Source organism: Coprococcus eutactus (assembly GCF_025149915.1).
Lineage (GTDB): Bacteria > Bacillota > Clostridia > Lachnospirales > Lachnospiraceae > Coprococcus > Coprococcus eutactus.
In genome coordinates, this window is sequence record NZ_CP102278.1 from 634,386 (window position 1) to 692,056 (window position 57,671).

A 57,671-nucleotide genomic window follows, 5' to 3' on the forward strand; every position below is an offset into this window, starting at 1 on the left:
CGGTTCTGTCACTCATAGTTGCAAGATATGTACTCATGAGAAATGGTCAGCCGTTATCAATAAAATGGAATGTTGTGGTTCCGCTTATCTCCCTTGCAGCCTGCATTATAACGGCCATGCTGGTATACTCAGCCGCGTATGAGCGTGGCGTAAAATTTCAAGGTGTGCTTGTGGAGATGGTTGAAAATGTGGAATATTTCTTTTCTGGGGACTCTGGAAAAGGTTACTCAACATATTATAAGGTTGACGGCTCTGAGGTGAAACCGACTGATGAGGTTGTGGACGAGATAACGAGAAATGAGAAGCCAGATGGCAATCTATACGTGAAAGCCAGAAGTTATGTCGTATACGACAATGGTACATGGAGAAACAGGGATATAGGATACAGCCCGGACAGCGAGATACTGATCAAGTACGACAGTGATACATTCAGTGGATACGGAAAGGCGATAAAGGAACTTACTAAGAATGCAGGAACAGATGATAGTGCCGTTGTGGATAAGGTGGTCGAGTATATAAGACAGCATATGTCTTATACGATATCGCCAAAGCCTTTTGCATCGGACGTGGATCCGGTTCTGTATGCGCTATACACTGGCCATGAGGGGTATTGTGTGCATTACGCCTCTGCGGCTGCGATAGGTCTTAGAACCATGGAAATACCGACAAAATACAATACAGGTTATGTGGTGCCTTCATCGGCGTGGACGAGGCAGGCGGATGGAACATATCATGCATATATACTTGAAAAGTACAGCCATGCGTGGATCGAGGCATATGAGAGGGATGCTGAGAACTGGGTGATAGTTGATGCCACCCCGCTTGGCAACAGGGCAGATACCCTTGGTATCCCGGATGAACCGGACAACTCAGGATCACAGAATGGTCAGGACAAGGATGATGATCAAAGCGGCGGAGACACTGAGCTCACCACGGAGAATATAACAACAGAGATAACAACAGAGATCACGACAAAAGCTTCGGAGGAGAGCACGGATGATGATGGAGAAGATGCCGCTGATGTGACTACGGAAAAACATGCATCCTCAGTGAGTGAGGATACAACTGAGAACAATTCTGGAAACAGTGGCACAGGTGATAATGGTGGAAATGGACAGAACCAGGCCGGAGGTGGTGGCTCCGGTGATGCAAATGGCCTGTCGGAGCTGTTTGACAGCAGAACGTTTAAGATAGCAGCGTCAGTCATATCGGTGGCGATGCTCCTTATGGCTTCGGTCATGCTGAGAAGACGTGTGCTCGTTACGCGGCGTAGGCGCAAGCTTGTTGGAAGAGACCGTATAGCTGCCGTGCATGAGATGTCGGCTGCCATGTGGGATATGCTCACATTTGCCAGACTAACGGATGGTGTAGGCTCAGATGACAGCGAATATGCGGATATTGTGACTGAACGGGTGAAGATTGTAGGCGGAGATGAGTTCAGGACATTTGTGGCTTGCGTTCAGGCTGCTGTGTACGGACAGATCGTACCGGATGACGAGCAGTTAAAGATGGCAAGAAAGCTTTATAATAAGATAAGGGCATACACGTACTGGAGTCTGAACTTTAAGGAGAGGCTTGTGTGGAAGTATGTGAAGTGCTACGACTGTGGGGGACGCAGACGAAAGAGATAACACAAATTTGTAACGAAAGAAGTAGTATTAGAGATGGAATTTAGAAAAGGATTAAAGGATGGAATACCGATAGCATTGGGGTATTTCGCGGTAAGTTTTAGTTTTGGCCTGCTGGCGGTGAAAGGAGGACTCACAAGTTTTCAGGCGGTCATCATAAGCCTGACAAATGTAACCAGTGCGGGACAGTTTGCCGGACTCAAGATCATTCTTGCAGGGGGAACGCTGGTTGAGATGATACTCACACAGTTCATAATCAATCTGAGATATTCCCTTATGAGTCTGTCACTCTCGCAGAAGCTTGGAGAGGCAGTGGGCATCAAGGAGAGGCTTGTGATCGCATTTGCAAATACTGACGAGATATTTGCGGTTGCCATGGGACATGTGAAGGAATTGACATTTGGCTATATGATAGGACTTCAGCTGCTGCCGATAGTCGGCTGGACAGGCGGAACCCTGTTCGGTGCGATTGCCTCAGGACTTCTTCCAAAGTCAATCAGCAGCGCACTCAGTCTGGCGCTCTACGGAATGTTCGTCGCCATAGTCATGCCGGTTGCCAGGAAGTCCAGACCGGTTGCCATAGTGGCACTTGTGGCTGCTGCCATATCATGCGTGTTGTATTACGTTCCGATATTCAAGTTTATATCGACTGGAATTGCCATAATCATAAGCACGGTGGCAGCCTCTGTGATAGGGGCTATATTCTTCCCTGTGGGAACTGCTGAGAAAAAGGAGGTGCAGTGATGAATATATACATATATATAATAACCATGGCGGTCGTCACCTACCTCATAAGAATGGTGCCGCTGGTGGCGTTCCGCAAGAAGATAGAGAACAGATTCGTCAATTCATTCCTCTATTATGTGCCGTATTCATGTCTCACGGCACTTACACTTCCGTCTATACTATACAGTACGGAGAGTATCATAAGCGCTGTGTGTGGATTTGCGGTTGCACTCATACTTGGAATAAAGCAAAAGGGACTTATAGTTGTCGCTGCTGCGGCATGTGTGACCGTGTTCGTGGTGGAGTGGATATTGAAGCTTATGTAGAAGGAGGTAGGCAGGGATACCTGCAGATAATATATGAGATTTCCGAAATTTATAAAAAGGGGCGATACGATAGGTTTCGTTGCGCCATCATTTGGCTGTGATACAGAACCGTATAAGACTGCATTTGGCAGAGCGCAGGAGAACTTCAGGAATATGGGCTTTGGTATACAGATCGGGCCAAACTGTTATGTCGGAGAAGGCATAGGAATCAGCAATAAGCCAGAACTATGCGGGCAGGAGATAAATGACTATTACACATCGGAGAAGAACGATGCACTCATATCCTGCGGCGGCGGTGAGCTCATGTGTGAGATACTTAACTATATTGATTTTGACAGGCTGAGGGCAGCAGACCCTAAGTGGTTCATGGGATATTCGGACAATACAAACCTCACGTTCCTGCTCACCACTTTGTGCGATACGGCATCCATATATGGTCCGTGTGCGGCGGCATTTGGACAGGAGCCGTGGCACCGATCAGTTGCGGATGCTATGGCGGTCCTTCAGGGACAGAAACTGTCATTTGCAGGATACGACGGATGGGAGAAGGAGTCCCTCAGGGATGAAGAGCATCCATTCCTGCCGTACAACATCACGGAGCCGAGGGTGATAAAGGGCTATCCAGAGAAGTTCCAGGTGAGCGGGCGAATGATAGGTGGCTGCATGGATTGTCTGGTGAACCTTATAGGAACAAAGTTTGACCATGTTGGCGAATTCCTTGAGAGATATAAGGATGATGGATTTATCTGGTTTCTCGAGTCCTGCGATCTGAACGTTATGTCCATAAGACGTGCTATGTGGCAGATGGACAACGGAGGATGGTTCAGATACTGTAAGGGCTTTATGATCGGCAGACCGCTGCAGTTCGGACAGGAGATGATGGGCCTTGACCAATATCAGGCTGTGCTGGGAATCATAGGAAAATACAATGTGCCTGTTGTGATGGATGTGGATCTCGGACACCTGTCACCGATGATGCCTGTGGTATGCGGCAGCATGGGAACTCTTGTGGTGGACGGCCAGGATATGAGTCTTTCCATGGAGATGAGGTAGAGAGAAGTCTGTTGGCTGTTTGATTGGCTGAAAATGGTTGAAAAAATAAAGGCAAAAAAATAAAAAATACTATTGTGAAAAAAAATATATCGTGCTACACTAGGTGGCAGATATGACAAAGGCATAGACGGAAAGAGTAGTGTGATGGATGCATCCAGAGAGAGCTGCATATGTGGACCAGATATTAATCCTGAACATATGGTGGGAGCAGCTTATGATATATCACATGAAGACCACTCCCGAGCCGTGCGCGATATAAGCGTCACCGCGTAGCTGCGTTAAAGGCATAATTGAGTTAAAAGTTAAGGTGGAAACGTGCATACGCACCCTTAGATAGATTATATCTAGGGGTGCTTTTTTAGTTGTTACAGAAAGCTCATGTATAACCAGACGCCGGGCAGATATATTGATGTCTGCTGCGTCTGCAACGTATTTTCACTTTATAAGAAGTAAGAAGGAGAACTGACATGGTTAATTTCAAAGAAGACGAACAGCTTAAGACACTGAATCATTCCTGTGCACATCTTATGGCACAGGCTATCAAGCATTTGTACCCACAGGCAAAGTTCTGGGTAGGACCGGTAGTTGCAGAAGGATTCTACTATGATGTAGATCTCGGCGATGACGTTATCAGAGGCGAGGAAGATCTCGCAGCCATCGAGAAAGAGATGAAGAAGATTGCCAAGAGCGGCAAGAAGATCATCCGCAAGGAGATATCCAAGGAAGAAGCTCTTGAGATGTTCAAGGATGACGAGTACAAGCTCGATCTTATAAATGGACTTGAGGATGGAACGATCACATGCTATGAGCAGGGTGATTTCACAGACCTCTGCCGTGGACCTCACGTAGACAATGTAAAGCTTTGCCGTAACTTCAAGCTCATCAGACATTCAGGAGCTTACTGGAAGGGCGACAGCAAGAACAAGGTTCTCCAGAGAATATATGGCGTGTGCTTCCCTACAAAGGAGGAGCTTGAGGAGCATCTTCAGTTACTTGAGGAGGCAAAGGAGAGAGACCACAGAAAGATCGGCAAGGACATGCAGCTCTTCATGGTCGATGACCTTGTAGGACGTGGACTTCCAATGTTCCTTCCAAAGGGATATACAGTATGGCAGGAGCTTGAGAACTACATCAAGCGCAAGGAGAGAAAGCTTGGCTATCTCCACGTTATGACACCTTGTGTAGGTACAGTAAACCTCTACAAGACATCAGGTCACTGGGATCACTACAAGGACAACATGTTCCCGGCAATGGAGATGGAGGGAGAGTCATTTGTACTTCGTCCAATGAACTGCCCGCACCACATGATGATATATGCAAACAAGATGCACTCATATAAGGATCTTCCTATCAGGATCGCTGAGATCGCACACGACTTCAGATTTGAGGCAAGTGGTACACTCAAGGGTATTGAGAGAGGAAGACACTTCTGTCAGAACGATTCACATATATTTGTGACACCAGACCAGATCGAGGAAGAGTTTGCAGGAGTTGTTAAGCTCATATTTGACACATACAAGGATTTCGGAATCACAGATTACAGATGCGTACTGTCACTCCGTGACCCAGAGGACAAGGTAAAGTATCACGATGACGATGAGATGTGGAACAAAGCAGAGAATGCACTCAGAAGAGTTCTTGATGATATAGGAATCGATTACACAGAGGAGATCGGTGAGGCTGCATTCTACGGACCAAAGCTTGATGTAAATGTTAAGCCGGCCGTAGGAAATGAGTATACACTCTCGACATGTCAGCTTGACTTCTGTCTGCCAGCCAAGTTCGATCTGAAGTATATCGACAAGGACGGCGAGAAGAAGACCCCTGTAGTTCTCCACAGAGCTATCCTTGGATCTCTCGACAGATTCATGGCTTACATCCTTGAGGAGACAAAGGGCAATCTTCCAACATGGCTTGCACCTGTACAGGTAAGAGTTATGCCTGTAAAGACAGACAACGAGGATCTTATGGCTTATGCTCACAAGGTCGTTGATGCCCTTGATGCCATCGACGTTCGTGTAGAGCTTGATGACAGAGCAGAGAAGCTTGGTTATCGTATGCGTGAGGGTCAGGTTCAGAAGGTTCCATACCTTCTCGTAATCGGATTCAATGAGGCTGAGAACGGAACAGTATCATACAGACTTCACGGTGAGGCTGACACAACAGTTCTTCCACTTGACGAGTTCGTACAGAAGATCGACACAGAGATCAAGACAATGGCTCACAAGTAAGAGTGAAAATTTTACACCACAGGTTCACTTACCCTGTCCGCAAGGACAGGGTATTATTTTTTTGTAAATAAATGCGAGTGTGAGGGGGCACAGGATATGAGACAGGGATATAAGTTTATACGCGAGAGTGGCTGCAAGCATGACGATGATTATCTCGGTCATCTTTTTAACGATATTTTCTGCTGGACGAATGGCACATATAAGCTCTGCTATACACGCCCGGATATGGAGGCCGTGAACGGAGATAATATACTCGACATTGAGAATGGTGAGAATAAAATACTGTCATTTGACTATCATATGCAGCTCCTTGTAAGCAAGAGAAATAACCTGGAAAATACAGAAAAGGATAAGGCTGGAGATATCGAAGAAAACGATAGAGAGGTGTGGGAGACTCTGATAAATGCGGCGGCATACGACTTCCCAAATGTCCGGCAGCTCAAGACGGATATACGGACTATACTTGATTCAGACATGGAAGATGCCCAGATCGTGAGGAATAATAGCGGAGATCCGTACGAAAAAGTGCTGTGTCTTGGGACGGAGGGGACACATGTGGAGGATGGATATGTTCTCAGAAGGATAAAGAGATCCCCGGAGTGTGACAAGCCGGATCGGTATGAGCTGGAGATAGGAACAAATTGTGGGGTAGTTCCTGACAGTGCACATTTTTACCGTCTGATCGATCTGGACAGGGAGGATATCCGATGTCTGTATACATGCGTTACGAGATTCATAGAAAACGCTGAGGACTTGTATAATCACCGGCTGAAACTTCGCCGGGATAGAGAAAAGCATAACAAGAGAATTGATGGCGAAGTCCTGATGTGCATGGAGAACAGCTTTGAGCTTGTCACCGAAGGCGAAGAGCTGACCGGTATCGAATATTGGGATTTTAGAGGCGAAAAGCTGACAAAGGAATATAATGCGAGGGTATGGTCTATAGATGGCGATGCTGGCAGTATTGACCTGGGAAGTGGTGAAATGCTGTATATGGATCAGATATATTCCATAGATAAAAAAAGCCCCACCGAGGAAATGTTGTGCATGGGTGTGGAGGAGATAGCCGAGGATTTCTGTGACAGCATACTTGTGAAGACAGTGACGATGCTGGATGATTTCGGAACCATGGAGGTATATGATCTCTATGAAAAATATGGTGAATACATAGATAACAGGTATTATATGTACCGTGAGGAACACGGATTTGAGATGCCGGAAGATGTGTTCCTTGGGGAAGGCGTGAAGCCGTATGTTGAGGAGGTCATACGGCTGTTGAAGTCAAAAGTATAAAAAATATAACAAAAGCATGTATATATGATTTAAATGCAATAGTTATCTGCCGCCTCAGGTCTTTCTGCCACAAGGTCAGCGATGGTGGTGGTGTCTACCACGTCCCGGATCGCTTTGTCCAGTCTGCGCCAGAGACCTATGGTGGAGCATCTTGCCTCGCGGTCGCACTGGAATTCATCTGCATCAAGGCACGCAACAGGAGATATGCCGCCCTCAGTGAGCCTTAAAACCATTCCAACAGTTATGTCCTCCGGTGCTTTCCTTAGAAGATAGCCTCCCTGCGGTCCTCTGGTGCTCTTCACCAGCCCGCCGGAGTTCAGCATAGAAGTGATCTGCTCAAGGTATTTCTCGGATATTTCCTCCTGTGCGGCAACATCCTTGATGCTCACTGGCTTGCCGTCTGTCCTCGATGCTATATTTATAAGAAAACGCAGAGCGTAACGTCCTTTTGTGGATACTTTCATAATATAAACCTCCCAAATGCCTGTATTTACTGATGATTTTACATCATTTACATGTCTATTATAACATCTGAAAAAAAACAATCAAGATAATTCATAAAAAACCTATTGACAAAGTGGGAATTAGGCTGTAATATACAGCTATGCTTAATTCATAGTTTACGAGTAGGAATTATGTGAAAAGCAAAAATAATCACAGAAATGATACGATCAAGTCAAAGTTCAAAGACGAAAATCGAGAAAGAGGTGTTGATATGCTGGGAAGGACATTTAAACCACAGTACCTTAATGAAGATAGACGAATGTGTTGCATAGAAGTCATGTGTTGCTGCTGTTAAATCAAACACAGAACAAATAATCATGACACAGATATAAATAACAGATCATACATAATAGACAGAGAATAATAAAGAAGAGTATAATGCCACATGAGCTCATATACATGACAAGATGAATGGGCAGGTGCGCATGACAGATAAAATATTTGAATTTAAGGAGAATAAGATCATGGCAAAGAAGACAAGAGCAGAGAGAAATTTAAAGTTTGAGACATTACAGTTACACGTAGGACAGGAGACAGCAGACCCAGTTACGGATGCAAGAGCGGTACCAATCTACCAGACATCGTCATTCGTATTTCACAACTCACAGCATGCAGCTGACAGATTTGCACTCAAGGATGCCGGCAACATCTACGGAAGACTTACAAACCCAACAGAGGATGTATTCGAGAGAAGAATCGCAGCCCTCGAGGGTGGCGTTGCAGCATTGGCAGTTGGCTCAGGCGCAGCAGCAGTTACATATACAATTCAGAACCTTGCACTTGCAGGAGACCACATTGTAGCAGCAAAGAATATTTACGGCGGAACATACAATCTCCTTGCACATACACTCAAGGATTACAATGTAGATACAACATTCGTTGATCCACTTGATCCACAGGCATTTGAGGATGCTATCCAGGAGAACACAAAGGCCCTCTACATCGAGGTCCTTGGAAATCCTAACTCAGAGGTTTCAGATATCGAGACAATTGCAAAGATCGCTCACGCACACAAGATTCCACTTGTGATCGACAGCACATTTGCAACACCATACCTTGTAAGACCTATCGAGTACGGTGCGGACATCGTAGTTCACTCAGCGACAAAGTTCATTGGTGGACACGGAACAACTATCGGTGGCGTCATCATCGACAGCGGTAACTTCGACTGGAAGGCATCAGGCAAGTTCCCACAGCTCACTGAGCCAAATGAGAGCTACCACGGTGTAAGCTTTGTAGACGCAGCAGGTCCTGCAGCATTTGTCACAAGGATCAGAGCTATCCTTCTCCGTGACACAGGTGCTACGATCTCACCAATACACTCATGGATATTCCTTCAGGGACTTGAGACACTGTCACTCCGTGTTGAGAGACATGTATCAAATGCACTCAAGGTAGTTGAGTACCTGAACAACCATCCACTTGTTGAGAAGGTAAACCATCCTTCAGTATCCACAGATCCTGAGCAGCAGAGACTGTATAAGAAGTACTTCCCTAACGGCGGTGGTTCGATCTTCACATTTGAGATCAAGGGCGATGCAGAGACAGCCAAGAAGTTCATCGATAACCTGGAGATATTCTCACTTCTTGCAAATGTCGCTGATGTTAAGTCACTGGCTATCCACCCGGCATCAACAACTCACTCAGAGTTGAACGAGGCTGAGCTTATCGATCAGGGAATCAAGCAGAACACGATCAGACTTTCAATCGGTACTGAGAACATAGACGATATCATCGAGGATCTTGACGAGGCATTCAAGGCAATTCAGGAGTAATCGATATAAATAATGAATATACGACGGCGCTGGCTTTGGATGACATTTTGAATGACATGTTGAAGCCCAGCGTCGTTTAAAACAGACGGACAATGAGTAGAATATAAGAGAAGACTACAAATAGTGAACATAATAAATATCAGGAAAGGTAATGGTACGATAATATGAGTAATATATATAAGAGCGCAGCAGAGCTTATAGGTAAGACTCCACTTCTGGAGCTTTCAAACATAGAGAAGAAGAATGATCTCAAGGCAAATATCCTTGCGAAGCTGGAGTACTTTAACCCAGCAGGAAGTGTTAAGGACAGGATCGCATTCCAGATGATCGAGGATGCGGAGAAGGACGGCACACTTAAGCCGGGCGCAACCATCATCGAGCCTACATCAGGCAACACAGGTATCGGTCTTGCATCCATAGCAACAGCCAAGGGTTACAAGGCGATCATCGTTATGCCTGAGACCATGAGCGTTGAGAGACGTAACATCATCAAGGCATACGGTGCTGAGATAGTTCTCACAGACGGAACAAAGGGAATGAAGGGAGCCATCGCAAAGGCTGATGAGCTTTCAAAGGAGATCCCTGGCAGCTTTGTAGCTGGCCAGTTCGTAAATCCATCCAATCCAAAGGCACACAGACTCACAACTGGTCCTGAAATCTGGGAGGATACAGACGGAAAGGTAGATGTATTTGTAGCCGGTATCGGAACAGGTGGAACTATCACAGGCGTTGGCGAGTATCTGAAGGAGAAGAATCCAGATGTAAAGGTCATCGCTGTTGAGCCTGCCACATCACCAGTCCTCTCAAAGGGCGTTTCAGGAGCACACAAGATACAGGGAATCGGTGCAGGATTTGTTCCTGACACACTTAACACAAAGGTATATGACGAGATCATCGCCGTTGAGAATGATGACGCATTTGCAGCAGCAAAGGAAATCGCATCAGCAGAGGGAATCCTCGTAGGAATCTCATCAGGTGCAGCTTACTTTGCAGCAAAGCAGATCGCAGAGCGCCCTGAGTATGCAGGCAAGAACATCGTAGTACTTCTTCCAGACAGTGGAGACAGATATTACTCAACTCCGTTATTCGGCTAAATGGATATAAAGTAATTGCTGTGATATAGAATTTATACTAATGTAGCCCCGCCGCATTGGGATGATGCGGTGGGGTTTTGTGTGCAAAAATGTTGTATGATAATATACAAACAATGTAGTTCAAGTTATTGGAAACAAGTTCAAAATATGATATAATTGAACTTAAAAATATGGGATGAACTTGTAAGGAGATTTTTATGAGAAAGTTTAATTATAAGAATTTAGCTGAAAAATGCTGGGATAATGATATACTGCTTTTATGCTCAAGAATTCATGAGAGTAAGGGAAGGCAGGAGCTTTTTGTACGCCAGAAACCTGCACAACTTGAACGTTTGGTTGAAATATCCAAAATCCAAAGTACTGAGGCTTCCAATAGGATTGAAGGAATTGTCACAACAAGTACACGAATTAAGAAGTTGTTTGAGGAAAAGACAACTCCAAAGAACAGGGATGAAAAAGAGATTCTTGGTTATAGAGATGTGCTTAATACGATTCATGAAAGCCATGATTATATTGATGTAAGTCCAAATCACATTTTGCAGCTACATAGGGATTTGCTAAAGCATGCAGGAATAACTTATGGTGGCAGTTTTAAGAGTGTACAAAATTATATAAAGGAAACAAAGCCAGATGGGACGGAAGTGATAAGATTTATGCCGCTTGCACCATACGAGACGCCTGAGGCAATAGGACTGATATGTAAAAGTTACTGTGAAACCATTGCCTTAGAGATAGTGGATCCGCTTATTTTAATTCCGGCATTTATTTGTGACTTTCTGTGTATTCACCCATTTAATGATGGCAATGGAAGAATGAGTAGATTACTCACGTTACTTTTACTATATAAGAGCGGATATGAAGTTGGAAAATATATTAGTATTGAGAGACAAATAGAGAAGACTAAGGATGTTTATTATGATGTACTCCAGGAAATAGATCGTGGATGGCATGAAGAAATGAATGATCCGACACCGTTTATCAAGTATATGCTCCAGATGGTTCTTGCCTGTTATAAGGAATTTGAAGAGCGTGTAGGTATTATGGATGATGTGGGAGTAAAGAGTTCCACATATGATATAGTTAAGTCTTATGTTGATAATAAGCTTGGCAAGTTCACTGCTGCTGACGTGCTTGCAAATTGTCCTAGTGTTGGACGTACTTCTGTGTTTAATGCTCTTAAAAAATTAACTAGTGAGGGGTATGTTGAAAAACATGGGGAGAGACAAAAAGCTTTTTATGTAAAGAAAATGACCGGCCAATGGTAGTGTAAGAAAATATTTGTGGGGAGAACATACAAATGATGTGGGCATTTATTTTTATATTTATGTTTGCGGCGTTCATAGCCGCATGTATATATCTTATCACAAGGGTCAGAAAAATTGCATTGGTAGATAAGCTGGCGAAGGACAGAAAGTGGCTTAGCATTCTTATCAGTGCGCTGACCTGTGTTGTCTTCATAGTAGTTTTAAGTCTGGCTATGGGGTATATCAACGCAATCATAGTCACGATCTACATGATATTGTTCTGGCTTGTCTGTGAGTTCGCATTCTGGCTGGTGGGTAAGGTGAAGAACAGAATGAAATCAACGGCGGGTGAGACAACTGAGAGCAATATAATTAAGAACAATGCAGAGAGCAGCGTAAAACCTAAAAAAAGAAAGATATATTATGCAGGTGTGACCGCTATAATCATTACAATCGTATACATGTCGTGGGGCTGGTATCAGGCTCATAACGTGTGGCAGAAGGACTACACGATACATACCGACAAAGCGGTCGGCAGTATAAAGCTTGCGCTTATCGCAGATTCCCACACGGGAACAACATTTGACGGTGAGGGATTTGCAGAGCATGTGAAGGCGATACAGGCACAGGATCCTGATGCTGTGCTGATAGCAGGCGATTTTGTGGATGATGATACGAGCCTTATTGATATGAAGAAGTGTTGCGAGGCGCTTGGAACCCTGGACACTAAGTACGGCGTATATTATGTGTTTGGCAATCACGACAAGGGGTATTACGCATCCGAGCGCAGGGATTATGATGGAGATGATATCATAGCTGAGCTTGAGAAGAATGGAGTTGCAGTACTTCAGGACGAGACTGTGCTGCTGGGCGACAGCTTTTACATAATAGGCAGACAGGATCTGTCCGAGGTGACGGACCGCGGCGGCAGCAGAGCTGACATAGAGGATCTGGTGAAGGATCTTGACGATGACAAATATCAGATAGTCATGGATCACCAGCCTGCGGATTATGCAAATGAGAAGGCGTCGGGAGTTGATCTTGTACTTTCGGGACATACTCATGGTGGTCAGCTGTTTCTCATAAAACTGTTTCAGGAGATAACAGGCATGGGAGGAAATGACCAGATATATGGTCTGGAGAATATAGATGGCTCGGATTTCATCGTGACATCAGGAATATCTGATTGGGCGATCAAGTTCAAGACGGGGTGCAGGTCAGAGTATGTGATAATAGATATTCAAGGGAAGTGATCTACAAATATTAATCTTGCAGAAACGATGAAATCATAGTCATTGAATAGGATAAATATGAAAAGTATGTGAAACATACCATAAAGGGGTTGCACATGGAGTCCACTCCAGTGTTATAGTTAAGATATCTTAATTAGCTGTAATTGTCAGAATAGAAATATGACAGTTGCAGCTTGTTTGGATATCTTATTTTTATGTCTGAATGGGCTCTAAGTTTAATGTGTGTGGTAAAAATCACAGTAAGACAAAATAAAATGGAGCATGGTTCAGGAAAGGACATATACATTATGGGAAAAAAACTTGATATGCTAGTGGAATTTTTTAAGGCAGAGGATCTGATAGTTGGCATGCAGACATGGGCGAATACCTTGCCTGTAAAGTGGCTATGTTCAGGCAGTGTGATACGGTAATAATCAACAGGGATACCAACATGTATGACCGTGTGCGGGAGTCAGTTCCGGAAGGCGTGAAGGTGATTCTGTTTGGACAGAAACAGTATGATCATGACCCGGCAGATGCCGTGATAGGAAATGTGCAGATGGGAATGTCTGGACTTACATTTGAGCTTTCCTACAGAGGAAGAACTGATACTATACATACAAACCTGGTTGGAAAATTTAACGCTGAGAATATAACGGCTGCAGCACTGGCTGCTCTTGAGCTGGGGGTGGATATTGATACAGTTAAGAGTTCGGTTAAGGAGCTTTTTATCCCAGGACGATTGAATTTTGTTGAGGCGAATGGAAGACACGTTATCATAGATTATGCGCACAATCATATGAGCTATAGCAGTCTTTTCCGGACCATCAGAAGTATATATCCAACTGACAGACTTACGGCATTGGTTGGTGCTATGGGAGACAAGGCATTTGGCAGAAGGCGGGAGGCTGGGCAGATGACAAATGTATATGCAGACCGGGTGGTGATAACAGAGCAGGATTCAGGCAGTGAGCATCCGGCGAAGATTGGCAGTGAGATAGCCAGATATGTGCATAAACTATGTAAGATAGTGCCAAGACGTGAGGCTGCGATCAGGTATATACTTGATAAGTCTGATCCTGGAGATGTGATCGTTCTCACAGGAAAGGGAGCTGAGAAAACACTGCGTGTTGGAAGAAATTCCGTGAGACCGTATGCCGGCGATCTGGAGATAGTGAAAGCGTGGCTTCGTACAGATATGACAATAGATGCAAAATAAAGCTGATTATGCTTGTATTTTTTTCGTTAGATTGTTAATCTATTGTACGAAACAGGAGATCAGCCGCCACGGCAGCAGCTGATTGCCGGTGCATTTAAGATAGTGGGCAGATTGGGATAAGACTGATCTGAATGAATTGATATTAGGGGAAAAGGGATATAAGACTATGAAAAAACTATCAGATAGACAGAAAACACTTATAAAATGGTTGTGTGTGCTGGTGCTGGTCGGACTTATCATATATGTGTTCCGTGACATGGCAGGTCCTATAATGTCGCAGCTTGTAAAGACAAGTCCTGTGGTCGTGGCAGCTATTCTCGGAGCGACGCTTTTATACGGAGTGATAGAGAGCTGCATAACGTTTATCCTCATGCGACAGGTGGAGAACAATATGACATTTTTCGATGCAAATATTATGACGTATTTTGTGTCATTTTACAGGGTGTCAACGCTTGGAAGCGGTACCATAGTGGCATCCACATTGTTCATGAAACACTGCGGAATACAGCCGTCGAAAGCGCTTGGTCTGTACTCTATTGATTATGCGATACACAAAATGACCATATGCGTTATGGCGGTGGCATTGTTTCTTGCAAACAGAGAATATATGCTTGGAGTATTCGGCAAATACAGTTCATATGTTGTCCTTGGAGTTATAGCGACCATACTCATAACGGTGGCGATAGTGCTCTTTGCGTGCTGGCCACCGTTTCACAGATTTCTCAGATGGCTTCTCGAAAAAGCTAATGCTTTGTTTAAAGGGCGATTTGCAAAGCTGATTGACAGTTTAAGTGAGCAGACAGCTATGATGGAGGATGCCACCAGGGTTGTACTTAAGAAACCGTGGCTTATAGTGGTAGTCATGCTGCTTGATATATGCAAGTTCGCGTGCTGGTTTGCCATACCTTATATAGTGTGTCACAACCTGTGTGATATGAATATTGTCACGTCAATAGGTATAACAGCCATGAGTGTCATGCTGGCGGCAGTCATTCCTATGCCGGGCGGGATCGGGTCAAGTGAGCTTGTTATGACAGCGATCTATTCGGGACTTGTTGGTTCTGCTGCAGCCGGAGCCATGGCACTTCTCTATAGATTTGCCACATTTATGTTCCCATTTATCATAGGCGCATTTACAGCCATATTCTTCAAGAGGTTCAAGAGATATAAGGCGGCGCAGAATGAAAAATAGGGAATCTGGTATGGCGGATACAGACTCATAGCTGAACCAATAAATGAGTTTATAAAGAATCGATATATATCAATGGTTAGCAAGATGCGTGGCGGGTGATATATATCGGCTGGTGAAGGGAAAAGATACATATGAAGAACATAGTCGCGGGCATACTGGCCCACGTTGATTCAGGCAAGACCACACTCTCCGAGGCGATGCTATACCAGACTGGACGTATCAGAAAGCTTGGACGTGTGGATCATCAGGATACATACCTTGACACGGACAGTCAGGAAAAGGACAGAGGAATAACCATATTTTCAAAGCAGGCGGAGCTTACCTATGAGGACATGCATATAGCTTTGCTTGACACTCCGGGGCATGTGGATTTCGGCACGGAGATGGAGAGGACACTGCAGGTTCTTGATTATGCGGTTCTGGTCATCAATGGCATGGACGGAGTGCAGAGCCACACGGAGACACTGTGGAAACTGCTTGAGAGATATGAGATTCCTGTATTTATATTTGTAAATAAGATGGACATGACGGGGTATGACAGGGAGTATCTCATGGACAATATCAGACACAGACTGAGTGATGGCTGTGTCGATTTTTTATGTGAAGATGCTGGTGAACACATAGCCATGTGCGATGAGAATATGCTAGAGAGATTCCTCGAGACCGGGGAAAACCGGGAAGATGACATAGCTAAGGCTGTGGCAGACAGAAAGCTGTTTCCTTGTTATTTTGGTTCGGCACTTAAAAATGATGGTGTGGCTGAGCTGCTGGATGGAATGAACAGATATGTGACGGAGCCTCGGCGAACGGATGAATTTGGAGCCAGGGTATTTAAAATCGGCCGTGATGACAAAGGAGAGAGGCTGACCTATATGAAGATCACAGGGGGAACCCTGAGACTAAAGGATGTACTCACGCTTACAGGCAGACAAGGCGAGGAAACACTTGAAAAGGTAAATCAGATAAGGGTATACTCCGGTGCAAAGTATGACATGGTGGATCATGTCACTGCGGGCTGTGTATGTGCTGTTCCGGGACTGGTGAATACCTACGGCAGACAGGGAATCGGTGCCTGCCCGGATGGAGAGCTTCCAAGTCTGGAGCCGGTTCTCAGCTATAAGGTTATGTACCCGACTGATGTGGATGCGGTCACGATGGTGTCAAAGCTCAGACAGCTTGAGGAAGAGGATCCATTGCTGCAGGTGCAGTGGAATGAGGCAGCCGGTGAGATATACATCAAGGTCATGGGACAGGTGCAGCTGGAGGTTGTGGCGCAGATGGTCAGAGACAGATTTGGCATAGCCATCACGTACGGTCAGGGCAGGATAACATACAAAGAGACGATCGCAGCTCCGGTCATGGGAGTGGGACATTTTGAACCGCTCAGACACTATGCTGAAGTACATTTGCTGCTTGAACCTATGGAAAATGGCAGCGGTATGTGCTTTGACAGCATTTGCAGCGAGGATGTGCTGGACAAGAACTGGCAGAGATTGATCCTGACTCATCTACAGGAAAGGGAATTCAGAGGGGTGCTGACGGGATCCCCGATCACGGATATGAAGATAACTATCACCGCAGGCAGGGCACATCAGAAACACACTGAGGGCGGAGATTTCAGGCAGGCGACATACAGGGCTGTGAGACAGGGACTTATGATGGCGGAAAGTGTCTTGCTTGAACCTGTGTATGCATTTAAAATAGAGGTGCCGCAGGAGTATGCGGGCAGAGTGCTTGCTGACATAGTGAAGATGAGCGGCAGCATGGACGGACAGGAGATCGCAGGCGAGACAACGGTTATCACTGGACATGCTCCGGTATACACTATGAGAGAGTATTACAGTGAGCTCACGGCATTTTCTAGAGGTACAGGCAGGCTTCAGGTGGATATAGACGGCTATCAGCCATGCCACAACACCGAAGAGGTTCTGGCTGAGAGACATTATGATCCTGAGCTTGACAGGTTTAATCCATCATCATCGGTATTCTGTGCCCACGGTGCAGGTTATCTGGTCGACTGGTACGATGTGTATGAGAACATGCATGTGAAGGAGGATCCGGGATTTGAGATCTCAGGTCAGCTGGGGTATACAGAGGATGGCGATGTTACGGATATTCCTGTGAACAGGCCGGGAAAGAGCGTGTCGGATATGTCCATCACGGACGAGGAACTCAGCGAGATATTTGCAAGGACATTTGGCGGAGATTACAAGGATAAGGATGTGGCACTGAACGGAAGATTCAGGAGAACTACATCTGAGTATAAGGTAAATGGAACTTCCAGCAGAGGAAGTGACGGCACAGCCGGAGGCGGCGCGTCTGCTGGTACGGCAGGAGATTCTTCAAATTCGGGATATCGTGGAAATGGACAGTATAATAAGAGTCAGTCCAGAGACAGACAGCCCGGGAATGGGCCTGTCGTGGGCAGCAGGCCAGCCGACAGAGGGATAGCAACACCTGGAGCATTCAAGCGCAGAAAGAGTGGCGAGGACTATGTCATAGTGGATGGTTATAACGTCATATTTGCGTGGGATACACTTCGGGAACTGTCGGAGCACAATATAGACTCCGCGAGAGGTAAGCTCATGGATATCCTGTCGAACTATCAGGGATATATGAACTGTCATCTGATAGTGGTATTTGACGGCTACAAGGTGAAGGATAATAAGGGGGAGAGATTCCCATATGACGATATAGAGGTAGTGTACACAAAAGAGGGCGAGACCGCCGATGCGCACATAGAAAAGCTCACACATGAGCTTGCGAGAAAGCATAAGGTCACTGTGGTCACATCGGACGGACTGGAGCAGATAGTCACCATGGGACAGGGTGCGATCCGCATGTCTTCAAGAGACTTCAAACTAGAGGTCGAGAGAGTGAACGAACATTTGAGAGAGAATTATCTGAAAAACGATTGAGAAAATTTGATCAAAACAATTAAGCTGAACTATTTGATTCTGGCTTATTTGATAGATACTTAAAAGGAAGAAGGTTAAAAGGTTTGTCAGGGCAAAATTGCCCGACGGACCATACATAATTACGGAGAACAGCGAGGTTTAACAGTGTATATAAACCAAGCTGATGGGTATGCCTTCGCAGGGGCATTTGAGCCCGCCGGTCCTTAGATGGTGCGCTAAGCAGCATCTTAGTACCGCTGCAGGGCGAAACGAGCGGGAGCGTCCCCTGAGAAGGCATACCCATCAGTTTGGTTGCAAAACACTAGAACCGAGCGTCCGTGAATCAGAAGGAGGGCAATTTGGCAGATTATATAATGGCGCTGGATCAGGGAACGACCAGCTCAAGGGCGATAATATTTGATAAGGAAGGCAGGATATGCTCGGTGAAGCAGAAGGAGTTCACCCAGCATTTCCCGAATAACGGCTGGGTGGAGCATGACCCTATGGAGATATGGGCAACCCAGATGTCGGTGATGATGGAGGCGAGGGAGACCATGGGAATCCGCACCGAGGACATAGCCGCAATAGGAATCACCAACCAGAGAGAGACAACCATAGTGTGGGATCGAAAGACCGGCAATCCGGTGTATCACGCCATAGTGTGGCAGTGCAGGAGAACTGCGGACAGGATAGAGCAGCTTAAGGCTGAAGAATATGACAAGGTGATAAGGGAGAAAACGGGACTGATAGTTGATCCGTATTTCTCTGCAACGAAGATAGAGTGGATACTTGACAATGTGCCGGGAGCCAGGGAACGCGCAGAGGCAGGGGAGCTGATGTTCGGAACAGTTGACACATGGCTTATATACAAGCTCACAGGCGGAAGGGTTCACGCAACGGACTACACAAACGCATCGCGTACCATGCTTTTCAACATTCACACACTGGAGTGGGACAGGGAATTACTTGCAAAGTTCAACATCCCGGAGAGCATGCTTCCGGCAGTGAGAAATTCCAGTGAGATATACGGATACACGGACAGAGAGATATTTGGCGGTGAGGTGCCTATAGCGGGAGTTGCCGGAGACCAGCAGGCTGCGCTGTTCGGGCAGTGCTGCTTTGAGGCCGGAGATGTGAAGAACACCTACGGAACAGGTTGTTTCCTCCTCATGAATACGGGGGATAAGGCAGTTGACTCGCAGCAGGGACTTCTCACCACCATAGCCATAGGACTTGACGGAAAAGTCAGCTATGCGCTTGAGGGAAGTGTGTTTGTGGCTGGAGCAGCCATCAAGTGGCTCAGGGATGAGATGAAGCTCATAGACAGTGCGGCGGATACTGAGCGTATTGCTCTGTCGGTGCCGGACAGTAATGGTGTATATGTGGTACCTGCGTTTACTGGCCTTGGCGCTCCTTACTGGGATGCGTACGCCAGAGGGGCAGTGTTCGGCCTCACAAGAGGAACCAATAAGGCACATTTTGTCAGGGCGACAGTCGAATCACTGGCATATGAGACATCGGATGTTCTTGCGGCTATGGAGATGGATGCAGGACTTCCTATCACAAGCCTTCGAGTGGACGGCGGTGCAAGTGCCAACAACTTCCTGATGCAGTTCCAGGCAGATATAGAGAATGCCGAGATAGTGCGGCCTGTGATCACGGAGACAACAGCTCTGGGTGCTGCATATCTGGCCGGACTTGCTGTTGGCTACTATGACAGCCTGGATGAGATCAAGGGCTATTGGAAGGCTGACAGAAGATTTAAGCCGGGGATAACCGAGGATAAGAGGGAGACTCTTCTTGCAGGCTGGAAGGATGCTGTGGAGAGAACGAGAGTGACAAGGTGAATATAAAAATATATATAGAAAGAAAAAACAATGGGTAATGAGAAAAACAGGAGGGATTTATGTATTTAGTATTTGATGTAGGGGCAACATTTATAAAGTATGCGTTAATGGACGATGAGGGCAATATATCGGGAAAGGGTAAGACTCCAACCGACAGATATGCCGAGGCTGGAACTCCGGCATTTGTGGCGCAGATCAAGAGGGTGTATGACGAGAAAGTACTGGATTGTGACATAACAGGAATTGCCATGGGGCTTCCTGGACAGATAGATGTTGAGCGCGGCATAGTGTACGGCGGTGGCGGGATCAAGTATCTTGATGGTGCACATCTTGGTAATCTCATATCAGAGGCATGCGGCGGTGTGCCTGTAGCCCTTGAGAACGATGGCAAATGTGCGGCTCTCGCAGAGGTGTGGCTGGGCAATGCCAGCACGGCCACAAATGCAGCAGTCGTTGTCGTGGGTACAGGAATCGGCGGTGGAATAATCATCGACAGAAAGATCCACAGGGGCAAGAGACTTCTTGCTGGTGAATTGTCATATGCACTCATGAATATGACAAGAGAAGAGGCGAATAATGTCAGATGCTGTGAAGAGCTGACTGTCGAGGAGACATTTGAATACAACCCGTTCATGGTAACATCAACTTGTACTGCAAGCTCAATTACATACAAGGCATCCAAGATCATGCATATGAAGCCTGAGGAGGTGTCCGGTGAGATGGTATATCAGTGGATTGATGAGGGCAATCAGGAGATCATAGATATGGTTGAGGATTCATACTTCTCCATAGCAAAGCTCTGCTGTAATCTGTACATGACGATCGATCCGGATGTCATACTTATCGGAGGTGGAATGAGTGCCAACCCGAACTTTGTTCCGGGGGTTAAGAGGTATGTGGACAAGATAAGAAAGATGACCAAGACCTACGATGGTATGGTTATCGACACATGCAAGTTCCGCAATGACTCGAATCTTCTTGGCGCACTTTACAACTATAAGCAGAAGTATGAGGGCGTGAAATAAAGGCTGGTAATATTATAAATAAAATATGGAGGGACAAAACTATGGTGATAACAAAGAAACATGGACTTCCGGAGAACTTCCTCTGGGGAGCATCAACGAGTGCATATCAGGTTGAGGGTGCCAATCTGTCACACGGCAAGGGACCAAGTGTACAGGACATCAAGACAGTTCCAGCGGGAACAAGTGAGCTGGACGTGTGCGCTGATTTTTACCACAGATACGCAGAGGATATAGCCCTCATGGCTGAGATGGGATTCAAGACATTCAGATTCTCCATCGCGTGGAGCAGAGTTCTTCCTGAAGGAACAGGCAGAGTCAACCAGGAGGGAATCGACTTTTACAACAACGTGATAAATGAGTGTCTCAAGTACGGAATCGAACCGCTTGTCACAATGTTCCATTTTGATCTTCCTGCGGCTCTTGAGAAAAAGGGTGGCTGGTCGAGAAGAGAGAGTGTTGGCGAGTTTGTTGAATTTGCAAAGCTTCTCTACACAAATTATGGCGACAGAGTAAAGTACTGGCTGACTATCAATGAGCAGAACATGCTCACACTTGTGGGTGACGTGATCGGAACCTGCAACATGGAGGGCGTGACAAATAAATACAAGAAGCTTTATCAGGAGAATCACCACATGCTCCTTGCTCAGGCAAAGGCCATGAAGCTTCTCCATGAGATGTGTCCTGGTGCAAAGATTGGTCCTGCACCAAATATTTCACTGGTATATCCTGCTACATGCAAGCCGAAGGATGTCTTGGCAGCACAGAACTTCAACGCGATAAGAAACTGGCTTTACCTTGATATGGCAGTGTATGGAAGATACAACGACCTGGTATGGAAGTTTCTTGAGGAACATGATGCCATTCCAGTCATCGAGGACGGAGATATGGATATCATGGAGCAGGCAAATCCTGATTTTATAGGTTTCAATTATTATAATACTGCAACGGTTGAGTGGGATGACAGTCCGGTTGCTGTGACGGACTCAGAAAAAAAGGATCAGCAGTCAGCCGGTATTGAGCCGGGGGTATACAAAGCGTATCCAAATCCAAATCTTCTTCGCACAGAGTTTGGCTGGGAGATAGACCCTGACGGCTTTAGGGCAACTATAAGAGAGATGTACAGCAGATATCACCTTCCTATGATCGTGACAGAGAATGGTCTCGGCGCATATGACAAGCTCACAGAGGACGGCAAGGTACACGACGACTATCGTATAGAGTACTTAAGAAAACATATAGAGCAGATCAAGCTGGCAGCAGACGAGGGCGCAGAGATGATGGGCTACTGCCCTTGGTCAGCAATTGATCTCGTGTCCACCCACGAGGGAATCACCAAGAGATACGGATTTATATATGTCAACAGAGATGAGTTTGACATGAAGGATCTTGCGAGATACAGAAAGGATTCCTTCTACTGGTACAAGAAGGTCATCGAGACCAACGGCGAGGATCTGAGCTAAAAATTATCCAGAAATCAACAATTTAGGCCTAAAAGATACAAAGTTCCAGAAAATTGTATCTTTTAGGCTGTTCTATATTTTTTTGTGAGAAAATTATTCTGGAATCTTGATTTTATACGAAAAAGGATAAAAACAGCCAGACTGTTTTCTAAGGTGGTATATTTAAATCTTGGTCTGTAGATGAAAATAGAAAAGCCCAAGATTGTATTTTTGAATAAAGTCCTTGCATTAATTTATTTATGTGCTATACTAAACAAAGTCACCAACATACACCAACGCGTTAAAGTGACGCAAGTTTAAATTGAGAAAACATCGACCGTTATCAAAAATCCCATTGAAAGGTTGATGTAAAAAAGAAGAAGGAGGACACTATTATGATAGGCGGAGATTTGATCACCTACAGACCTGACATTCAGGTACTTGACGCAACAATAAGAGATGGAGGACTTGTCAATGATTTCTATTTTACTGACGAGTTTATAAGAGCCCTCTATGAAGCGAACATCAAGGCGGGGGTTGATTATATGGAATTCGGCTATAAGGCCTCCAAGGAAATGTTTGATGTGAACAAATTCGGCAAATGGAAGTTCTGTAACGAGGAGGACATAAGAGCCATCGTCGGGGAGAACAATACAGATCTGAAAATCTCGGTTATGGCAGATGTTGGAAGATGTGACTACAAGAAGGATATTATCGACAGAGCCGACAGTGTCATCGATCTGGTGAGGGTGGCGACATACATCAACACTATGCCGGCAGCCATCGAGATGATTGAGGATGCACATGCAAAGGGATACGAGACGACATGCAACATCATGGCAGTTTCAAAGGATCAGGAGTCGGATATCGATCTTGCCCTTGAGATGCTTGGTAAGAGCAATGTAGATGGAATATACATTGTTGACAGCTACGGCTCACTGTACCCTGAGCAGATCAAGAAACTCGCGGAGAAATATGTCGCAGTTGGAGAGAAGTATGGCAAGAAGATAGGAATACATGCACACGACAACTTAAAGCTTGCCTATGCCAACACTGTTGAGGCAATGAGGAGTGGTGCGAGCATGCTCGATGGAACTGTAAGCTGTATGGGCAGGGGCGCAGGAAATTGTGCACTTGAGCTTCTTCTTGGATTCCTCAGAAATCCAAAGTACAACCTGTACCACATCCTGAAGTTCATAGAGCAGTACATGGTTCCGCTCAAGGCAAAGGGAGATGCAGTATGGGGCTATGATGTGCCATACATGCTGACCGGAATGCTGAATCAGCACCCAAGGGAAGCCATCGATTTCATCAAGAATGAAAGACACGATTACGCAGATATGTACAGCTACCTTATGTACAGGGAGTAGTCAGCTGCTAAGAATGTATGCCATACAGTGAGTAACCAGTTGCTGCGAATGCATACAATACAGAGAGAAAACAAATATCTTGATATATGTCATGGCAATAGCCTATAATAAGCGTTGACACAGTATTAACATAAAACAAAATAATATACACATTGTGGTTTGGACACAGGCAATGGTGTTCAAAATAAAGGGGAGGACTCCTGGTGTCAGTTATCGCTGGCATCAGGAGTTTTTCTTCTTTTTTCCGGGCTGTGTGTTATAATCGGATGTGTAGTGTCAAATTTGTCAATAAATAACAAGAGAATACTTGGGAAGATTGATATGTGCAGCGATAGCACTTGAAAACATATAGAAATAGCAGGAGGGCAGCACGTGAACATAGGAATATTGGGCGCAGGCAAGATTGCCGGTGTCATGGCAGATACGATAAATAAGATGGATAATGTGGAGCTGTATGCAGTAGGTTCAAGAACCTTGGAAAAGGCGAATGAATTTGCCAGGGAATTTGATATAGATAAGGCTTATGGAAGCTATGAAGAACTGGTAAGTGATGACGCGATAGATCTTATATACATTGCAACGCCGCATTCACATCACTATGAGCATATGAAGCTCTGCATAGAACATGGAAGAAATGTACTCTGCGAGAAAGCATTTACCTACGATGCTGCGCAGGCTGAGAAGATCGCAGCTCTGGCAGCAGAGAAGAAGGTGTATGTGGCTGAGGCGATATGGACGAGATATATGCCGTCCAGACAGATAATAAATGAAATTCTGGAATCAGGTGTGATAGGGGATATCAGGACAATGACCTGCAACCTGTCCTATCCGATATCAAAGATAGAGCGCCTGATAAGACCAGAACTGGCAGGAGGTGCCCTTTTAGACGTGGGAGTTTACGGGCTGAACTTCATTGTCATGCATATGGGTAAGGAGATATCAGCTATCGAATCGTCTGTCATGATGCATGAGACCGGGGTAGACGGACAGGAGAGTATAACAGTCAAATACGAAGACGGAAGGATGGCAGTGACGACCCACAGCATATATGGCAGATCGGACAGAAAAGGAATCTTCTATGGCGAGAAGGGATATATGATAGTCAATAATATAAATAATCCGCAGGGGATAGATGTGTTCGACTGTGAGGACAGGCTTATCAGACACGTGGATGTACCGGAACAGATAAGTGGTTATGAGTATGAGATCATGGAGAGTCTGGATATGATCAGACAGGGACGAACGCAGAGTGAGTCGATGCCTCTGGCTGAGTCGATATATATGATGAAGCTCATGGATGATATTAGAAAAGAGTGGGCTGGTGCATTAAAAAGATTGTAAAAATCCGAATAATATAAAGTCCAAAGAACTTGAAAATATGCCGGCGTCATTTATACTATTTTATTAGATTGTATTTTGATCTTCGAGTGATTAGAGATTAAGATAGCAGATGAGAAAAAGAGGATTGCACAAGACTGTATGATGATAGAGGGAGGTATTGTATGCGGGAGATGCGGAGAAGTGACAGGATGATAACAGATCGTGAAGAGATAGTGGATGTACTTGATTCGTGCAAGGTGTTCCGGATGGCGGTGCATGATGAAGAGGGAATGTACATAGTTCCGTTGAATTTCGGCTATACCTACGAAGAGGATGTCCTGAAGCTTTACTTCCATTCTGCCGGCGATGGCAGGAAGGTGGATGCGCTGGCGGCAGATCCGAAGGTTGCCATAGAGATGGACACGGATCATTATCTGGTTGAGGGACCAAATGCATGCAGCTTCGGTTATCTCTACAGCAGTATCATGGGAAATGGCACAGCCAGAAAGCTCACAGAACCGGAGGAGAAGTGTGCGGCACTTAACTGCCTCATGAATCATCAGCTCACAAGAAATACTGATAATATGAGGTCATTTGACAAGATAGAGAAGAAGAAATACAACTACTCATACCAGATGCTTGCAGCGGTAAATGTGTATGAGATAATTGTGGAGAATTTTACATGTAAATCAAGAAGATAAGTGCACTAGGATGACGAGAGCTGGGGATGATCAACACCCCAAAAACAACGCAGCACGCGGTGCAGATAAGAAACGATATCGGTTGTGGCGTGATTGGTGAAATTCAAGTAAGTTATTACGAGATCAATAGTTCTTGTGGTTTAAAGAATTGACGTAAAACATAATACAAATTATAATCAGACAGGATATAGTACAAATGAAGTATATATATTGTTCCGCAGTACAGTTCAGATGGTGCGGGATATTTAGAAGATTTTAAAACATGAAGTAATTAGTTAGAAAGGTGAAAACAGGAGATGGATTACAACAAATTAGCGGATTTGATATTTGCAGATATAACAGATACAGTGGATGACCTCGAGAAGAGGTTTCCGGAGAGAGATCTTCCAGAGGGAGCAAGGGTGACAAGATTTGCACCAAGCCCTACAGGATATATGCACATCGGCGGACTGTATGCTGCCATGATCTCAAGAAAGCTTGCAAAGCAGAGCGGTGGCGTGTTCTACCTCAGAATAGAGGATACCGATAGGAAGAGAGAGCTTGAGGACGGTGTAAATGAGATCATCAATTCGCTGAAGAAGTTTGACCTTGGATTTGACGAGGGACCATTTGAGGGCGGCGAGACTATATATGGTCCATATAAGCAGAGCGAGAGAAAAGAGATATATCAGACCTGTGTCAAGAAGCTTATGCAGGAGGGATATGCATATCCTGACTTTACAACAGCCGAGGAGCTTGACGAGATCAGGGCAAAGCAGGAGGCTGCAAAGGTTGACATAGGATATTACGGTGAGTATGCAGTTGGAAGAAAACTGACTTACGAGCAGATAGAGGAGAAGCTTGCTGCGGGTGAGCCTTATGTAGTGAGACTCAAGAGTCCGGGCGAGGCAGGAAAGACTGTTATCTACAGCGATCCTATCAGGGGCAAGATTGAGATGCCTGAGAATATCATGGATGTGGTACTTTTGAAGTCAGATGGAATACCTACATACCATTTTGCACATGCAGTTGACGATCACTTCATGAGGACAAATCTTGTCATCAGAGGTGACGAGTGGCTTGCGTCATATCCACTTCACAAGCAGCTCTTTGACCTGTGTGGATTTGCGCTTCCAAAGTATGCGCATATCGCACCTATCATGAAGCTTGAGGTCACTGTGGACGAGGAGGGCGAGCACCAGAGAAAGAGAAAGCTCAGCAAGAGAAAAGATCCGGAGGCTGCGGTTGGCTTCTATGCAGAGCAGGGCTTCCCATCAGTCAGCGTGCTTGAGTACCTTATGACAATAGCAAACTCCAACTACGAGGAGTGGCATGCAGCCCATGCGGACAAGACAATAGACGACTTCACACTCTCACTCAAGAAGATGCCTGTCAGCGGTGCACTTTTTGATATGGTGAAGCTCAACGATGTCAGCAAGGAGATGATCTCAAAGCTCACAGCCGAGGAGTGTTACGAACTCATCATGGAGTGGGCAAAGGAGCATGACGAGAACATATATACATTTGGCACACAGGACAAGGACGGCTTCATGAAGACCATCAACCTGTGGAAGATGTCAGGCAAGAAGGTCCGCAAGGACGTCGGCAAATGGTCAGATCTGCGCGCGATGTTCGGCTATCTGTATACACCAGAAGATGAGCTGGATCTCCAGTATGAGATAGACGAGAAGTACACACCAGAGATGATCACAGAGGTTATCGAGGAGTACAAGAAGGATCTCTTCCTTGACTCAGAGGACTGGTTCTCAAGCATGAAGGTCATGGGCGAGAAGATCGGCTACTGTCCAAATGTCAAGGAGTATAAGCAGAATCCTGACGGATACAAGGGCAGCATCACAGATGTATGTACCATAGTAAGAGTTGCCATCACAGGCAAGCAGAACTCACCTGATCTGTTCACCATCATGAACGTGATTGGAAAAGACAAGACCATGGGCAGACTGGACAAGTTCCTTGCGTGGGTGAATAGATAGGATATATCAATTTGATGTGCACATTAAGTTGATATAGTCTGTATCGTGTTTGACATAACCATGCAGGAGCGCTCCCGCTCAACTCAGGCTGCAGCGGCGCTAGCGCTCGCAGGCTCACTGAGAGCCGGCGCCTTCGTATGTCCTGCATCAGTTAATGTCAAAACGATTACAGATTGTACTATATACTTGTGCGCATCCAATTGATGAAGATTGGTTAAAATACATTTTAGGAGGGATTGGATTACTATGAATAAGAAGATATATGACGGTTATACATATGTAGACGGTGGCGTGTGTGCTGCAAAGGGTTTCACAGCAAATGGACTTAACTGTGGACTGAACCCTGATAAGAATAAGAATGATCTCGGAATGGTATTTTCAGAGGTGCCATGTGTGGCAGCAGGCGTGTATACACAGAACAAGGTGAAGGGCGCGCCGGTTACAGTTACCAAGGAGCACCTGAAGAAGTCTGGCAACAAGGCACAGGCAGTAATTGTGAACTCCAAGAATGCCAACACATGCAACGCAGATGGAATAGAGAAGGCTGAGAAGATATCCCAGCTTGCAGCGGATGCCCTTGGCATAGATGTGAACCTTGTCATCAATGCTTCAACAGGTGTCATCGGACAGATCATCCCTATCGAGCCATTTGAGGAGCATATGAAAGAGCTTGCAGACGGTCTCTCAGCAGAAGGCAACGACAAGGCGGCAAATGCTATCATGACCACAGACACAGTTGATAAGCAGGTTGCTGTCCAGTTTGATATAGACGGTGTGACATGCACCCTTGGCGGTATGGCAAAGGGAAGCGGAATGATCCATCCAAATATGGCTACAACGCTTAACTTCATCACCTCAGACATAGCCATCACATCAGAGCTTATCCAGAAGGCACTTTCAGAGATCGTAAAGGTTACTTACAACTGTCTCTCAGTAGATGGAGACCAGTCCACAAATGACACTCTGACAGTCATGGCAAATGGCCTTGCGGGCAACAAGCTCATCGACACGGAGAACGAAGCTTATGAGAAGTTCAAGAAAGCACTCTACATAGTTATGGAGTGCATGACCATGATGCTCGCCTCGGACGGCGAGGGCGCAACCAAGATGATCGAGTGCACAGTTGCAGGAGCACCTGACCTTGACACAGCCATCATAGTTGCAAAGAGCGTTATCCGCTCCCCACTTACAAAGTGCGCTATGTTCGGCGAGGATGCCAACTGGGGACGTATCCTCTGTGCCATCGGATATGCGGAGGCTGACTTTGATATAGACAAGGTTGCAGTTGATCTTGAGTCAGAATTTGGCGTGGTTCCAGTATGCCGCAACGGTGCAGGCGTACCATTCTCAGAGGAGAAGGCAGCCAAGGTATTGAGCTCAGATGAGATACACATCAACATAGATCTCGGAATAGGTGAAGTGACAGCCAAGGCATGGGGTTGTGACCTGACTTATGATTACGTGAAGATCAATGGGGATTATCGTTCATAGTCTTAAATATATACAGTGAGATTTGAATATATAATAACAGAGGTGGGGAGCTTTATCCCCACCATTGTTTTTTCTGCATTACCGGGAAAATAATAATAAGCAAGATAATAAGTAAGATAGTAAGCAGGATGGAAATGCTATCAGCACAGCAAATAAACAGAGTTTTCCATATCAAAAAATGGATAAATCTTGTAAAATAAATAACATAGTGAAGTCGTGAATAAATAGGTGTTCAAAACGTTGGAGGTTAAATACATGGAAGATAGAGTACTTGACTGGGCAGTATATGAGAAGACAGCCCGTGAGATGGTTGCAGAGGGACTTGTTCTGTTAAAGAACGACAACAAAGCTCTGCCGCTTAAGCAGGGAGAGACGGTTTCTGTATTTGGACGTATGCAGAACCATTATTATAAGAGTGGAACCGGTTCGGGCGGCATGGTGAATGTTGCCAAAGTGGTAGGAATCCTTGATGCACTTAATGAGTGCAAGGATGTGAATGTCAATCAGAAACTGGCAGAGACTTATGCCGCATGGGATAAGGAACATCCTGTGGAGCTGGGACTTGGCTGGGGACAGGAGCCGTGGTCACAGGCGGAGATGCCGGTTACAGAGGAACTCGTGCAGGAGGCTGCCGGTGAGTCGGATTCGGCCATAGTGATAATCGCTAGGACGGCAGGCGAGGACAAGGACAATACACTTGAAAAAGGAGCATTTATGCTCACTGATATAGAGACTGATATGCTTAGACTTGTCAGAGAGAATTTCCAGAAGATGGTCGTTCTCTTGAATGTCGGCGGTCTTATAGATATGTCATTTCTTGACACGATTTCCCCGGATGCCTGCATGTATGTATGGCAGGGCGGAATGGTCGGAGGATATGGAGTGGTTGATGTCCTCGTAGGGGATGTCAGCCCTTCAGGAAAACTCACAGACACGATAGCCTACGATATCAAGGATTATCCTGCGTATGACAATTTCGGCGGCGAAGAGAGAAACTTCTACGCTGAGGATATCTATGTGGGATACCGTTATTTCGAGACATTTGCAAAGGATAAGGTCAGATATCCGTTTGGGTACGGATTGTCATACACAGACTTCAAGATCGGCGTAAAACATGCAAGCCTGGATTTTGAAAAAGGCGTGGCGAATATCTGTGTCAAAGTCACAAATACAGGAAAGAGACTTGGCAAGGAGGTTGTCCAGGTGTACGGTGAGATGCCTCAGGGCAGGCTTGGCAAGCCATCCAGAGTACTCATTGATTTTGCGAAGACAAAGGAGCTTGTTCCGGGACTCAGCGATGAGCTGAAGTTTGAGATCCCGCTTGACCGTATGGCATCATTTGACGATTCAGGGGCGACAGGCCATAGAAACTGTTATGTGCTTGAAGCAGGAGACTACACTATCCATGTAGGAAACAGCATAAGAAATACAACAGAGTGTCTGTTCTTTGAGCTTGCCGAGACTGTGGAGCTTCAGAAGCTTCAGGAGGCACTTGCACCTTATGAGAAGTTTGACCGCATGAAACCATTCTGTGATGAGAACGGCAGGATGCTTATAGAGTATGAGGAGACACCTCTAGTCACTGTTGATATGTATGACAGGAGAGAGCAGGAGCTGCCGGAGGAGATACCGGTTACCGGTGACAAGGGTATTACGCTTCTTGATGTAAGGGAAGGCAAGGCAACCATGGATGAGTTCATAGCGCAGTTTGATGATGAGGATCTGGCATGCTTTGTCCGCGGAGAGGGAATGGGAAGTTCTCTTGTGACGGCGGGAACAGCGTCAGCATTTGCCGGGGTATCGCCAAATTTGATCGCACATAAGATCCCATCGGTGTGCTGTGATGATGGACCATCGGGAATGAGACTTGATTCGGGTATGAAGGCATTCTCACTTCCAAATGGCACTCTGTGTGGATGTTCATTTAACAAAGAATTGAACACCAGACTGTATGCACTTCTCGGACTTGAGATGACAGCGAATAAGGTTGAGGTTCTTCTCGGACCGGGAATGAATATCCACCGTCACCCGCTTAATGGACGAAACTTTGAGTATTTCTCCGAGGATCCATACCTTACGGGTTCCATTGCAACTGCCCAGTTAGAGGGACTTAAGTCCAGTGGCGTGTCCGGAACGATCAAGCATTTCTGCGGAAATAATCAGGAGTATCACCGCCATACAATGGACTCGGTCATCTCCCAGAGGGCACTCAGAGAGGTATACCTGAAGGGATTTGAGATAGCTGTCAAGTCAGGATATGCCGACTCGGTCATGACAACATACGGTCTGGTAAACGGTCTCTACACCGCAGGAAGTTATGATCTGAATACCACAATACTCAGAAATGAGTGGGGATTTACAGGCGTGGTCATGACAGATTGGTGGGCATCCATCAACCGCAGAGGTATGGAGCCGGATGCAAATGACTTTGCGACTATGATACAGGCACAGAATGATATGTATATGTGCTGCCCGGACGGCTCGAAGAATATGGGTGGAGACAATGTCCTAGAGGCACTTCATGACGGACGTATATTGAGAGCTGAACTCCAGAGGATCGCAAAGAATGTGTGTAGCTTTGCCATGGATACAAATGCATTTAAGCGTCTTGTGGGAGAACCTGTAGAGATAGAGATAATAAACCGTCCAAAGCAGGCTGACGATTTTTCAATTGATGATGTGGAATATATCAATGTCGACAGAGACATACTTATAGATCTGACAGAGAAGGCCAGCACCGCCGACACGAATTATGTCATAGCCCTTGATGTTGAACATCCGGGAGAGTATGATGTGAGTCTGAGGGGAAGTTCAACTCTTGAAAAGCTTGCCCAGCTGCCGTGTACCCTGTTTTTCAACGGATTCCCTGTGAGCAACTTCACATTTAACGGAACTGACGGCAAGGATGTTGTGATCAGGAAAGAGGTCAAATTTTACAGCAGATTCAATGTGCTCCGACTGTATGTGAAGTCGAATGGACTTGACCTCAAGGATATTAAGTTCAGTTTTGAAAAAGAGTTTTGATCTGAAAATAAATATTGACATAGACTGCCATAGATGGTAACCTAAATTAACTCTTTGCACTGCATATAAATCTACAGTACAAACTGAGCAGACCATTGGCGAAAGCCAAGGAGTCGGGCCATCATGGCAGTGGAATCTTTACATCCACGGGACAGTAGTTACTAATACTGAGTCGTGGGTGTTTTTTTATACTCTTTTAGACATTCTATAAAATCTCCCACATATATTTAGTGATAAGAGCTTTCTGAAATTTATTGATCGCACAGCATAGGTCTTTTGATTAAGGTGATTATCAATAGACTGGTGTTCATTAGGAAAGGATGGCTGATTATATGGAAAGCGCAAACAAAATAAACACGATGGCGGCATCTGCCGTATCAGAGGATGAGTTTAAAAAGGTTGCAAATAAAGTATCGTTTATAACGATAGTACAGAACGTACTGCTTTCAGTATTCAAATTATTTGCGGGAATATTTGCACATTCAAATGCAATGATAAGTGATGCGATACATTCTGCATCAGACGTGTTCAGCACCATAATAGTCATAATCGGGGTGAAGCTGGCGTCGAAGAAATCCGACAAGGAACATCCATACGGTCATGAGAGGCTTGAGTGTGTGGCGGCGATCGTGCTGTCTATAGTGCTGCTGTATACCGGTATCAAGATCGGCTCGCAGGCGGTTAAGGACATAATCGGTGGCAATTACCAGAACCTGCAGAAACCGGGGATGCTGGCACTGGTTGCGGCTGTTGTATCCATTGTCACAAAGGAGATAATGTACTGGTACACAAGACACTATGCGAAGAAGATAGATTCAAGCGCACTTATGGCAGATGCATGGCATCACCGCTCAGATGCGTTGTCATCAGTCGGCGCGCTTGTCGGTATCGGTGGTGCGATGATGGGATTCCCAGTTATGGATTCCATTGCAAGTATTGTTATCTTTGTATTCATAGCTAAGGCGGCATATGATATCTTCAAGGATGCCATGGATAAGATGGTGGACCATTCCTGCGATGATGAAACAGAGAAAGAGATGAGGGATTTTGTGCTCGCCCAGAAAGAGGTTCTCAGTGTTGATCTTCTCCACACAAGGATATTTGGCAACAAGATATACGTAGATGTGGAGATAGGAGTAAACGGTTCATATACATTAAGACATGCGCATGAGATAGCGGAAGAGGTCCATGAGGGCATAGAGAAGAATTTTCCAAAGGTAAAGCATGTGATGGTGCATGTAAATCCTGCGGATGCTTCATAGTAATATAAATAAAATAATAATTCAAAAGTATAGGGCGTTGACCGGTGGGGGCAACGTCTTTTGTTTTATTAATACCGGGAGCTGATGGGGATGAAGGTGCCTGTCCCCTCCGTCCCCACTTTGAGTAGAAAATAACAAACAGTCAAAAACAATCAGAAATGTTCAAAAAACCTCAAAAATATGATTGACAGTCTTCATTTACGGTGATATTATGCATGTAGAATGATTGAAAGTGACTGAAATCAAGTGAAAATCACCCTGAAACAATCACAAACAATTGAAAACAGTCAAAAAGTATGATATCCTAAAGAAAACGAAGTTATAGATCACGGATATAAATATATTTCAGTGAAATTACTACGAAAACACACAGACTAACACATACAGGAGACGTACTTGTTGTACAGGAGGCAATTATTATGATGACAGAGGACAGATACACAGCGATTTTAGAAGCACTGAAAGAGAAAAAGTCTATGACAGTTGCAGAGTTCACGGAGATCACGGGAGCGTCAGAATCTACTATAAGAAGAGATTTGATAGCTCTGGACGATATGGGTAAGATCAAGAGATTCCATGGTGGTGCCAAGGCGATCGAGCATGAATACATCACCAATGAGGCACCGGTTTCAGCCAAGGCACAGCTCAATGTCGAAGAGAAAAGTGCCATTGCAAAATACGCGGCAACGATGATCAATGATGAAGATTTCATATTTATAGATGCAGGAACCAGCACGGCGCTCATGATCGACTATATCGGCGAAACAAATGCTACATTTGTCACCAATGGAATAGCACATGCCAAGCGGCTTCTCAAGAAGAACCTTAGAACGTATATGATAGGCGGACTTGTAAAGCCGATCACAGAGGCGATCATCGGAGCCGAGGCGGTCAATTCCATGAAAAAGTTCAATTTCACAAAGTGCTTTCTTGGAACAAATGGAATCCATATGGATTATGGATTCACAACGGTCGATGTGGAAGAGGCTATGGTGAAGATGGAAGCGGTGAACAGATCTTATGCCAGCATAGTCCTTGCTGACAGCAGCAAGTTTGACAAGGTGACAGCGGTGACATTTGCGGCAATCGAAAAAGCCTGTATTATCACGGACAGACTTGTAAATGATAAGTACATAGACGCCACAGTTGTAAAGGAGGTACTCAGATAATGATTTATACGGTGACATTTAATCCGGCGCTCGATTATGTTGTCAAGATGGACAGCCTTGAGCTTGGAATGGTGAACAGAAGTAAGTCAGAAGCCATATTCTATGGCGGCAAAGGTATCAATGTCTCAACCGTACTTAAGAACATAGGAGTTGATTCCGTAGCTCTCGGTTTTGTTGCCGGATTTACCGGTAAGGAGATTGAGGACGGAGTCAAGGCCATGGGAGTTAAGACAGATTTTATCCAGCTGAAGAATGGTCTCAGCAGGATAAATGTCAAGATCAAGGCAGAACAGGAGACGGAGATCAACGGACAGGGACCCGACATTAAGAAAGATGAGCTTCAGCAGATGTTTGACAAGCTGGACAAGCTCCAGTCGGGAGATTGCCTGATACTTGCGGGAACCATCCCTGCTTCACTTCCATCTGACATATACGAGCAGATCATGGAGAAGCTTATGAACAGGAACATCGACATCGTGGTGGATGCGACAAAGGATCTTCTGCTCAATGTATTGAAGTTCCATCCATTCCTCATCAAGCCGAATAACCATGAGCTTGGCGAGATGTTCGGAGTTGTCTTAAAGACAGACGACGAGATCGTTGAGTATGCGAAGAAGCTTCAGGTCATGGGTGCACGAAATGTACTCATATCCATGGCAGGGGATGGAGCAATACTTATCACAGAGACAGGAGAGGTTCACAAGATCGGAGTTCCAAAGGGAACAGTTGTGAACTCAGTAGGGGCAGGTGATTCTATGGTGGCAGGTTTTACAGCAAGCTACCTGAAGGATCACGATTACATGGAAGCGCTGAAGAGAGGAACAGCAACCGGAAGTGCCACAGCATTTTCAGAAGGCCTTGCCACAGCGGACAAAGTAGAAGAACTCTACAAGCAGTTATAGTAAAACGTACGTGTTCCGTCGTGAGAGGGAATACTTAGGAGATTCAGATATCGCACAGCAGCATATGTGGATGCGGCTGATTATTTAAGAGGAGGTTACGCTTATGAGAATCACAGAGCTTTTATCAAAGGAAAGCATTGCTCTGGGTGTAAAGGTAGATTCAAAGGATGCAGCGATCGACTACCTTGTAAACCTGCACGATGCAGCAGGCAACATCTCAGACAAGAAAACATACAAAGAAGGAATACTTAAGAGAGAGGAAGAGGGCTCAACAGCTATAGGAGAAGGAATAGCAATCCCTCACTCCAAGAACAAGGCGGTCAAGAGACCTGGACTTGCAGCTATGACAGTCCCTGACGGAGTTGATTACGATTCACTGGATGGACAGCCATCAAACCTGTTCTTCATGATCGCAGCACCAGAGAGCGGATCAGATGTACATCTTGAGGTACTTTCAAGACTGTCTATGCTCCTCATGGATGAGGACTTCAGAGCAGAGCTTCTGAAGGCAGCAGACAAGGATGCATTCCTTGCAGTCGTTGACAAATATGAGAACGCAAAGTTCCCAGAGGAGACAGCAGAGAAGCCTGAGGAAAAGGCAGTTGAGAAGGCTCCTGAGAAGAAAGGCTTTAGAGTGCTTGCCGTTACAGCGTGTCCTACAGGAATAGCTCACACATATATGGCAGCCGAGGCACTTGAGAAGGCCGGCGCCAAGATGGGATATGCCTTAAAGGCTGAGACAAATGGCTCAGGCGGAGCAAAAAATATACTTACTGATGAAGAGATCGCAAACTGTGATGGTATCATAGTTGCAGCTGACAAGAGTGTTGAAACAGCAAGATTTGATGGAAAGCCGGTTCTTTTCACAAGAGTGGCAGACGGAATACACAAGCCTGAGGAGCTCATACAGAAGATCGTGGATGGTCAGGTTCCTGTTCACCACGAGGAGGGCGGCAGAAAAGAGTCAAGCAGTGCAAATGGCAGTGTGGGAAGCAGAATATATAAGCATCTTATGAACGGAGTATCACACATGCTCCCATTCGTAATCGGCGGTGGTATCCTCACAGCTCTTGCATTCCTTATAGATACACTTTGCGGATTTGGTGCAACAGGTGGATCCAACTTCGGTTCCATGACCCCGCTCTCAGCATTCTTCAAGTATGCCGGTGGCCTGGCGATGGGCGTGATGGTTCCGGTGCTTGCAGGATTTATAGCAGAGTCTATAGCAGACAGACCTGGACTTGCGGTTGGTTTCCTCGGCGGTATCCTGGCATCTTCCGGAAATGCAGCCTTGTCCGGTTATGTATGGGCAGGAGATAACCTTGGCGGCTTCCAGTCATTTATATCAAAGTTTGGATTCGTCGCAGAAGGCGGCGGAAATACAGTATCAGGTTTCCTCGGCGGTATCGCAGCAGGTTTCCTTGCAGGATATGTAGTTCTTCTTCTTAGAAAGATCTGCTCCAAATTCCCTAAGTCACTGGAGGGAATCAAGCCAACACTTATATACCCACTTGTTGGTATGTTTATAGTTGCAGTACTTATGATATTTATACTCAATCCGATTATTGGATTGATCAATACAGGACTTTCAGATATGCTGACAGCCCTTGCAAATAAAAATCTTCTCATCCCACTTGGAATCATCCTCGGCGGTATGATGGCGATAGACATGGGCGGTCCTATCAACAAGGCGGCTTATGTATACGGAACAATGGTTCTTGCAACAGCGTCAGAGCTTGTCGCAGGCGGCGCACAGCTTTCAGATCCAGCAGTTCAGGCGTGCTATATCTCAATGGCATCAGTTATGGTAGGTGGTATGGTACCTCCACTTGGAATTGCCCTTGCATGTATCTTCTTCCCTAAGAAGTTCACAAAGGCAGAGAGAAACTCAACAGTATCAAACATCGTAATGGCTTGTGGATTCATCACAGAGGGTGCAATACCATTTGCAGCAGCAGATCCACTCCACGTAATACCATGTACACTCGTAGGCGCAGCAGTTGCAGGTGGAATGTCAGCAGCATTCAAATGTACACTGATGGCACCTCACGGTGGAATATTCGTATTCGCAACAGTAGGCAACTGGTTACCATACATCATTTCATGGCTTGTAGGATCAGTGATCACATGTATCATGCTCGGTCTTATCAAGAGAAACGTGCAGGAGTAAAAAAATGCACAAAAGTAATGCACAAAAAACGACAGAATGTTATAATTTATACAATTGGGGTTTGTGAAAATCTGTCGGATATATGGAATAACGAAAAAGGTGTGGGGAACATCTGGCTGTGATACCATATAACAGAAAATGCAGATCAAATGTTTTACAAAATTCTGCTAAATCCGAGGGTTGATAAGAAACAGCACCATAAAGCAGATAATTACAAGTCACAATATATTATTAAACAAAACAAGGGCCGCTTATGTAACACAAATTCTGCAAGTGATATATACAACCACTTGCAGTCGTATAATGATCATTGCGGCCCGTATTAGAAAAGGAGAAGATTATTATGGTAGCACAGACAGTAAAAGTAGTAAATGAACAGGGACTTCATATGAGACCAGCAGGAGTATTTGCAAAGGAGATGACAAAGTTCTCAAGTGCAGTAACTCTTGATGTAGCAGGCAAGAAGATCAATGCCAAGAGCGTAATGCTCATCATTGCAGCATGCATCAAGTGTGGTGCAGAGGTTACAATAGAGTGTGACGGTGCGGATGAGAAGGAGGCTCTTGCAAAGGCAGTTGAGCTCATCGAGTCAGGATTCGGCGAGTAATATATGTACATTGCCCTGACGTCGAAGCGGACTATTTATATATGAAATCTGAAATCAGACTTCAGTACAGGTTACAGGCAAATGGTACTCGGCTGGAGTACCATTTGTTGTATAGAGAATAATTGGAGGTTTTCTTATGAATAAAGGAATCGCGGGTTCAGCCGGCTACGGCGTTGGAAAGGTTGTGATCATATCTGACGCAAAGCCGGAATATGAGAACAGAACGATCACAGATACAGATGCAGAGATCAAGAGATATGACGATGCAGTTGCAGCATTTACAGAAAAGACTCATGCCATGGCGGAGGCTATGAAGGAGAGTGTCGGAGAGCACAATGCGGAGATACTTGAGGGACACATACTGCTCCTCACAGATCCGGGGATGGATGAGATCACAAAGGGCGCGATTATGAGCGGAACCTGTGCAGAGGCTGCATTTGAGAGTACATGCGATATGTTTGCCGGAATGTTCCAGATGGCAGATGATGAGCTCACAAGACAGAGAGCAACGGATATCGGCGACATCAAGGTGAGAATGCTCAAGATACTTACTGGCACGCCGGACATGAACATATCAGAGGTTCCAGCCGGAACTATCCTTGTGGCTGAGGATCTTACCCCTTCCATGACAGCGGGAATCGTCAAGGAGAATGTGGCAGGAATCATCACCGCGGTTGGCGGCAAGACATCCCACTCTGCTATTCTTGCGAGGGCGCTGGAGATACCGGCGGTACTCAGCGTGGATGGAATAGTTGACATGGTTTCAGATGGAATGACAGCAGTAGTTGACGGATGCGATGGAATCTGCATACTTGATCCGTCCCAGGAAGAGGTAGATGAATATCAGGCAAAGAGAGAGAAGTATCTTAACGACAAGGCTCTTCTTGAGGTATATAGAGGCAAAGACACAGTCACAGCTGACGGTGTAAAGGTACATTTGTATGGCAATATTGGTAATCCGGAGGATGCAAAGCAGGTTGCTGCATGCGATGGAGAGGGTGTTGGCCTTTTCAGAACAGAGTTCCTTTTCATGGGTGCATCGGAGCTCCCATCTGAGGAAGAACAGTTTCAGGCATACAAGGCGGCTGCTGAGACCATGGAGGGCAGAGAGGTTATCATCAGAACCCTTGATGTGGGCGGTGACAAGGATATCCCATACCTTGGACTTGAGAAAGAGGACAATCCGTTCTTAGGTTTCAGAGCAGTGAGATATTGTCTGCAGAATAAAGATTCATACAGAGTACAGCTGAGGGCACTTCTCCGTGCGAGTGCATTTGGCGATATCAAGATTATGGTACCGCTTGTCACATGTGTTGATGAGATCAGAAGTGTGAAGGCTCTTGTTAAGGAGCTTATGGTTGAGCTTGACGCTGAGAATATAGCATACAACAAGGATATCCAGGTCGGTGCAATGATAGAGACTCCTGCGGCAAGTATCATAGCAGACCTGCTTGCAAAGGAGGCAGACTTCTTCAGCATAGGCACAAATGACCTGACGCAGTACACCATGGCGGTCGACAGAGGTAATGCGAAGGTTGCTTATCTGTACTCATCCTACAATCCTGCAGTTCTCCGCTCCATGAAGAATATCATCGAGGCGGCAAATGCAGCGGGCATCATGGTAGGCATGTGCGGTGAGGCGGCAGCAGATCCGTTGCTCATACCTCTCCTTATATCATTTGGACTGGGAGAGTTTTCAGTTAGTGCCACTTCAGTCCTTGCGACAAGAGGAACCATAGCAAAGTGGTCGAAGGCTGAAGCAGATGAGCTGGCAGCAAAGGCACTCTCACTTGCAACAGAGACGGAGGTTGCGGAACTTCTCAAAGCAAATGCAAGATAGATTAAAAGTGCACAATATGGCTTGGTAAAAATATGAGCACATTTTTGTATGTTTCATGTGTTTGAGAAAACAATAATGAACAAAAACAATGACCCACAGTGACTATTTTCACGAAAATAAAAAAGTCGGCATTTTTAACTGGAAAAAGTGCCGATTTTTTTGTTACAGTATATTTAGTAGCAAGAAGAAGCTTTAGTGAACAGAAGGCAGCCTTGCGAATCGAAACAGACAAGCGTATCATATAGCAATTTTAGAGCGTTTGTTTCAATAGCATTGTAGATGGAAATAATATGGATAGGAGGATGTAAAGATGTTTGAGAATGAAAAAGTAAACCATGTGAAGTTTGGTGAAGGCAGTGTGATGGAATGTGATGGAAGCCATATAAGAATTGTATTTTCTTATAATAATGTAGAAAAGACATTTGCCTATCCGGGAGCATTTGACAAGTTTGTCAGCTTCCAGAGTGAAGAGGCACAGCAGATGGCTGAGAGTGAGCTTGAGCAGATAAAGCTGAACCAGAAAAAACTTGACGGCATGAAGAAGCTTCTTCAGATGGAGAATGAGCGCAGAAAAGAGGAAGCTCTTAAGGCCAAGGCGAAGAGGAAGAGATAGTAATATAAGGTAAGCCTAATATAAAGTAAGATATAGAAAAAGCTAGTAATATACATTGACGCTTAAATGTGTCAGTAAGATTGTGTAATGAGACAAAAGAATAATAGTGTATGCAGTTTTGTATCACTAGAGACATAATAGTCCCTGCCAGAGAGAAAATTTTCTCTTTTGGCGGGATTTTTTGTGCTTGAGGATAATTAGTGGGAGTTTTGTGTCTGAAGAGACAAATAAGGTACTTGTAAGGATAAATTTGGACCAAATCTGAGAAGAATAAGGGAAATGTGAAAAACACAGTGTTGCAGTAATGCAGTGCTATTTTTACATATACCTTGATTTTGTTGATATTTTTTGCTAAATTAAGTACGTACGTGTATAAATAGGGGCAAATGCACCCATTTACAGAATAAAATGATCATAACAGTCAGAATTTGGCTGTCGGAAAGGACGGAGCACAGAGTGTATAAGATTACTAAGGTTGAACAGTTGACAGAGACCATATACCTCATGGACGTGGTTGCACCACGAGTTGCAAATAAATGTCTTCCAGGACAGTTTGTAATTGTCAGAGGTTCAGAGGATGGAGAGAGAATTCCTCTCACTATCTGCGATTACTCAAGAGAGGACGGAACCATCACTATAGTATTCCAGGTAGTTGGAGCTGCTACAGAGATGATGAAGAATAAGAAGGCTGGAGATTCATTTGCGGATTTCGTTGGACCACTTGGATGTCCATCAGAGTTCTGCAAAGAAGATATAGAAGAGCTCAAGAAAAAGAAGATCCTCTTCGTTGCAGGTGGTGTTGGAACAGCGCCTGTATACCCACAGGTAAAGTGGCTCCACGAGCAGGGCATCGAAGCTGATGTCATCGTCGGAGGAAGAAACAAGTCACTCATCATTCTTGAGGACAAGATGAAGAAGGTAGCCGGCAACCTGTATATCACAACAGATGACGGTTCATATGGAAGCAAGGGTGTCGTTACAAATGAGATCCAGAAGCTTGTAGACGCTGGCAACAAGTATGATGTGTGTGTTGCCATCGGACCTATGATCATGATGAAGTTTGTATGTAAGCTCACAAAGGAGCTTGAGATTCCTACAGTTGTCAGCCTTAACCCTATCATGGTAGACGGAACAGGTATGTGTGGTGCCTGCCGTGTGACAGTAGGCGGAGAGGTTAAGTTCGCGTGTGTAGATGGACCAGAGTTCGATGGTCACAAGGTGAACTTTGAGGAGGCTATGCAGCGTCAGCAGCTCTACAAGACTGCAGAGGGCAGAGCATTCCTTGCAGCAAAAGAGGGCGATACACATCATGGCGGATGTGGAAACTGTGGAGGTGACAAGTAATGGCTATAGAAGTAGATGTTTGGAAGAGAGTGCCGGTTCGCGAGCAGGAGCCACAGGTACGTGCAAAGAATTTTGAAGAGGTTTGTTATGGATATAATGAAGAGGAGGCTATGGCTGAGGCTTCAAGATGTATAGGATGTAAGAACGCCCCATGTATGAATGGCTGTCCTGTATCTATCAATATCCCTGGATTTATAGCTCAGGTCAAGGAGGGCAACTTCGCTGAGGCATTCAAGATCATCAGCGAGTCATCAGCACTTCCTGCTGTATGTGGCCGTGTATGTCCACAGGAGACACAGTGTGAGCAGAAGTGTATCAGAGGAATCAAGGGCGAGGCGATATCCATCGGTAAGCTTGAGAGATTTGTTGCTGACTGGGCCCGTGAGAACGGAATCAAGCCAGAGCCTGCAAAGGAGATGAATGGTCATAAGGTGGCAGTCATCGGATCAGGTCCTTCAGGTGTGACAGCAGCCGGAGATCTTGCAAAGATGGGTTACGACGTAACTATATTCGAGGCACTTCACCAGCCAGGCGGAGTTCTCGTATACGGAATCCCAGAGTTCCGTCTTCCAAAGGAGAAGGTAGTTGCCAAGGAGATCGAGAACATCAAGTCACTTGGTGTCAAGATAGAGACAAATGTAGTAGTAGGAAAGTCAGTTACGATCGACTCACTCCTTGAGGATGAGGGATTTGACGCAGTTTTCATCGGATCAGGTGCAGGACTTCCTAAGTTCATGGGTATCCCAGGTGAGAATGCCAACGGCGTATTCTCAGCAAATGAGTACCTCACAAGAAGCAATCTCATGAAGGCATTTGACGAGAATTCAAATACACCTATCATGAGAGGCAAGAAGGTTGCCGTAGTCGGCGGTGGAAATGTTGCTATGGATGCAGCGAGAACAGCACTCAGACTTGGCGCTGAGACACATATCGTATACAGACGTTCAGAGGAGGAGCTTCCAGCTAGAGTAGAGGAGGTTCATCACGCTAAGGAAGAGGGAATCATATTTGATCTCCTCACAAACCCAACAGAGATCCTTGAGGATGAGAACGGCTGGGTATGCGGTATGAAGTGTGTGAAGATGGAGCTCGGTGAGCCAGACGCATCAGGCAGAAGAAGACCTGTTGTGATTCCAGATTCAGAGTTCACAATGGACGTTGACACAGTAATCATGTCACTTGGAACTTCACCAAACCCACTTATCTCATCTACAACAGAGGGACTTGAGACAAACAAGTGGAAGTGTATCGTTGCAGAAGAGGCAAACGGACAGACAACCAAGGAAGGCGTATATGCCGGTGGCGATGCCGTAACAGGTGCTGCAACAGTTATCCTTGCAATGGAAGCTGGTAGAGCTGCTGCAAAGGGAATTGATGAGTACATCAAGAACAACAAGTAATAATTATATAGAGTCATAAAAACAGGGCTGATGTGTATAGGGAATACTTCACATCAGCTTTGTTTTATATACGGGGGATTAGTTATGTATGATGAATTTGCAAAATGGTTAGACAGAATTTTAGATGAGAATATGCCGCTGCCGGGGGTGGCGATCAACTTCAATATATATGAAGAGGTGGACTTGCATTGGTCGATCCAGTTGATAAGTTCAACTTATTTTGACGAGGAGGACGAGGACTGGAATTGTTACGAGGAGTTCACGACAGGGGAAGATCTGTACGAATGGCAGCAGGGTGTAGGCTGGGAGAAGATACTTGATATTTCCTGTGAGATGATCAGAAAGTATCTCACAGAAGGAAAATATGCTGAGAAACTTAAGAAGTACGAGGCTGTTGCCGCTGGATTCGTGGACGGCGATGTGGAAATCCTGTACAGAAGATAGAGTGTTATGGAAACTAGTATGTAGCAGAAAATTGAAAATCTAGTGGGGAGTAGGAAATCGAGTGAATTGTGGGAAAACGAAAGCATTATAAGAAATAATGCACGTTGTATGAAAATGTGTGAGTTGTAGAAATATAGTATGTATTGCAGAAAAATTGTGATAGGTGGGTGACAACATGAAAACTTTATATGTATCAGATCTGGACGGTACGCTTCTTCGCAGCGATGAGACCACATCCGAGTATACAAACAGTGTGATCAACAACTTGACAGATAGAGGGATGATATTTTCTTATGCTACGGCGGTTATATCATCAAATGATGAGGATGGGGTGGCGCACTGGCTTGAGGATAATTATATCGTAAAATGACGAAAACTTATGGGTAAAAATCCAGGTTGAGTATAACGGTAAATATACATAAAAATCAGGTTGTAATTTGCGCAGAGCAGGGTATATAATGACACTACACATTTATAATCTTAAGTAAATATGCTAATATGATTGTGAAACACAAGTTGCACCACGAGATAAGGTGCTTGAATAGGGAAAAGGACAATTGCGGTTATGTAGGATAATATTGTAATTGCCTTAGAAAGTGAGAAGGAGAACATATCTTATGGAAAAGAAAGAAATGATATACTACAGACTGGATGAGGTGGATGAGAAGATACTTGCCATGCTTCAGGACAATGCACGTGTATCACTCAAAGATATAGGCGCTGAGGTGTCCATGTCACCTACAGCGGTTGGAACAAGAATAGACAGGATGCTTGCCGAGGGCGTGCTTGAGGGATTTACGACCAAGCTGAATCCTGAGGCTATGGGTCATTATATCAAGGCATTTATCAATTTGGAGGTTTCACCGGAGCAGAAGGCTGAGTTCTATCCATATATAGACAGCGTGTTAAATGTTGTGGAGTGCAACTGCGTGACAGGAGATTACTCAATGCTCATTGAGGTACGTTTCAAGACAACGGCAGATCTTGATCATTTTGTCGGAGAGCTTCAGAGATTTGGCAAGACCAAGACTCAGATCGTATTTTCCACAAATGTAAAGCACAGATGCAGATACTGGAAGAATGATCTTCACCACGATGAGGAGAAGAAGTAAAAATTGAAAACTGTGTCGAAAAGACTTTAGACGTTTAACTCAGCGGGAAATACCCCAAAACAAGAAGAATGTTTGTAAATAATAAGCTTAATTGATAAAAACAGGGGAAAATTAAGCAAAAACAAAAAAATACTTAGATTTCACAAGTTTTTTCTTTACAATCTTAATTTCCTATACTATAATAGGGAACGTGGTCAGGAAATAATTAACAGGTCACGATATATAATCAGTTTAGGAGGATTTTTACTATGTCATATGTTGATGAAGTACTCGAGATAGTACAGAAGAAGAATGCAGATCAGCCTGAGTTCTTACAGGCAGTAACAGAGGTTCTTGATTCACTCAGACCTTGCATCGAGGCAAATGAGGAGCTTTACAGAAAGAATGCTATCCTCGAGAGAATCACAGAGCCAGATAGACAGCTCATGTTCAGAGTACCATGGGTAGATGACAACGGACAGGTACAGGTCAACAGAGGTTTCCGTGTACAGTTCAACAATGCCATTGGACCATACAAGGGAGGTCTCAGACTTCACCCATCAGTAAACCTTGGTATCATCAAGTTCCTTGGTTTCGAGCAGGTTTTCAAGAACTCACTTACAACACTTCCAATCGGTGGTGGTAAGGGTGGTTCAGACTTCGACCCTAAGGGTAAGTCAGACAGAGAGATCATGGCATTCTGCCAGAGCTTCATGACAGAGCTTTGCAAGTATATCGGTGCTGATGTCGATGTTCCAGCTGGAGATATCGGAACAGGCGCTAGAGAGATCGGTTTCATGTTCGGTCAGTTCAAGAGAATCCGTGGATCATACGAGGGAGTTCTCACAGGTAAGGGACTTACATATGGTGGATCACTTGCTCGTACAGAGGCTACTGGTTACGGACTGCTTTACCTTACAAACGCACTGTTAAAGGATCATGACATTGATATCGCAGGCAAGACTTGTGCAGTATCAGGTGCTGGTAATGTTGCAATCTACGCAATCCAGAAGGCACATCAGTTAGGTGCTAAGTGTGTTACATGTTCAGATTCTACAGGTTGGATCTACGATCCAGAGGGAATCGATGTTGCACTTCTTAAGGAAGTTAAGGAAGTTAAGAGAGCACGTCTTGATGCTTATGCTGCTGCTAGACCATCAGCTGAGTACCATGTAAAGAAGGATGCAAATGATCACGGCGTATGGTCAATCAAGTGTGACCTTGCTCTTCCATGTGCTACACAGAACGAGCTTAACCTTGACGATGCTAAGATGCTTGTTGCAAACGGCGTTATCTCAGTAACAGAGGGCGCTAACATGCCTACAACTCTTGAGGCTACTAAGTACCTTCAGGAGAATGGTGTTCTCTTCGTTGGTGGTAAGGCTGCAAATGCAGGTGGTGTTGCTACATCAGCTCTTGAGATGAGCCAGAACAGCGAGAGACTTTCATGGACATTCGAGGAAGTTGATGGCAAGCTCAAGGGAATCATGGAGACAATCTACGCTAATATCTCAGATGCAGCAAAGAGATACAACATGACAGTTGGCGGAAACGCAGACTATGTTGCAGGTGCTAACATTGCTGGCTTCGAGAAGGTTGTTGACGCTATGCTTGCTCAGGGTGTTTGCTAATCATAAGCATTTGACGAGAGCCACATCTTCAAATCAACTAGACATAAGATTATAATATAAGACTATAGACGTCCATCTGTGGAGTGATCCGCAGATGGGCGTTTTTGCGTTGCGGTTGTCTTCAGTGACTTCTGTTGGTGTAATCTCTATGTTGTATATCCAATCACGTTTGTCTACCCTCACTTTGCCTTTGCTTCCATCGTGTACGCCGCGCCAAGCACGATAAGGGCGCCTAGCTCTCCGCGGCGACACAGAAGCGTCAAAGTTCGGTCGCCGGCACTACCGATTGGATATACAACATAGAGAATACACACCAACAGGAGTCACCGAAGACATTTTTTTATATTTAAAGTTCGTTTAAGCTTGGTAGGCTATTATAACATCATCAAGAGGAGATAAGATAAGAAAGGATGATGCTTATGGCAGATAATACATTTAAAAGATACGAACTTAAGTACATGCTTGACAGAGAGCGGTATGAGCAGGTAATGAGCGAAATGATAAGGTATATGCAGCCGGACCGGTTCGCACATAGCCAGATCATTAACATATATTTCGACACTCCTTCCCACAGACTCATCAGGGACTCCATAGAAAAGCCGGTTTACAAAGAAAAGCTCAGGCTCAGAAGCTATGGAGTCCCGGATGACGATTCAGAGGTTTTTATTGAGCTCAAGAAGAAATACAAATCTGTTGTGTACAAAAGGAGGCTGGAGGTGCCTGAACAGGAGGCCATGGATTATCTGGTGGGCGGTCAGCCACTGCACGAGGATTGTCAGATAGGAAGGGAGATAGATTACTTCATGCAGGTGTACAAGGATCTGGAGCCTGCGGTGGTTCTCTCATATGAGCGTGATTCTTACAAAGGCATAGACGATCCGGAACTAAGGATTACATTTGACTACGATATACTCTGGCAGAACGATGATCTTACACTGCAGAAAGAGCCGTATGGGCACAAGGTCATACCTGAATATAATATGTTGATGGAGATTAAGATGGCGGGCGGATTTCCATTGTGGCTGTCACATCTGCTCACAAAATACAATGTATACAGAACATCATTTTCGAAGTATGGAGAGGCATATAAACAGATGGTTGGTTGACATAAGTCAAGGGCAAACATAAGCAGGAGGATATAGAAGATGACAGGATTATTTAACAGTGTATTTGGTACAGCGACAACGATAACGGTGCAGGAGTTTCTAATCTGCATAGCGGTATCTCTTGCGATAGGCGTATTCCTTGCAGGGGTGTACGCGTTTAGGAGTAAATATACACAGAGCTTTTTGGTGACACTGGCACTCATACCAGCAGTCGTGTGCGTGGTGATAATGATGGTAAATGGTAATGTTGGCGCTGGCGTTGCGGTGGCAGGAGCTTTTAGTCTGGTGAGATTCAGATCAGTGCCCGGCTCGGCAAAGGAGATATGCGCAATATTTCTTGCGATGGGAGCAGGTCTTGTGACCGGAATGGGATTTATCGGATACGCGGTATTACTTGCGATAATACTTGGCGGAGCAATGTTCGCTTGCAGTCTTACGGGATTTGGCGGCGGAAGGGATGAAGAGAGAGCCCTGAAGATCACTGTGCCTGAAAATCTCGACTATACAGAGGCATTTGATGAGGTACTTGCCGACTGTACAGACAGTTACAGACTGACAAATGTGAAAACGACCAGCATGGGAAGTCTGTTCAAGCTTACATATGTGGTAAAACTTAAGAAAGATACAAATCAGAAGGATATGATAGACAGACTCAGGGTGAGAAATGGCAACTTAGAGATCATGCTGACACAGGTGGATTCGGGGGATATAACATTATAAATGATGACAAATGTATGAGATGATGTTGATGATATAAAGCAGAGCAGAAATTTAGATCGGTTGGCAAATGCTTAGTAAGGAGATGATCGCATGAGGAAGAATAAATATATGAGACATAGAGCGGGAATACGCACGTGTTTGGCGGTGGAGCTGACAGCGGCCATGTGCATGGCAATGCTTGCCGGATGTTCGACCGGCCAGAGCACAGGTTCGACTTCAGATACTGAGTTGGCAAGTGAAGTGAGCACAGCCACAGATGCTGACACAGATGCAGCGGATGCACAGAACACAAGTACAAAGACAGAGATGACTGTGGAGGAAATGCAGGCGGCTATAGATGAAGCCATGAGCAATGCGGCTATAGATATAACAGATATGTTCACGAAGCGGGATCTGGCGGGAACCTATGATGAGAGCGAGGCTGTAAAGATAACATTATCGGGAAAGACAGCCACATGTGACAGCTCAAATGTACATATAGAAGATGGTGTGGTGACGATCAAGGCGGCAGGTGTATACGTTCTGTCAGGGACACTCACAGACGGAACCGTCGTAGTGGATGCCGGTGATGATGACAAGGTGCAGCTTGTATTTGATGGCGTGTCGATCACGGCTGCAGACTATGCGGCGATATATGCAAAGAACGCAGACAAGGTATTTGTGACATTGACAGAGGGGACTGAGAACACCCTTACAGTGTCAGGCGACTATGTACAGACTGATGACAACAATGTGGACGCTGTCATATTTGCCAAATGTGATCTCACGCTGGGCGGCAGTGGAAGTCTTACGGTCAAGGATACCACCGGACATGGAATCGTGTCCAAGGATGATCTGGTGGTAACGAGTGGAACCTATACGATAGATAGTCAGGATCACTGCCTGAACGGCAAAGATAGCGTAAGAATTGCGGATGGAACATTTACCCTCACCTGTGATGAAGATGGAATACATGCCGGAAACGACGATCAGCAGGATGGCTACATATATATAGAAGGTGGAGACATTGATATATCGGTTGGAGACGATGCGATGCACGCGGAAGGCCTTTTGATCATAACCGGTGGAGATATAGACATTTCCAAGAGCTATGAGGGTATCGAGGGTTATAAGATACTGGTGACTGGCGGCGATATAGACGTGGTAGCCAACGATGACGGTTTCAATGCGGCAAGACCTGACAGCAACGGACAGAGCGATGGCACACAATCAACCGAGGATGATCAGAGGCAGACGGATTCGTTCCAGAGAAGGACAAAAGACACAGAAACGAACAGACCAGAGCTTCCGGAAAAAGGAGACCGGCCGGGAGACTCAGGCACACCTGGCGGATCTGGCATGGGCGCAGGCATGGATGCTGATTATGACGCATATATTCTAATAACTGGCGGAATCATCAATATCAATGCAGACGGCGATGGAATAGATTCAAATGGTTATCTTGGCATCGCGGGTGGCAGCGTGTATGTACTCGGTCCTTCAAACAATGGAAATGGTGCGCTGGATTACGGAATCTATGCGACTATCACCGGCGGTGAGATGGTGGCTGTGGGTGGTTCAGGCATGGAACAGGGATTTGGAGATGAGTCCACACAATGTTCTGCACTTGTCAATTTTGATGAGTGGATAGATGTCGGAGAGACGATCACCCTAACTGATTCCAATGGTAATAAGCTCCTAACTTACAAGGCTGACAAGAAGTTTGACTCAGTTTTGATAAGTACTTCAGATATGAAACAGGGTGAGACATACACTTTGACTGCGGGAGATCAGACGAGCACATTTGCAATGGAGGATGTGACATACAGCGAAGGTCCTAGCAGCATGCAGGGACCAGGTGGAGACCCAGACAACGGCGGCATGCAGAGACCAGACAGCACAGACAACGGTGGCATGCAGAGACCAGACAGCACAGGCAACGGCGGCATGCAGAGACCAGACAGCACAGGCGACGGTTCAGGCGCTGGAAATTCACAGAACTCAGATAAGAGACAGAACGGTGGGCAAGATAACAGCACTCAGTCCACAGAAACGCTTAAAAATACAGAAAGTATAAGCATATAAAATAAAATTCTAGAATAAAATTCCAGACACTTTATTATCCAAAACAGTTGATTTATTTGCAAAAATGCTTAATATTATAAAGATGTGACATCTGATAAAGTCGGAAGGAGTGTACAGATGAGGTTATATGTTGCGAGACATGGAGAGACAGAATGGAATAGACTGAACAAGGTCTGTGGCAGGACGGACTCCCCTCTTACAGATACAGGACTCAGACAGGCACAGCTCCTTGCAGACAAGTTGGATGACTGCCCTATTGATGTGATAATAGCATCTCCGCTTTCGAGAGCGCAGAAGACGGCCCAGGCGGTTGCTCAGAGAAAACATTTGCAGGTCGTTACGGACGACAGGCTCATAGAGCAGGATTACGGTGTGTATGAGGGGGTTCCTAGAGATGATGAGGATTTCCTCAATAATAAGAGGATGTTTGCCTATAGATACCCAGGTGGAGAATCCATGATGGATATAGCCAGGAGGACGTACGATCTCATCATAGAGACGAAGAAGCGAGATCCGGATTCGTCGGTGCTGTTTGTATGCCACAATGGAATATGCCGCGTGATATGCAGTTATTTTAGGGATATGACCAACGAGGAGTATTTTGAATTTAGTCAGGACAATTGCGGATACAATGTATATGAGTTCTGATGGCAAGGAGTGTTAGGGATATGTTTGGATTGTTAATAGATTCATTTAAGGATGCATTGTTTGATACGGTCAAACTCATCCCGTTTCTGTTCATCACCTACGTGATCATGGAATGGCTTGAGAGAAAGACTGCGGGCAGACAGGCAAATGTGTTGAAGAAGGCAGAAAAACTTGGACCTTTGCTTGGCGGAGTGCTGGGTATAGTGCCACAGTGTGGATTTTCGCTCATGGCATCAAACCTGTACAGTGGGGGAGTAATAGGAGCAGGTGTGCTCATAGCAGTATTTATGTCAACATCGGATGAGATGCTCCCGATAATGCTCTCAAATGATGCCATAAGTGCCGGAACTATAGCAAAGATTCTTGTGACAAAGGCTGTTATAGCAGTTATAACGGGCTATATAGTGGGATTTGTGCTGGACAGGCTCAGAAAACCAGTGGAAGTGAAGAGGATAGAACACGGACACGGTCATGTACATCAGGATCAACATGGGCATATGCATGGCGAAGCTGCGGCAGAAAATACACAGTATCCCCAGAACATAGTTTACAACAATATAAAGGGTGAGAAAAACAATGGCGGACACGTGCATGATTACGTTCATGAGCACAGCCACGATCACGGACATTACGGAGAGAAAAATATACATGAGGTGTGTGAACAGGAACACTGTGACTGCGAGGGCGGCGTGCTGAGGTCGGCATTGGTACACACTGCAAAGATTGCGATATTCATATTCATTTTTACCCTGATAATAAATATAGTTATAGAGTTGGTTGGGGAGGATACCATAGCAAGGATATTCAATGATGTGCCAGTTCTTGGTGAGGCTTCGGCTGCTCTGGTGGGACTCATACCTAACTGTGCGGCTTCAGTGATCATAACAGAGCTTTATCTTCAGGGGATACTCAGTGCCGGAGCCATGATGTCCGGACTTCTCGTGAGTGCCGGGGTGGGACTTGTTGTTTTGTTCAGAATGAACAGACACAGACCAGCTGAGAATATTAGAATAGCAGCGGTGCTCTATGCAGCGGGACTTATGTGGGGACTTCTCATAAATGCGGCAGGAATAACATTTTAATAGTTTAGACAAGACAACAAAAAGGAGATTGTGAAAATACAATCTCCTTTTGCTTGTGTGTGCTATTTGATTCGTTTTTTACCGCAAACTGGACACACATCCTGACTTGTGGGCTGTCCGCATCCCCAGCATATCCATGTGTCACCTGTTTCGGTGGTGCCCTCTGAAGTCTTCTGAGTCGGTTTCATTTTGAAATTTTTGGAAACAATCTCGACATTACCGTTTTCATCAAGAGTGGTCTGCATATCGGTTAATGTGGCATCCTCAGCAGGTTTGCTTTTTTTCTTTTTCCCAAATCCAAATCCCATTTTATAACCCCTGTTTCTATAACATATATAGTTTATTTTAAAGCAATATGTACAAATAGGCAATAGGGATTTGGTAAGTTACACAATGTTTTGGTTGAAAATGTTCAATAAAATATGTGGCTACTGCCATGCACCGTCAAAGGTGATGACCTGGCCGTTCAGATAGTTTCCACAGCCGGCTATGCGGCATATGAACTCAGCGGCTTCCTGTGGCGTTGCCATGCGTCCTGCGGGGATCTCATCCTCCAGCATCTGACGTTCATCAGGCGAGAGATGACCGTTCATGGTCGTATCCACTGCGCCAAAGGCTATTGCATTGACCGCTATGCCACTTGGGGCGAGCTCTTTGCCGAGAGCTTTTGAAAATGAGTTTACAGCGCCTTTGGAGGCTGAGTAGGCAACCTCACAGGAAGCTCCGCAGCATCCCCACACAGATGAGACATTTATGATATGGCCTTTGTGAGCGCGTACCATATAAGGAACAACTCTGTTGCAGCTGTTAAACACTGAGTATATGTTGGATTTCATGGTTCTGTCAAAATCTTTGATGGTCATGTCGGTGAGAAGCCCTACGTAGGATATTCCGGCGTTGTTCACCAACAGAGCTATATCATCACCGAATGTGTCTGTGATGGTTCGTATAAAATTCTCCATGAAATCCATATCCCCGGCATCCCCGCTCATTGCCAGACAGTGACATCCCTTTGCATCAAGTTCTTTTTTGAGAGACATGAGCTCGTCTCTGTGTCTGAAAGAAGTGATCGCGATATTGTTATATGAGTCAGCAAGCTTTAAAGCAGTGGCCCTTCCGATTCCGGTAGAAGCTCCGATTATTATTGCAGTATCCAAAAAATGACACCTCCTTGCCATAAATGTGGAACAGGCACATGAAAAGTCGCTACGCGAGGTGCCTGCGTGCTTCACAAGGACTCTCCCGTAAGCGGGTCCTCCTCGTGAAAAGTGGAGCAGGCACATGAAAAGTCGCTGCGCGAGGTGCCTGCGTGCTTCACAAGGACTCTCCCACAGAGTGGGTCCTCCTCGTGAAAATTATTATATCATGTGAATTACATGTTGAAAATAAAAAAGCACTTTGGTATACTCTAGTTGTTTTTGTTGATAAACTGATGAGACTTAAATTGGATTTAAAGATACTGATCAAATATTGAAATGCATAAAGAATATGGAGGCTGTATAATGGGTAAGAAAGTTATGAAATTGTTTTTAGATACCATGCTCAGAGCTGCGGTTATAATACTAGCGGTTGCGATAGTGGTAATGCTGGTGCTCCTCGCAAAGACGATGAGCAAGAGTAAGAAGAACGACACTACAAGCAAGAAAGAGGTGTCAAGTATAGTTACAGAGGAGAATGATCCATCGGATCCTACATTTGGAGGAGACGGAGATGCTGCCGAAACAACAGATGCTTCGTCAGACGGCGAGGATTCGCAGGATCCTTCAGAGGATACAAGCTCATCAAGCGCAAAGAACGCAAAAATGGTAGTACTCAACGCATCAGGAGTATCAGGAGTTGCAGCTACATGGCAGACAACACTCACAGCTGATGGATACACATCGGTGGATATAGGAACATATCAGGGAGATACACAGTCTTCCACGACGGTATATACATCTGATTCATACGATGTAAGTTCACTTACAGCGATTCTCGGATCTGCTTCCACAAGTGCCAGAACTGACATAGACGATTCTATGGCAGATGTAGATATAAGTGATGCGGATATTGTTGTTGTCATCGGTGTTGACAACGCAGCAAATAACTAGAATATTATGAAGTCCTTTGTACTGATGGTAGTTCATCGGTACGAAGGATTTTTTTGACGGTAGTAAAAATACTGCATATTTTGAAATGGTAAAAATCAAATTGAAATCAACGCAGGATAAAAAAGTCGTAATTAAGACAAAATAACAAAAATTTGAAGCAGCAGTAAAAGAGAAACAATTTTTGTCAAGTATATATATGGTTAAATTGAATAGGCAAAAGTTATAAAATATACTGAAAACCTTACTAAAAAACGGTGAAAATAGTGAGCTATTGGTGAAGGTTTCACAAAAAACAAAGTGCAAAGCCTATCAAAAAGCCTAGAAAATCGTCAAAATGTTGTAAAAAATGCGAACGTATACATTTTAGACAAAAGTTCAAAAAATTTTTTGAGCAATAATCACATAGAATGAAAAATGTGGATGATGTAGAATAACAATAGTTTTTAGGGTGAACAAAAACAAGATTATATACACTACGGAGGTAATTTCAAATGGCAAGTTTATCACTTAAGAACATTTACAAGGTATATCCTAACGGATTCAACGCAGTTAAGGACTTCAACCTTGAGATCGAAGACAAAGAGTTCATCATCTTTGTTGGACCATCAGGATGTGGTAAGTCAACAACTCTTAGAATGATAGCAGGACTTGAGGATATCAGCTCAGGTGAGTTATGGATCGGCGACAAGCTTGTAAACGATGTAGAGCCAAAGGACAGAGATATTGCAATGGTATTCCAGAACTACGCTCTGTATCCACATATGTCAGTATATGATAACATGGCATTCGGACTTAAGTTAAGAAAGGTACCAAAGGAGAAGATTGATAAGGCGGTACATGAGGCTGCTAAGATCCTTGATATTGAGCATCTTCTCGACAGAAAGCCAAAGGCTTTATCAGGTGGTCAGAGACAGCGAGTTGCTATGGGACGTGCTATTGTCCGTGAGCCAAAGGTATTCCTTATGGACGAGCCTCTTTCAAACCTTGATGCAAAGCTTCGTGTTCAGATGCGTGTTGAGATTTCAAAGCTTCATCAGAGACTTCAGACAACTATCATCTACGTTACACATGACCAGACAGAGGCTATGACACTTGGTACAAGAATCGTAGTTATGAAGGATGGTATCATCCAGCAGGTAGATACTCCTCAGAACCTCTACGACAAGCCATGTAATCTCTTCGTTGCAGGATTCATGGGTATGCCACCTATGAACTTCATCGATTGTAAGGTTGTTAAGTCAGGCGCTGACGTCCTCCTTATGTTTGGTTCACACTCAATCAAGGTTCCAGACAGCAAGGCTGAGAGACTCATCGCACTTGATGCAATTGATAAGGAAGTTGTTCTTGGTATCCGTCCAGAGGATATTCATGATGAGCAGCTCTTCATCGAGTCATCACCAGAGAGCGTAATCGATGCTAGAATCAACATCTATGAGATGCTTGGTGCTGAGGTTTACTTATACTTCACAATCGACCAGTTCGATATCACAGCAAGAGTAAATGCTCGTACAACAGCTAGACCTGGTGATACAGTTCAGTTCGCATTTGACTTAAGCAAGATTCATATCTTCGATAAGGAGACAGAGGAGATTCTTGTTAACTAGTCTATAACAAGTAGAATGTACATTACACTTCGGATATTCTGAATATTTATAAAAGTAGATATCCAGATAATCTTGAATAAGTGGTTTAATTCTTAAATATTAGAGAAAATGCAGAAATTATATATAAAAAATCTGCATTTTCTCTTTTTTTTTCAACAATTTTGCTTTAAAATAAAAGCAATGGATTACGGGAACAAACCAATAAAGAGTATAAGGAGTGAAAAGAGTAATGATATCAAACCAGATTCTTCAAGATACAATAGATGGATTAAAGAGCATAACAAGAACTGATCTGTGCGTACTTGACACAGAGGGCAAGGTGCTTGCGTCAACTCTTAAGGATATAGATGACTGCGAGGATTCAGTTCGTGCATTTGTGGATTCGCCTGCAGAGAGCCAGGTGGTAAGAGGATACCAGTTCTTCAAGGTGTTTGACGACAATCAGTTGGAACACATTCTTATGGCAAAGGGTGAGACTGATGACACATACATGGTAGGCAAGATCGCAGCATTCCAGATTCAGAATCTTCTTGTTGCCTACAAGGAGAGATTTGACAAGGATAACTTTATCAAGAATCTTCTTCTTGACAATCTCCTTCTGGTTGATATCTACAACAGAGCTAAGAAACTTCACATTGACACAGATGTGAGAAGAATCGTATTTATCATCGAGACAAAGAATGAGAAGGATACGAATGCACTTGAGACAGTTCGTAATATTTTTTCAGCAAAGACAAAGGATTTCATCACAGCAGTTGACGAGAAGAATATAATCCTTGTCAAGGAAGTGAAGTCCAATGAGACTTATGAGGATATGAATAAGATCGCTCAGGTTATCGTAGATATGCTGAACACAGAGGCCATGTCATCAGTTCATGTATCATACGGTACTATAGTTAATGAGATCAAGGAAGTATCACGTTCTTACAAGGAGGCCAAGATGGCACTTGATGTAGGAAAGATATTCTACGAGAACACAGATATCATCGCATACGGCAATCTTGGAATAGGAAGACTTATATACCAGCTTCCGCTTCCACTCTGCAAGATGTTCATCAGAGAGATATTTGACGGCAAGAGCCCTGACGAGTTTGATGAGGAGACACTTACAACTATCAACAAGTTCTTTGAGAACAGTCTGAACGTGTCAGAGACTTCAAGACAGCTGTATATCCACAGAAATACACTTGTATATAGACTAGATAAGCTTCAGAAGAGCACAGGTCTTGACCTCAGAGTATTTGAGGATGCGATCACATTCAAGATTGCTCTCATGGTAG

Annotated in this window: 46 protein-coding genes and 1 riboswitch (2 of these 47 cut by a window edge); of the genes, 43 read left to right on the forward strand and 3 right to left on the reverse strand. The window is 44.9% G+C overall.

The window, feature by feature from the left end:
* The 6 genes from NQ536_RS02710 to NQ536_RS02735 all read left to right on the forward strand — a co-directional run.
* Positions 1-1,631, forward strand: the 3' portion of a protein-coding gene (locus NQ536_RS02710) for a transglutaminase-like domain-containing protein (protein ID WP_167530859.1). 526 nt of this gene lie to the left of the window's left edge; 1,631 of the gene's 2,157 nt are visible here — the last part of the coding sequence; its start codon lies off the left edge, out of view; it ends in the stop codon at positions 1,629-1,631.
* A gap of 33 nt (positions 1,632-1,664) precedes the next feature.
* Positions 1,665-2,372: an AzlC family ABC transporter permease gene (locus NQ536_RS02715; protein ID WP_004851386.1), complete on the forward strand. Its 708-nt coding sequence runs from the start codon at positions 1,665-1,667 to the stop codon at positions 2,370-2,372.
* Positions 2,372-2,680, forward strand: a complete 309-nt coding sequence (locus NQ536_RS02720) for an AzlD domain-containing protein (RefSeq protein WP_004851383.1) — start codon at positions 2,372-2,374, stop codon at positions 2,678-2,680. Before NQ536_RS02715 ends, NQ536_RS02720 begins: the two co-directional genes overlap by 1 nt.
* Before the next feature lie 33 nt (positions 2,681-2,713).
* Positions 2,714-3,733, forward strand: a complete 1,020-nt coding sequence (locus NQ536_RS02725; RefSeq protein ID WP_004851380.1) for a S66 family peptidase — start codon at positions 2,714-2,716, stop codon at positions 3,731-3,733.
* 467 nt (positions 3,734-4,200) lie between these two features.
* On the forward strand, positions 4,201-5,964 hold the full coding sequence (gene thrS, locus NQ536_RS02730) for a threonine--tRNA ligase (protein ID WP_004851377.1): 1,764 nt from the start codon (positions 4,201-4,203) through the stop codon (positions 5,962-5,964).
* Positions 5,965-6,060: 96 nt separating this feature from the next.
* Positions 6,061-7,257, forward strand: a complete 1,197-nt coding sequence (locus NQ536_RS02735; protein WP_044998071.1) for a hypothetical protein — start codon at positions 6,061-6,063, stop codon at positions 7,255-7,257.
* Between the two features lie 29 nt (positions 7,258-7,286).
* Here NQ536_RS02735 and NQ536_RS02740 read toward each other — a convergent pair whose 3' ends face one another.
* A complete protein-coding gene (locus tag NQ536_RS02740) occupies positions 7,287-7,721 on the reverse strand; it encodes an RrF2 family transcriptional regulator (RefSeq protein WP_004851374.1) in 435 nt (144 codons plus the stop codon).
* Between the two features lie 504 nt (positions 7,722-8,225).
* On the opposite strand from NQ536_RS02740, the gene NQ536_RS02745 reads away from it, so the two are divergent.
* From NQ536_RS02745 to NQ536_RS02910, 34 genes are all read left to right on the forward strand, one after another.
* The gene (locus NQ536_RS02745; protein WP_022058096.1) at positions 8,226-9,536 is read left to right on the forward strand and encodes an O-acetylhomoserine aminocarboxypropyltransferase/cysteine synthase family protein; all 1,311 of its coding nucleotides are present in this window, start codon (positions 8,226-8,228) and stop codon (positions 9,534-9,536) included.
* A 164-nt stretch (positions 9,537-9,700) separates the two neighbouring features.
* A complete protein-coding gene (gene cysK, locus NQ536_RS02750; protein ID WP_004851367.1) occupies positions 9,701-10,630 on the forward strand; it encodes a cysteine synthase A in 930 nt (309 codons plus the stop codon).
* 197 nt (positions 10,631-10,827) lie between these two features.
* Positions 10,828-11,895 (forward strand): Fic family protein, encoded by a 1,068-nt coding sequence (locus tag NQ536_RS02755; RefSeq protein WP_004851365.1) that lies wholly within the window; start codon positions 10,828-10,830, stop codon positions 11,893-11,895.
* Positions 11,896-11,927: 32 nt separating this feature from the next.
* Positions 11,928-13,127, forward strand: a complete 1,200-nt coding sequence (locus NQ536_RS02760) for a metallophosphoesterase (protein WP_004851363.1) — start codon at positions 11,928-11,930, stop codon at positions 13,125-13,127.
* Positions 13,128-13,482: 355 nt separating this feature from the next.
* A complete protein-coding gene (locus tag NQ536_RS02765; RefSeq protein ID WP_081445861.1) occupies positions 13,483-14,325 on the forward strand; it encodes a glutamate ligase domain-containing protein in 843 nt (280 codons plus the stop codon).
* A gap of 166 nt (positions 14,326-14,491) precedes the next feature.
* Positions 14,492-15,517, forward strand: coding sequence for a lysylphosphatidylglycerol synthase transmembrane domain-containing protein (locus NQ536_RS02770; protein ID WP_004851358.1), 1,026 nt, complete (start codon positions 14,492-14,494; stop codon positions 15,515-15,517).
* A 131-nt stretch (positions 15,518-15,648) separates the two neighbouring features.
* Positions 15,649-18,435, forward strand: coding sequence for a translation factor GTPase family protein (locus NQ536_RS02775; protein ID WP_004851356.1), 2,787 nt, complete (start codon positions 15,649-15,651; stop codon positions 18,433-18,435).
* A gap of 338 nt (positions 18,436-18,773) precedes the next feature.
* Complete coding sequence (gene glpK, locus NQ536_RS02780; RefSeq protein WP_044998069.1) at positions 18,774-20,261, forward strand: glycerol kinase GlpK; 1,488 nt, start codon at positions 18,774-18,776, stop codon at positions 20,259-20,261.
* A gap of 59 nt (positions 20,262-20,320) precedes the next feature.
* The gene (locus tag NQ536_RS02785) at positions 20,321-21,286 is read left to right on the forward strand and encodes an ROK family protein (RefSeq protein ID WP_004851353.1); all 966 of its coding nucleotides are present in this window, start codon (positions 20,321-20,323) and stop codon (positions 21,284-21,286) included.
* A gap of 41 nt (positions 21,287-21,327) precedes the next feature.
* Positions 21,328-22,746 carry a glycoside hydrolase family 1 protein gene (locus NQ536_RS02790; protein WP_004851351.1) on the forward strand — a complete coding sequence of 473 codons (1,419 nt, stop codon included), beginning with the start codon at positions 21,328-21,330 and terminating at the stop codon, positions 22,744-22,746.
* A gap of 374 nt (positions 22,747-23,120) precedes the next feature.
* Positions 23,121-24,095 carry an aldolase catalytic domain-containing protein gene (locus tag NQ536_RS02795; protein WP_004851349.1) on the forward strand — a complete coding sequence of 325 codons (975 nt, stop codon included), beginning with the start codon at positions 23,121-23,123 and terminating at the stop codon, positions 24,093-24,095.
* A gap of 372 nt (positions 24,096-24,467) precedes the next feature.
* Positions 24,468-25,436: a Gfo/Idh/MocA family protein gene (locus NQ536_RS02800; RefSeq protein ID WP_004851347.1), complete on the forward strand. Its 969-nt coding sequence runs from the start codon at positions 24,468-24,470 to the stop codon at positions 25,434-25,436.
* 161 nt (positions 25,437-25,597) lie between these two features.
* Entirely contained in the window at positions 25,598-26,116 is a 519-nt protein-coding gene (locus NQ536_RS02805; protein WP_004851346.1) for a pyridoxamine 5'-phosphate oxidase family protein, read from the forward strand.
* Between the two features lie 296 nt (positions 26,117-26,412).
* Positions 26,413-28,089 (forward strand): glutamate--tRNA ligase, encoded by a 1,677-nt coding sequence (gene gltX / locus NQ536_RS02810; protein WP_004851344.1) that lies wholly within the window; start codon positions 26,413-26,415, stop codon positions 28,087-28,089.
* 246 nt (positions 28,090-28,335) lie between these two features.
* On the forward strand, positions 28,336-29,580 hold the full coding sequence (argJ, locus tag NQ536_RS02815) for a bifunctional glutamate N-acetyltransferase/amino-acid acetyltransferase ArgJ (protein WP_004851342.1): 1,245 nt from the start codon (positions 28,336-28,338) through the stop codon (positions 29,578-29,580).
* Positions 29,581-29,835: 255 nt separating this feature from the next.
* Positions 29,836-32,604, forward strand: a complete 2,769-nt coding sequence (locus tag NQ536_RS02820; protein WP_044998067.1) for a glycoside hydrolase family 3 protein — start codon at positions 29,836-29,838, stop codon at positions 32,602-32,604.
* Between the two features lie 73 nt (positions 32,605-32,677).
* Positions 32,678-32,761: riboswitch (NiCo riboswitch) on the forward strand.
* A 175-nt stretch (positions 32,762-32,936) separates the two neighbouring features.
* Positions 32,937-33,866 (forward strand): cation diffusion facilitator family transporter, encoded by a 930-nt coding sequence (locus NQ536_RS02825; RefSeq protein WP_081445860.1) that lies wholly within the window; start codon positions 32,937-32,939, stop codon positions 33,864-33,866.
* Between the two features lie 419 nt (positions 33,867-34,285).
* The gene (locus tag NQ536_RS02830; protein ID WP_004851336.1) at positions 34,286-35,035 is read left to right on the forward strand and encodes a DeoR/GlpR family DNA-binding transcription regulator; all 750 of its coding nucleotides are present in this window, start codon (positions 34,286-34,288) and stop codon (positions 35,033-35,035) included.
* Positions 35,035-35,937, forward strand: a complete 903-nt coding sequence (pfkB, locus tag NQ536_RS02835; RefSeq protein WP_004851335.1) for a 1-phosphofructokinase — start codon at positions 35,035-35,037, stop codon at positions 35,935-35,937. Before NQ536_RS02830 ends, pfkB begins: the two co-directional genes overlap by 1 nt.
* A gap of 103 nt (positions 35,938-36,040) precedes the next feature.
* Positions 36,041-38,107 carry a PTS fructose transporter subunit IIABC gene (locus NQ536_RS02840; protein WP_004851333.1) on the forward strand — a complete coding sequence of 689 codons (2,067 nt, stop codon included), beginning with the start codon at positions 36,041-36,043 and terminating at the stop codon, positions 38,105-38,107.
* 343 nt (positions 38,108-38,450) lie between these two features.
* Positions 38,451-38,714, forward strand: coding sequence for an HPr family phosphocarrier protein (locus tag NQ536_RS02845; RefSeq protein ID WP_004851331.1), 264 nt, complete (start codon positions 38,451-38,453; stop codon positions 38,712-38,714).
* A 136-nt stretch (positions 38,715-38,850) separates the two neighbouring features.
* Positions 38,851-40,554, forward strand: coding sequence for a phosphoenolpyruvate--protein phosphotransferase (ptsP, locus tag NQ536_RS02850; protein ID WP_004851329.1), 1,704 nt, complete (start codon positions 38,851-38,853; stop codon positions 40,552-40,554).
* A 310-nt stretch (positions 40,555-40,864) separates the two neighbouring features.
* Positions 40,865-41,167 carry a hypothetical protein gene (locus NQ536_RS02855; protein WP_004851327.1) on the forward strand — a complete coding sequence of 101 codons (303 nt, stop codon included), beginning with the start codon at positions 40,865-40,867 and terminating at the stop codon, positions 41,165-41,167.
* 456 nt (positions 41,168-41,623) lie between these two features.
* A complete protein-coding gene (locus NQ536_RS02860) occupies positions 41,624-42,511 on the forward strand; it encodes a sulfide/dihydroorotate dehydrogenase-like FAD/NAD-binding protein (RefSeq protein WP_022058413.1) in 888 nt (295 codons plus the stop codon).
* A complete protein-coding gene (gene gltA, locus NQ536_RS02865; RefSeq protein WP_004851323.1) occupies positions 42,511-43,911 on the forward strand; it encodes an NADPH-dependent glutamate synthase in 1,401 nt (466 codons plus the stop codon). Before NQ536_RS02860 ends, gltA begins: the two co-directional genes overlap by 1 nt.
* Before the next feature lie 84 nt (positions 43,912-43,995).
* Positions 43,996-44,355, forward strand: coding sequence for a hypothetical protein (locus NQ536_RS02870; RefSeq protein ID WP_004851321.1), 360 nt, complete (start codon positions 43,996-43,998; stop codon positions 44,353-44,355).
* Between the two features lie 175 nt (positions 44,356-44,530).
* The gene (locus NQ536_RS02875) at positions 44,531-44,725 is read left to right on the forward strand and encodes an HAD hydrolase family protein (protein ID WP_004851319.1); all 195 of its coding nucleotides are present in this window, start codon (positions 44,531-44,533) and stop codon (positions 44,723-44,725) included.
* Positions 44,726-44,972: 247 nt separating this feature from the next.
* Complete coding sequence (locus NQ536_RS02880) at positions 44,973-45,467, forward strand: Lrp/AsnC family transcriptional regulator (RefSeq protein WP_004851317.1); 495 nt, start codon at positions 44,973-44,975, stop codon at positions 45,465-45,467.
* 248 nt (positions 45,468-45,715) lie between these two features.
* Complete coding sequence (gdhA, locus tag NQ536_RS02885; RefSeq protein WP_004851315.1) at positions 45,716-47,077, forward strand: NADP-specific glutamate dehydrogenase; 1,362 nt, start codon at positions 45,716-45,718, stop codon at positions 47,075-47,077.
* Between the two features lie 419 nt (positions 47,078-47,496).
* Positions 47,497-48,183 (forward strand): polyphosphate polymerase domain-containing protein, encoded by a 687-nt coding sequence (locus tag NQ536_RS02890; protein WP_044998155.1) that lies wholly within the window; start codon positions 47,497-47,499, stop codon positions 48,181-48,183.
* 39 nt (positions 48,184-48,222) lie between these two features.
* On the forward strand, positions 48,223-48,903 hold the full coding sequence (locus NQ536_RS02895) for a DUF4956 domain-containing protein (protein ID WP_004851309.1): 681 nt from the start codon (positions 48,223-48,225) through the stop codon (positions 48,901-48,903).
* A 90-nt stretch (positions 48,904-48,993) separates the two neighbouring features.
* Positions 48,994-50,967 carry a carbohydrate-binding domain-containing protein gene (locus NQ536_RS13755; RefSeq protein ID WP_004851307.1) on the forward strand — a complete coding sequence of 658 codons (1,974 nt, stop codon included), beginning with the start codon at positions 48,994-48,996 and terminating at the stop codon, positions 50,965-50,967.
* 117 nt (positions 50,968-51,084) lie between these two features.
* Positions 51,085-51,615, forward strand: a complete 531-nt coding sequence (locus NQ536_RS02905; RefSeq protein ID WP_004851305.1) for a histidine phosphatase family protein — start codon at positions 51,085-51,087, stop codon at positions 51,613-51,615.
* A gap of 20 nt (positions 51,616-51,635) precedes the next feature.
* Positions 51,636-52,697: a putative manganese transporter gene (locus NQ536_RS02910; RefSeq protein WP_044998065.1), complete on the forward strand. Its 1,062-nt coding sequence runs from the start codon at positions 51,636-51,638 to the stop codon at positions 52,695-52,697.
* A gap of 62 nt (positions 52,698-52,759) precedes the next feature.
* Here NQ536_RS02910 and NQ536_RS02915 read toward each other — a convergent pair whose 3' ends face one another.
* Positions 52,760-53,005 (reverse strand): hypothetical protein, encoded by a 246-nt coding sequence (locus tag NQ536_RS02915; RefSeq protein WP_004851301.1) that lies wholly within the window; start codon positions 53,003-53,005, stop codon positions 52,760-52,762.
* Positions 53,006-53,125: 120 nt separating this feature from the next.
* Positions 53,126-53,854, reverse strand: a complete 729-nt coding sequence (locus NQ536_RS02920) for an SDR family NAD(P)-dependent oxidoreductase (protein WP_227909664.1) — start codon at positions 53,852-53,854, stop codon at positions 53,126-53,128.
* Between the two features lie 345 nt (positions 53,855-54,199).
* Between NQ536_RS02920 and NQ536_RS02925 the strand changes: the two genes are divergently transcribed.
* The 3 genes from NQ536_RS02925 to NQ536_RS02935 form a co-directional block, all read left to right on the forward strand.
* On the forward strand, positions 54,200-54,787 hold the full coding sequence (locus NQ536_RS02925) for a LytR C-terminal domain-containing protein (protein ID WP_022058665.1): 588 nt from the start codon (positions 54,200-54,202) through the stop codon (positions 54,785-54,787).
* A 491-nt stretch (positions 54,788-55,278) separates the two neighbouring features.
* Positions 55,279-56,391, forward strand: a complete 1,113-nt coding sequence (locus tag NQ536_RS02930; protein WP_004851294.1) for an ABC transporter ATP-binding protein — start codon at positions 55,279-55,281, stop codon at positions 56,389-56,391.
* Positions 56,392-56,620: 229 nt separating this feature from the next.
* Positions 56,621-57,671 carry the 5' portion of a PucR family transcriptional regulator gene (locus NQ536_RS02935; RefSeq protein ID WP_004851293.1) on the forward strand. It continues 38 nt past the right edge of the window, so 1,051 of the gene's 1,089 nt are visible here — the first part of the coding sequence; the start codon lies at positions 56,621-56,623; its stop codon lies beyond the right edge, outside the window.

What these genes read in the sequence shown, in the direction of transcription:
- NQ536_RS02715 (WP_004851386.1), top strand. Translation starts at nt 1,665, where the DNA reads ATGGAATTTAGAAAAGGATTAAAGGATGGAATACCGATAGCATTGGGG.
- NQ536_RS02720 (WP_004851383.1), top strand. Translation starts at nt 2,372, where the DNA reads ATGAATATATACATATATATAATAACCATGGCGGTCGTCACCTACCTC.
- NQ536_RS02725 (WP_004851380.1), top strand. Translation starts at nt 2,714, where the DNA reads ATGAGATTTCCGAAATTTATAAAAAGGGGCGATACGATAGGTTTCGTT.
- thrS (WP_004851377.1), top strand. Translation starts at nt 4,201, where the DNA reads ATGGTTAATTTCAAAGAAGACGAACAGCTTAAGACACTGAATCATTCC.
- NQ536_RS02735 (WP_044998071.1), top strand. Translation starts at nt 6,061, where the DNA reads ATGAGACAGGGATATAAGTTTATACGCGAGAGTGGCTGCAAGCATGAC.
- NQ536_RS02740 (WP_004851374.1), bottom strand. Translation starts at nt 7,721, where the DNA reads ATGAAAGTATCCACAAAAGGACGTTACGCTCTGCGTTTTCTTATAAAT.
- NQ536_RS02745 (WP_022058096.1), top strand. Translation starts at nt 8,226, where the DNA reads ATGGCAAAGAAGACAAGAGCAGAGAGAAATTTAAAGTTTGAGACATTA.
- cysK (WP_004851367.1), top strand. Translation starts at nt 9,701, where the DNA reads ATGAGTAATATATATAAGAGCGCAGCAGAGCTTATAGGTAAGACTCCA.
- NQ536_RS02755 (WP_004851365.1), top strand. Translation starts at nt 10,828, where the DNA reads ATGAGAAAGTTTAATTATAAGAATTTAGCTGAAAAATGCTGGGATAAT.
- NQ536_RS02760 (WP_004851363.1), top strand. Translation starts at nt 11,928, where the DNA reads ATGATGTGGGCATTTATTTTTATATTTATGTTTGCGGCGTTCATAGCC.
- NQ536_RS02765 (WP_081445861.1), top strand. Translation starts at nt 13,483, where the DNA reads ATGGGCGAATACCTTGCCTGTAAAGTGGCTATGTTCAGGCAGTGTGAT.
- NQ536_RS02770 (WP_004851358.1), top strand. Translation starts at nt 14,492, where the DNA reads ATGAAAAAACTATCAGATAGACAGAAAACACTTATAAAATGGTTGTGT.
- NQ536_RS02775 (WP_004851356.1), top strand. Translation starts at nt 15,649, where the DNA reads ATGAAGAACATAGTCGCGGGCATACTGGCCCACGTTGATTCAGGCAAG.
- NQ536_RS02785 (WP_004851353.1), top strand. Translation starts at nt 20,321, where the DNA reads ATGTATTTAGTATTTGATGTAGGGGCAACATTTATAAAGTATGCGTTA.
- NQ536_RS02790 (WP_004851351.1), top strand. Translation starts at nt 21,328, where the DNA reads ATGGTGATAACAAAGAAACATGGACTTCCGGAGAACTTCCTCTGGGGA.
- NQ536_RS02795 (WP_004851349.1), top strand. Translation starts at nt 23,121, where the DNA reads ATGATAGGCGGAGATTTGATCACCTACAGACCTGACATTCAGGTACTT.
- NQ536_RS02805 (WP_004851346.1), top strand. Translation starts at nt 25,598, where the DNA reads ATGCGGGAGATGCGGAGAAGTGACAGGATGATAACAGATCGTGAAGAG.
- gltX (WP_004851344.1), top strand. Translation starts at nt 26,413, where the DNA reads ATGGATTACAACAAATTAGCGGATTTGATATTTGCAGATATAACAGAT.
- argJ (WP_004851342.1), top strand. Translation starts at nt 28,336, where the DNA reads ATGAATAAGAAGATATATGACGGTTATACATATGTAGACGGTGGCGTG.
- NQ536_RS02820 (WP_044998067.1), top strand. Translation starts at nt 29,836, where the DNA reads ATGGAAGATAGAGTACTTGACTGGGCAGTATATGAGAAGACAGCCCGT.
- NQ536_RS02825 (WP_081445860.1), top strand. Translation starts at nt 32,937, where the DNA reads ATGGAAAGCGCAAACAAAATAAACACGATGGCGGCATCTGCCGTATCA.
- NQ536_RS02830 (WP_004851336.1), top strand. Translation starts at nt 34,286, where the DNA reads ATGATGACAGAGGACAGATACACAGCGATTTTAGAAGCACTGAAAGAG.
- pfkB (WP_004851335.1), top strand. Translation starts at nt 35,035, where the DNA reads ATGATTTATACGGTGACATTTAATCCGGCGCTCGATTATGTTGTCAAG.
- NQ536_RS02840 (WP_004851333.1), top strand. Translation starts at nt 36,041, where the DNA reads ATGAGAATCACAGAGCTTTTATCAAAGGAAAGCATTGCTCTGGGTGTA.
- NQ536_RS02845 (WP_004851331.1), top strand. Translation starts at nt 38,451, where the DNA reads ATGGTAGCACAGACAGTAAAAGTAGTAAATGAACAGGGACTTCATATG.
- ptsP (WP_004851329.1), top strand. Translation starts at nt 38,851, where the DNA reads ATGAATAAAGGAATCGCGGGTTCAGCCGGCTACGGCGTTGGAAAGGTT.
- NQ536_RS02855 (WP_004851327.1), top strand. Translation starts at nt 40,865, where the DNA reads ATGTTTGAGAATGAAAAAGTAAACCATGTGAAGTTTGGTGAAGGCAGT.
- gltA (WP_004851323.1), top strand. Translation starts at nt 42,511, where the DNA reads ATGGCTATAGAAGTAGATGTTTGGAAGAGAGTGCCGGTTCGCGAGCAG.
- NQ536_RS02870 (WP_004851321.1), top strand. Translation starts at nt 43,996, where the DNA reads ATGTATGATGAATTTGCAAAATGGTTAGACAGAATTTTAGATGAGAAT.
- NQ536_RS02875 (WP_004851319.1), top strand. Translation starts at nt 44,531, where the DNA reads ATGAAAACTTTATATGTATCAGATCTGGACGGTACGCTTCTTCGCAGC.
- NQ536_RS02880 (WP_004851317.1), top strand. Translation starts at nt 44,973, where the DNA reads ATGGAAAAGAAAGAAATGATATACTACAGACTGGATGAGGTGGATGAG.
- gdhA (WP_004851315.1), top strand. Translation starts at nt 45,716, where the DNA reads ATGTCATATGTTGATGAAGTACTCGAGATAGTACAGAAGAAGAATGCA.
- NQ536_RS02890 (WP_044998155.1), top strand. Translation starts at nt 47,497, where the DNA reads ATGGCAGATAATACATTTAAAAGATACGAACTTAAGTACATGCTTGAC.
- NQ536_RS02895 (WP_004851309.1), top strand. Translation starts at nt 48,223, where the DNA reads ATGACAGGATTATTTAACAGTGTATTTGGTACAGCGACAACGATAACG.
- NQ536_RS13755 (WP_004851307.1), top strand. Translation starts at nt 48,994, where the DNA reads ATGAGGAAGAATAAATATATGAGACATAGAGCGGGAATACGCACGTGT.
- NQ536_RS02905 (WP_004851305.1), top strand. Translation starts at nt 51,085, where the DNA reads ATGAGGTTATATGTTGCGAGACATGGAGAGACAGAATGGAATAGACTG.
- NQ536_RS02910 (WP_044998065.1), top strand. Translation starts at nt 51,636, where the DNA reads ATGTTTGGATTGTTAATAGATTCATTTAAGGATGCATTGTTTGATACG.
- NQ536_RS02915 (WP_004851301.1), bottom strand. Translation starts at nt 53,005, where the DNA reads ATGGGATTTGGATTTGGGAAAAAGAAAAAAAGCAAACCTGCTGAGGAT.
- NQ536_RS02925 (WP_022058665.1), top strand. Translation starts at nt 54,200, where the DNA reads ATGGGTAAGAAAGTTATGAAATTGTTTTTAGATACCATGCTCAGAGCT.
- NQ536_RS02930 (WP_004851294.1), top strand. Translation starts at nt 55,279, where the DNA reads ATGGCAAGTTTATCACTTAAGAACATTTACAAGGTATATCCTAACGGA.